Consider the following 52,919-nt stretch of genomic DNA (forward strand, 5'->3'; position numbering starts at 1 on the left):
CCCCCATGCCGATGCTCGGACTGGCCCTGGCCTCGACCCTGAGCTTCGCGCCTCCGCGCCCACGTCAGCCGGAGGCGCGAAGCTCAGGGTCGAGGCCAGGGCCAGTCCGAGCATCGGCATGGGGGCGAGGGTAGCATGTTCAGCGCGCCTCGCCTGGTCTCGAGAGGGCAGCGGGGATGGCGCCCCGGAGCCCACCCGGGCTCACGCGGCGAGCTTGCGGGCCGAGGGGCGGGTCCGCAGCTCGCCCCGTCGCATGGCGCACAGCGTGCGGATGAAGGGGCCGAGCGTGGCGGCTCGGATCAACGCCGCCGCGAATTTTGGGCTGGTCTTGGGGGTCATGGCGAGCTCCTGGGGCGATTCAACTAGGATCTCGTCGGCAGCTCGTCCATGGCCGCCGATGGCCGCCGATGGCCAGTTTGGGCCGGCAGAGCTGGCCAAGTCCCCTGGCGGCCATGCTGGCTCGACGCGTTTCAGAGGCCTCGTCGCCTCCCGAAGAGCTGATGTCCCGCGAGGCGAGCGAGGTCGCCGAGGATCCGACCCCCGCGCCCGCGCTGCGCGAACAACGGGGCCTCGGCTGCGCTCGGACAGCCCCGAGGACGCCGGCTCGCTGCTCGACTCGTCCTGCGATCAGGGGATCGCCGACGCCTGCTCCAAGCTCGCGGTCGCCGACCGCAGCAGCGAGTGATCAATTGACGGTGATCGAGAGCTCTTCGATCGCGACGAACTCGGGCGTGCTCACGGTCACCCGGAGGCGCTCGGTCGAGCCGGCGTCCGCGTAGGTGATGTCGAACAACGGTCCGGTTCGCATGACCTCACCGACGAGCGTGAACACGAGGCCGCCAGAGTAGGCGCCGTGCTCCTCACTGACCTCGCCCTCGGCGTCGAGGTGCTCGTAGGTCAGGTGCCAGCACGCCCCGTCCTCATCGCCCGTCGTCGCTGGGATCTGAAACCACGGAGTGATCATGGGCGCGCCCTGAAAGCCGTAGACGGCGGTGACCTGCTCGCCCTCTGCCCAGGGCGTGAAGGTTCCGTCGACGACCTCGCCGAGCACGAGCTCGCGCTCCGGGAGCGTGCTGGTGTCACTTGGCGTCTGCGCCGAGCAGTCGGCCGCGGGCTCGGCCTCGGGCTCGGCCTCGGGCTCCGGACAGCCACTGCACAAGACCACCACAGCGATCGGAACGACGACCATGAAGCGCATCGAGCTCTCTCGTACCGCGTCGCAATGATTTTGACCATTCGAGGCTCGCTCCTGGAGGCAATGGCATGAGCTTGGACCCGGCGGTGGCGGTCGACGCAAATCCGGCGGGCTCGCGAGCTTCGCTGTGCGTCGTTTGCGCGAGGCTCCGCCCCGCTTTCGTAGTTCACTGGGTGCATGTTCTTGTTCATCAGTGGTCTGCATCGGACCGGTGACAGAGCCTTCGAGATGGTCGGCGCCGCCGACCGAGCGGCGCGCGGACTCGGGCTCGGGCTCGGGCTCGACGAGGGGCGGCAGCGCTGAGATGGACCACGAATTGTCAGGCCGCGTCACCGCGCTCGAGACCGAGGTCGGCGTCCCGGGGCTCGTCGTGCTCGCCTTCGACAGGGGCCGCCACGTCGACCAGAGCCTCGGGCGCGCGCTGACCGACGTGGAGGGGGACTACCACCTCGGCTACGACTGCGCGCAGCGGGTCGAGCACGCGCGGGATCTCTACGTGACCGTGATGACCGACGCAGGTCGAGTGCTGCACACGACCGAGGGGGTCACTCGCTTCGACGCGAGTCCGAGCGAGGTCATCGACGTCCGGATCCCGGCCGCGACCATCCGCGACGCGGGCGTCGAGCTCCCAGCCACGATCGAGCTCGTCGACCGCCGCCGCCTCGCGACGCTGAGCTGCCTCGACGCCGCCGACCCCGACGACGCGCTGGTCCCGGCGATCCGGGCTGACCTCAGCCGCGGCGGCACCGTGTTCGCGCTGATGCGGCGCTACGCGAGGGAGCCCGGGGGCGACGGTGAGGAGGGCGGCCTGCGGCTGGCCAAGCTGGCCAAGCTGTTCGAGCTCGGCAGCGTCCCCGAGGGGCTCGTCGGCCATCACTATGGCCTGGTCATGGACGGGGCGTCGGCGGGGGGAGGGCGGATCACCCGGGCCTGGGGCCTGGTCGTCGGCGTGACCCGTGCGTGGGCGGGCAAGAGCTTCGCGCCCCTGGCCGAGGGCGAGCGGCGCAAGATCACGGGTACGGCGATCCCCGACGAGGTCGGGGTTTACCGCGGCGCCAATCACTTCGGCCGCCGGGGCCACGCGCCCGTCAACCTCGCCGCGCGGGCGCTGCTCGAGCTCATGGACCAGCTCGACGAGGCCTCGATCGAGTCGCAGCTGCGCTACGGTCACGCCCGCAGCGGTCACCGCTTCGTGGCCCACCGCGCCTGCTCGGTCCACGCCGGGACCCCGCGCGAGGTCTTTCGTCTCAACTACCGCTTCGGCGGCCTCGCCAACTATCCGCCGCTGTCCTTCCTGGTCGAGGAGCTCGTCGAGATCGCCGACGGCGTGTACCTTGGCCAGCAGCTGCTCGCGACCCGACACCTCACTCGCCGCTACGATCCCGCGACCCCGGCTCACGACCACGGCTACGAGCGCTTCGGCTACTTCCTGTTGTTTGACCAGGCGCTCAACGTCGCGGCGCGGCGGCTGTTCGCGGACATTCAGATGCCGCTGGCCGCGGTCACGACCCGGCTCTCGCGACCTGGCGAGGGCGTCCGAACGCCGCGGCCCCCCGCCAAATTCACGACCTTGACCCTGGCCGAGGCGCCCGCCAACGTCGCCGATCCCGACGCGCTCGCGCAGGTCGAGCGCGACGTGGTCGACGCGGGCTCGGTCCTGCGCATGCTCGCGTCCTACAGCGCCGCAGCGGCCCACTCTCCGACGACCGACTCGCCCGTGTTCGCCAAGCTCCGCGCACTGTTCCAAGCTGGCCTCGCGCCGGAGTCGATGACCGGCTATTACGACGGCGCGGTGGTCAGCTGGAGCAGTCCAGGCCTGCTCGGCGGCTTCGGGGTCAACAGCCTCAACCTCGCCTGGCGGGTCTGCCGGCCCTACTCACCCTGGACTGGCCAGCGCTTCGCCCCGCGCGGCGAGAGCCCCGGGCGCGGTGTGAGCTCGAACCAGCTGTGCGCCAACACGCTCGTGTTTCGTGGCCTCCGAGCGCGGGCGGTCGGCTTGGCAATGAAGGCCATGAAGCTGCGGATCGAGCCGGCCTCGGACACCGAGCGCCGCGAGCACGGCTACGACGCCAAGGCCTGGTTCGCGGCCGCCGAGCCGGCGAGCAGCGTCGACCCGGACCACCGCGGCAAGCGGGTGTACCAGCTCAACTATCGTCCGCGTACGCTGAGCAACCCTCCGCCCGCCTCCGCGTCGATCGAGGAGCTGGTCCAGATCGCGAGGGGCCTGTTCCTCGGGCAGGTCAACTACGCGACCCGGCCGTGGCTGGCCTGGGATCCCGAGACCGATCCTGCCAGCTATGGCTACCGGCCGTTTGGGTACTTCGTGTTACTCGATCGCGAGTGGCAAGCTCGTCGGTTGCGCCTTGGCTTTGATCTTCATGAGGTCTAGCACCCCGGGGTGCTAGCCCCAGAACAAGCGCTGAACTCAAAAAGCTGAGTGATCTAGGGCGAATACGAGCCGTGAGGCGAGCGTTTTGGGTCAGCTGAAGGGCTTCGCCGCCGCAGCGAGGGGCCTTTTCGAAAGGCCTCTTGAAGACTGGCAGGCTGCTGAAAAAACCACCACGACCCTGAGGTCTGCGTGTGGCCCTTGAAGGGCGCTCCAACTCAGTTCTCGGTGTCCATGGAGTGCGCGAGGTGTGGGGAAATCTGGGGCCACGTGTCCGGTATTCGTGAAGAACTCAATGAGTTCAGGGGACTCGCGGCGGATCTTGTTAGAGTGCTGTGTCTGCGCGATGCGAAAACCCAAGCCCCCTGACAACGAGCAGGAGCGCCTCATCGCGCTCGCTCGTTACGAGATCCTCGATACGGATCCCGAGCTGCCCTACGACGAGGTCGTCCGGCTCGCGGCCCACATTTGTGGCACGCCGATCGCGTTGGTCTCGCTGGTTGACGACCACCGGCAGTGGTTCAAGGCGCGGGTCGGGCTCGACGCGGCCCAGATCCCGAAGGAGGTCGCTTTTTGTGGCCACGTGGTCGAGACCGGGCAGCGGATGATCGTCGAGGACGCGCGCAACGACGAGCGCTTCGCCGACAACCCGCTGGTCGTGGATGAGCCGCGGGTGATCTACTACGCTGGCGCGCCGCTCGAGACCAACGATGGCTTCACCCTCGGCTCGCTGTGCGTCATCGACCACGAGCCGCGGACGCTCTCGACCGAACAGCTCGAGCTGCTCGAGGCGCTGTCGCGGGTCGTGGTTCGGCAGCTCGAGCTTCGCCAAGCTCAGCGCGCGCGCGAGGCCGCCGAGGTCGAGGCTGCCCGGGCCGAGCGCGTACGTCGGCGCTTCTTCGAGGTCTCCCTCGACATGCTGTGCGTGGCCGGGATGGACGGCTACTTTCAGGAGCTCAACCCGGCCTGGACCGCGACCTTGGGCTGGACCAACGAGGAGCTGTGCGCCCGGCCCTTCATCGACTTCGTTCACCCCGAGGACCGCGAGGCGACCCTGGCCGAGGCGGCGGCGCTCGGCCAGGGCGATCACATCACTGTCCAGTTCGAGAACCGCTACCAGACGAGCTCGGGCGACTATCGGTGGCTGGCGTGGACGACCGCGCCCGACCTCGACCACCAGGTCCTGCTCGCGGTCGCTCGCGATGTCACGGAGCTCAAGGCCCGCGAGGGTGAGCTCCTCGCCGCCCGCAAGGCGGCCGACGACGCCAACCGGGCCAAGTCCGATTTCTTGGCCAAGATGAGCCACGAGCTGCGGACCCCGCTCAACTCGGTCATCGGCTTCACCAACATCCTGAGCAAGAACAAGCGCGGCAACCTCGACGCCAAGGAGCTGATCTACCTCGACAGGATCGGCAAGAACGGCTTCCACCTGCTCGCGCTGATCAATGATCTCCTCGACCTGTCCAAGATCGAGGCCGGCCAGACGGTGCTCGACATCGTCGATGTCGACGCCGAGCAGCTGCTCCACGCCATCCATGACGAGCTCCAGGGGGCGATCGCGGCGGCCGGCAACACGCTCGAGGTCGTGGTCCCGCCCGGGCTCGAGCCCTTCCGCGCCGACGCGCGCCGGTTCAAGCAGATCCTCATCAACCTGGTCGGCAACGCCAACAAGTTCACGAGCCAGGGGCGGATCGAGCTCCGGGTCGTGGTCGACGCGCGCGACCCAACCCGGGTCGCGCGGATCGATGTGGCCGACAGCGGCATCGGGATCCCTGTCGATCAGTACGACGTGGTGTTCGAGGCCTTTCGCCAGGTCAGCGAGGGCGGGGCCCGGACCTACGACGGGACCGGGCTCGGCCTGGCGATCTCGCGCTCGCTCGCCGAGCTCCACGACTTCGAGCTCGGGTTCTCGAGCGTCGTCGACGTTGGCACAACCTTCTTCATCAAGATCGAGCCGGGGGCCGCGGACGCCGTCCACGAGCCGCCGCGGGTCCACGAGCCCGGGTCCAAGCGCTCGGGCTCCGCGAGCCCGCGAGCCGCGGCCTCGAGCGCCGATGGCCGCACGGTGCTGATCATCGAAGACGACAACGACGCCCGGCTGCTGGTGTCGAAGGCCGTGACCGAGATCGGCGCGCGGGTGGTCACGGCCGACACGGCCGAGTCGGGCCTGGCCGTGGCCAACGCCGTGAACCCGGAGCTGATCGTGCTCGATCTCCAGCTCCCCGACGCCGACGGTCGCGACGTGATCCGGCGGCTGTCCAAGCACCCGCGCCTGCGCCACGTGCCGGTCGTGATCTTCAGCGCCTACGTCGACGGCGCCAGCGAAGGCTCGCGCGCGGCCGCGGTGCTCGAGAAGCCCGTCGATCACGAGGAGCTCGTCGAGACCATCGCGGCGCAGCTCGGCCCGCGGCGCCGGGTGCTCGTCGTCGACGACGACGGCGACACCCGCGAGATGTTGTGTGTGATGTTGCGCGATATGGGCGTCGAGACCAGCGAGGCGGCCAATGGCCTCGAAGCCCTGCGTTCGTTGCATGATCACGGCGCGGACCTCATGCTCTTGGACATCTGCATGCCGAACATGGACGGGTTCGAGGTCCTCGCGCGGGTTCGGGCCGACTCGGACTTCGCCGAGCTGCCCGTCGTCGTGTGCACCGCGCTCGATCCTCAAGACACCGAAGCCCACACGCAGGTCAGCAGCGCGGCGGCCGTGCTGCGCAAGGGCAGCGACCTCGAGGGTCGGCTCGAGCAGGTCATCTCACTCGTAATCGGCCAGGAGGCCCCTTCATGAAGACTCGAATTGCAATCGTCGAAGACAACGAGGACAACCGCATGCTGCTCGACGCGCTGTTGTCGGACCTGCACGAGATCGACGAGTACCCCGACGGCGTCGTCGGGCTCGCGGGCATCGAGGCCTCGCCGCCCGACGTCGTGTTGCTCGACATCTCGCTGCCGAAGATGACCGGGACCGAGGTCCTCGCGCGGATGCGGGCCAACCCGGCGTTGCAGGGGATCCCGGTCATCGCCCTGACCGCGCACGCGATGCCCGACGACCGCGAGAGCTTCCTCGCTCAGGGCTTTGACGCCTACGTCAGCAAGCCGATCATCGACGAGTCGATCTTGTTCGACGCGATCACGCAGCTGCTGGCGGCGCGGGCCTGATCTCGGCCCGCGCTGGCGCGGCCGGGGCCTGAAGCTCGCGGATCAGCTGCCGGGTCAGGTAGGCCAGCTTGTTGAGGTAGTTGGGGTTGCCGAGGTAGCGGAGCTCGTCGCGGATGATCGCCGCGACGAGCTCGCGCTCGGGTCGAGGCCCGGGCCGACACAGCAGTCGCTCGAGGGCCTCGTTGTCCTCGAACACGAGCTCGACGTCGGGGTTGTTGATCGCGCCGGTTCGGACCTCGAGGTCGCCGCGACCGATGATCGCCGAGAGCAGGACCGAGCGGTCCTCGGTCCGGAGCACATAGGAGACCTCGCAGCCCTCGACGTTGCGCCGAAACGCCGGGTCGACCCGGACGCGGAGGCTGAGCAGGCGCAGGAGCAGCTCGGGCAGCTCGTCGAGGGTCGCGGACGCGAGGCACGCGCTGAGCTTGGTCTGGGCCCGATGGATCGAGAGCTTGGCCCACAGCGTGCGCCAGCGGTCGCTGAGCGAGCGCAGCCAGCTCATCGTCGGCGCTCCGAAGACCAGGGCAGCCGCGAGATCACGGCGCCAGTTTCGAGGTCGCAGTGCGGGCGCGAGGGCTGCGCTCGGAGGTGGAACTGAGCCTGCATCCCGCCCTGGCGAAAGTAGTCTTCGACCAGGGTCGCGAAGCGCTCGAGGTAGAGGCGCCGGTCTTCGCCGGGGCGCGGCGGGCCGAGCTCGAGCTCGACCGCCGCGCCGCCCGGGATCGACCTGCTGTCGAAGGAGGCGAGGGCGTCGAGGAGCTCATGCAGGGCCCCGGTGCCCCCGGGCGTCGCGGCGATGGTTGGTGTGATCCCGGGGTTGAAGGGCCGCCTGGCCCTGCGTCCGCTCGGCAGGGCCCCAAACAGCTCGCCGTGGCTGACGTGGCTCGTCGTCCAGTAGGCCGGGCGGTAGGGCCCGCCGCGGTAGTTGGTGTGGGACTGGTAGACGTCGTAGATGAGGTCGAGCAGCCGATTCGAGTTGCGCAGGGCGACGGGGTCGCCGGTCCCCAGCCGCGGCATGTTGTGGACCAGGTCATCGCGGAGCTGAGTGTAGGGCGGCGCGAAGTCGCTGCGCACGGCCTCGATCAGCTCGGCCATGGTCGCGCGGCCGTCGCGAAACACCGCGACCTCGATCGCGTTGAGCGAGTCGCAGACCTCGGGAAACGCGACGTGGGTCGCGCCCGACGAATTGTAGACCGCGCCGCCGCGGAGCAGATCGCGGCCGAGCGCGAGCGGACCCTCGAACAGGGTCGACAGCAGCGGGGTCGGGAGCAGGTCTTGATGGACACGGCTGAGCAGCTCGTTGATCTCGATCGCGCGCTCGATCTGAGCGCGGAGCTGGGTTGCGAAGGCGGCCCAGAAGTCCTCGTAGCCGCTGAACTCGCGGGGATCGGGCGTGTAGGGGCCGATCTGCTCGGGGCCGCGGGAGGTCTTGCCCTGAAACAGGGTCAGGTCCACGGCCTGGGCGAGGTTGAGCGTGATCGCCGACGCGGCGGCGTAGTCGCGACCGCTGCTCACGAGCGCGGCGCGGCCGACGATCGCGTAGTCGCGGGCGTGCTCGGGGCGCTGGCCCTGATTGATCAAGGTCTCGATGTCGGCGACGTCGCTGTGGATCGCCACGCTCGCGTCGGCGTTGACGATGACCTCGACGAGGCGATCGCGATAGCGCAGATCGTTGACGTCAAAGCAGTAGCGGGCGTTGACGACGGGCGCGGGCAGAGCCATGAGCTCGGCGGTCCGGAGCAACACGTAGGTCAGATCGTTGACCGCGTCGCGGCCGTGCCCGTCGACCCCACCGAGGGTCAGGGCCGGAGTCGAGCCGACGCCGCCGCCGAGCAACTCGGCGGTCTCGGTCATCAGCGCGGTGTTGTCGGTCAACTTGAGCCACAGGCAGCAGCACAGCTCGACCGCCTGCGCGGGGGTCAGCCGCCCGGCCGCGACGTCGCGCTGATAAAAGGGCCACAAGACCTGGTCGAGGCGGCCGGGGCTCAGGCCGAGGTTGGCGTTCTCGGCGTGGAGCGCGATCTGGTTGAGCCACAGCGAGTTGAGCGCCTCGCGGAAGCTGCGGGCGGGCTTGGCCGGGACCCGCGAGCAGACCTCGGCGAGGGCCTCGTACTCGCGGCGCGTGGTCCCATCGGTCGCCGCGCGCGCGAGCGCCCGGGCCTTCGAGGCCAACGCGGTCGCGTGCTCGATCGCGCCGCGCAGGGCCAGCTGCGCGGCCTGATAGAACACGACCTGAGCCTCGGCGTCGGCGTCTCCGAGCTCGCGCGAGAGCTCGATGTCGAGCTCGCGGGCCTGGGCCTCGGCGATGAGCGCGTCCATGCCCTCGTGGAGGACTCGCTCATGGCGCGGCACGCAGTGGGACACGCCGCCGACCTTGCCGCAGGCGTAGAAGGTGAGCTTCTCGAGCAGGCGCAGGCACAAGGGCGGGGGCTTGCCGAGGCGCGCGCGGAGGATCTCGATCACGGTCTCGTCGATCCAGTAGGGAAAGACCTCGAGGTTGAGGGTCTCGATCTCGGCCGCGCTGAGGCGCTGAGGGGTGGTCGCGCGGGCGCTGATCGTGTCGAGCTCGGGCCAGATCGAGAGGCCGAGGAGCTCGGGGTAGATGGGCGCGCCGAGCTGCTTGGAGGTCGTCGACCCGGCCAGGAGGTTGTCGTCGCGGAAGATCGCCTGGCGGCGGGACAGGTAGTGACGCACGCGCCGGGCGACGACGATCGCGGCGGGCGCGTGGGCGTCGGCGAGCTCGGTCATGTACTCGGTGATCAGCTTGGCGCGCTCGATACAGATCTCGGCCTTGGCCTCGAGCTGGCGGGCCCGGAGCCGGGCGACGCGAGGCATCGAGGCCAGGGTCACGTGGGCGAGGCGGTGGTCGGACAGGGTGATTCGATCACGCTCGAGCGGGGCTGTGATCGTCGTGATTCGGGCCGATGAAGACATACCTGGCGCTGGGGCCAGGATGACTCGAACAGCTGCGGCGTCCCGCCTCGGTCGCCAGCGGGTTGTTCCGCGCGTGGTCCGGCGCCGCGTGTTTTTTGCGGTGGGCTGCTAGCGAACGACGAGGTCCGTGATCGTGCCGTCCGCGTAGGTGATCGCCAGGCGCTTGCGGCCCTCGGAGCGCGTGCTGGCGAGGTTGAGGTCCCACAGCTTGGCCTCCACGCAGCGGTTGGGGCTGACGACGGCGACGATCTCGAGGTCGGTGGTCTCGAACTCGAAGCTGCCGCGTCGAGCGGCGCAGCTGTCAATCACGGTCTGGGCCAGGGTCCGAAGCGCGCTTCGGTGCGAGCTGCCGCGGCGGCCGAAGCTGCCGGCGCCCCCGCACCTGAAGCTGCTCCCGACGCCGTGCAGGCCGAGGCCACCGATGTACGGGGCCTGGGCCGGGGCCGACCCGTCGAAGCTCGCCTCCGCCCAGGCCGAGGTGAAGGGGGAGACGACCTCGGCGTAGAAGGCCAGCGCGGCGCGAGCGGCGTCCGAGAGCGGGTTGTCGGACTCGTCGCTAGCGAGGCGGCCGGCGGCTCGACGCCCGGCGGCCTCGCTCGGTGTGGCGGTCCAGGCTCGCCGCTGACCCCAGACCTCACCGAAGAGGGTCGCGCGCTCGAGGGCCGCGCCCGGGTGGCGAAACTCGGCGTAGCGCCGGGCCGCGCCGGCGCCGAGCCAGCGGCCGAGGGGGTGCTCGAGGCGCTGACCGTCGCGCAGCTCGAGCGCGAGGGTCAGCGACCAGACGCGGGTCGGGCTGATCAGCTCACGGGCGGGCTCGTCGCCGAGCGAGCTCGAGCTGACCTCCCACAGCATGCCCCCGCCCTCGCGCGCGACCGCGAGCCAGGGCGCGTCGGCGGCCGCGGGTCCGAAGCCCTCGGATGAGTTGTCGCTTGCCTGGAGGATGTGGATCCGCTCGCTCGACGCCGCGCTCGCGGCTCGCTGCTCGTCGACCGAGAAATCCTGCCGGAGGTAGAGGTCGCTGAGCACGATGACCCAGTCGGCCCCGTCGGCCGCCGCAGGTGAGGCGAGCAGCTCGCGGGCGAAGCTCATGGCCGCGCCGAGCTCGCTGCCGTTGCGGACCTCGATCTCGAGCTTGGCCAGATCCTCGGCGGCCCAGGCCGCGGGCACGAAGTCGTGGTAGATGCGGCGCGGCGTCCGATCGAAGACCACGAGCTCGGTCCGGGTCGGCTGGGCGGGATCGGCAGCGAGCTGCTCGAGGTAGGCGGCCGCGAGCTCGGTCAGCTCGCGGCGCGAGCTGTCGCTGAGCGAGCGCGAGGCGTCGACCAGCACGACCACGCGGCGCACCGGGGGCAGCTGGGCGAGGACGCTCGGGGCCTCGAAGTCGGCCAGGAGCACGCGGCCGAGGGCGGGCTCGTCGGGGCTGGCCACGAGCCTGGCCGCGGCCGCGGGCGCGCGCTCGACCAGCCCGGGCAGGTCGAGGTCGACGGCGCTGAGCTGGCCGCGGCCGCGGTCGTGGGGCGCGAGCTCGATCGTGTGGACGCTCGCGCCGTCGAGGGTCGTGCCCGCCGAGCCCAGCGCCCGGCCATCGACGCTGACGGCGAGCGCGGGGTCGCGAGCTCCGCGGAGCTCGACGGTCGCCGTGCGCCCGTAGGCGTCGAAGCTCGGCAGCTCGACGAGGTAGCGACCCTCGACGTAGGTGCTGGGCATGAAGACCTCGTAGGACACGGTCCGCGAGTGCAGCGGCGGGATCGGGTAGATCGACAGCTCGGCCTCGCAGGCGTAGTCCTCGCGGGTCACGTGGACGGCGGTGTCGGCGTTGAGGACCGTGGGGGCGCCGTCCGCGGGCCCCTCGAGCGCCAGCGCCCAGCGCCGCGCCGCCTCGGCCTCGTCGAGCAGCTCGGCGGACACCCAGCTCGCCGCGCCCGACTGGTCTGGGGCTCGAAGCTTGACGTCGCCGAGGGTCGCCGCGCAGGGCAGGGGGATCGGCAGCTCGACCTCGGCGTGGAGCAGACCGGAGTTGAACATCGACCGGGTCACGCGCAGCGTCGCGCCTTCGCGGGCGACCGAGATCTCGATCTGGTGGTCCTGCTCGTCGACTCCGGCCGTCCCCGGGACCGGGTCGTGCGCCCGGGCCAAGGGGGTCCAGGCGAGGGTCGCGGCGAGGGCCACGAGGGGGAACCGGGCATGCTGAGGGCGCACAGGGGCCCATGACAGGGCGACCTGTGACAAGTTCCCGAGGGCCTCAGGCGCGGCGATCTTCGACGGCCAGCGCGACCCGCCACAGGCCGAAGATCAGCCCCGCGAGCCCGGCCGCGCGCGCGACCCAGATCCCGCCCGGGCTCGGGCCGGCCTGGATCACCAGCGCGAGCGCGCCGACGACCACCGCGAGCTTGAGCGACTCGATCAGCGCCCCGCTCAGCCACCACAGCGGACGCTTGGCCACGTGCCCGATCGCGCGCAGGAAGGTCATGGGGTGCAGGGGCCGGGCGTCGTCGAGGACGACCGCCGCCCTCGCCCGATCGAGGACCAGGAGCGGGAAGCTGGCCAGGAGCAGCGCCAGCGGGAGCCCGCCCGCGCCGAGCAGCGCGACCGGGACCGCCGCCAGCGAGGTGCACAGGGCCCGAAACACGAGCCCGTAGCCCGACTGGACGACCATGGCGGGCAGCTCGCGCCCGGCGGACCCGAAGATCCAGGCCAGCGAGCGCTCGCCGTCGAGGCGGGTCAGGATCGGCGGCGCCGCGACGACCGAGAAGACCGCGGCCAGGACCGCGCTGGCGCTGAGGCTCGTGGCGATCGCGGCGGCGACGGCCGGCTCTTCGATCAGCAGCTCGGTGACCGCGCGCAGCCGATGCCCGTCGTCGAACCACGTGAAGTTGCGCATGGCGGCCTCCGCCGCCGCGCGCCCGGGCCCGGCGAGCAGCTTGGCCAGCAGCAGCTGCGCGGCCCACAGCGCGAGCACGAAGCCCGGCGCCATGACCACGCGCGCGAGCGCCCGCAGCGGCCAGGTGTGACGGCGCCCTCGGCCAGCGGACTCGGGGGCCTCGGAGCTGGCGTCCACGCTCAGATCCCCAGCCCCCCGAGGACGGCGAGATTCGCGGCCTCGTCGATGTCGCCGAGCCAGGTCGAGAGCGGCTCGGTCGGCGGATCTTTGTGGTGCTCGGCCCAGGCCGCGTTGTCGAGCTTGCGCGGCTCGATCAGCAGCTGCATGCGCGGATCGACGATCGCCCGGGTCACGCGGCGGCCGGGGAACTCGAAGCGGTGATGGTCGGCCTGCCCGTCCCAGACCACGGTGCTGCGCTCGCCGTCATCGAACTCGACCAGGACCTCCACGGGCACGCGGAAGCTCGAGCGCCGCTGCACGATCACGAAGCCCTCGACCTCGGCGTCGCCGAGCCGGGTGACCTTGTTGTCGCGGCTGTCGGAGCGCTCGGCCAGGGTCCACTCGGGCGGGCCGATCGGGGGCGCGTGGCCGAACAAGCTGGCGAGGGCCCGCTGGGTCTCGAGCACGGCCTGCGGAGGCTCGGGCGGCAGGGGCTCGTCTGGGCCCCGGGGGTGCCAGCCCGCGCCGCCGATCAGGGGCTGGTTGCCGACTCGGATCAGGCGAAAGTCGGCGATCGCCGCGCCGCGCAGGCCGAGGTCGAGGTAGTCCTGGACGTCGAGCCAGACCGTGCCCGGGCCGCCGTCCCCGACCAGGGCCAGGCGGCCGTCCTCGCCGCCGATCTCCTCGACCAGGGTGCGCTCGAGCAGCTGGCCGTCGGGGTGACGAAAGCGAGCCTCCTGGGTGTAGCGGGTCATCGCCCGATCCCAGGGCTCGCGTCCGCACAGCTCGCGCAGGGTCAGCATCACCGCCGCGGTCTTTTGATAGGTGACCGTGCCGTAGGAACCGACCAGGGGATCGAAGCGATCGGCGGGCTGATCGAGGGGGTCGCGGTCGCCGGTCTGGATCAGCGAGAGCGCGATGAGGTCCTTGGTCGTGAGCGCGTGTCCGAAGACCTGCGCGACCCAGGGATCCTCGCCGTAGGCGTCCCAGTAGACCAGCTGGTTCGCGCTCGTGTTCAGGCCCTCGTCGAGCCAGGGCTGGGCGTGCTCGTTCGAGGCGAGCAGGCCCTGGAAGTACTGATGCCCGAACTCGTGGACGGTCGTGAACACGCCCGTGAGCCGCTCGCGCAGGAGCCAGGCCGGGAGCTTGTCGGCCTTGGCGATGTTCGAGGTCGTGTAGAGGGTCGGGTACTCCATGCCCCCGGCCCCCGCGGCGCCCTTGGGCACGTGGACGATCGTGATCGTGGACCAGGGGTAGGGGCCAAAGCGGGCCTCCATGCTGGCGAGGGCGTGCGCTTGGGCCTCGAGGTGGACGACGGCGTCGTCGACGAACTCGGGCTGGATCAGCTGGCGGATGCGGATGCCCTCGTACTCGCCCCAGTGCTCGATGAAGTTGGGATCGGCGACCCAGGCGAAGTCGTGGACCATCTGGGCCCGGTAGTGGAGGCGCTTGCGATCATCGCTCGGCTGCTGCTCGTCGACGCGCACGCCCGAGGCCCCGACCACGTAGTCGGCCGGGACGTCGAGGAAGACCTCGTAGTCGCCGAAGTCGGCGTAGAACTCCGAGAACAGGCCGAAGGTGTGGGCCTGCCAGCCCGCCGCCTCCTCGAGCACGCCGATCTTCGGGAACCACTGCCCGGCCATGTGAAAGTCGCCGTAGTAGCCGGTCCGCGCGAACACCTGGGGCAGGCGCGTGGTGAACTCGAGCTCGAGGACCACCGACTCGCCGGGGCCGACGGGCTCGGGCAAGGTCACGGTCATGGTGGTCGGGTCGTCGTCTTCGGCGTAGCTCAGGGCGACGCCGGGCTCGGGCGGGGTCTGCTCGAGGGCGAGCGCGTCTCGCGGGGGCGTGCGCCCGAGCAGCTCGACACGCTCGACCGAGGTGAAGCCCCAGCGCCCGGGCGCGAACTTCTGGCCGCGGTGGCTGCCGCGGGCCGCGGCCATCCACTCGCTGTCCTCGGCCCGGAACGCGTTCATGTACAGATGAAAGGGCAGGCGGTCGACGGTGCGCGCGGTCGCGTTGCGCCACGACATGCGCAGGGTCCCGTGGATCTCGTGGGTGATCTCGTCGAGGCGGGCGTCGATCCAGTAGTCGACGATGTGCGCGTCCTCGGGGATCACGCCGCGCGCCGACTCGGGCCGCAGGGCCTGTTCGGGCTCGTCGACCGCGCGAAAGCTCGGTACCTCGTCGTCGCAGCCCAGCCCCACGAGCCCGAGCACAGGCCCGATCAGGGCCGCGAGCGCGGTGGACAGCGCGTTCGTAGGGGGCATGCTTGGGCATGGGTACACCCGTGTTTGCGGGGGTGCAATCGCGAGACGATGGACGCGCGCAACGAATTCGCCCACGAACTAGACGAGCCCCACATGTGCCGATGGGCCGAGGCGCTCGGCGCCGAGCTGCGCGGCGGCGACGTCGTGCTCTTGCGCGGAGAGATGGGCGCGGGCAAGACGACGCTGGTTCGGGCGCTCGCCCGCGGCCTCGGGGTCGCGCGACCCGAGCGCGTGTGCAGCCCGACCTACACGGTCTGCATGATCCACCCGGGCCGCGTCGGTCTGGTCCACGTGGATCTGTTTCGGCTCGGCGAGGGCGGCCCGGTCGGCGGCGCCGCCTTCGAGGCCCTGGGGCTCGAGCATGACGAGCTCCCCGGGCCCGGGCGCGTGCTGGTCGTCGAGTGGTCCGAGCTGTGGGCCGACCCACCGAAGCAACAGCTCACGATTGGCCTGGCTCGGGTCGCCGGTCGGGCCGAGCTCCGTCGGCTCACGGTCCGTGGGGTGGGCACGCGTTGGTCTCCGGAGGTCGTGGCCGGCTTCGCGGCGGCGCTCGAAGACCAGTGAGCAAGCGCCTCCAGCGGTGGCTGGCGCCAGGTCGGCGGGCCGGGGGCCGCGGCCAGAAAATTGGCTGATTTCATCGCGTTGGAGGCGCGCGAGGCGGCGCTTCGATGGCGCCGATCCTCGCCTGGACCCGCTGACCGGGCCCTGGCGGCCGAATTTGCCTTTGCAAAGCCGGGCCTCGCCCGTTTATGGTGCGCCGCATCGCGTTCGTCGCATCAGCGAACACGGACGCACACCCTCAGCAATCCCACGCACGCTCCCAGCACACGAGAGGTCCCCCGTCATGGCCAACAAACCCAAGGAAATCGTCGTCGTAGGCTCGAAGGTCAAGGAGGTCGTCCGCGCGGCCGGCCTGCGCAGCGATGGCGAGCTGGTGGCCGCCGTTTCGGAGCAGGTCCACGCGATGCTCCAGGCGGCGATCAACCGCTGCACCCAAAACGGCCGCAGCACCGTTCGTCCCCACGATCTCTAGACCACCGTCGAGGCGCGTCGTCAAAGGCGCGTTTGACCGGGCGCGCGCGAGACCCTAGGAGCTAGGGGCTCGGGCGCGTTCGCACGTTTGGCCATGACTCACGAATTCTTCGCAACGGTCCCGCACGGGGCCGAGGATCTTCTCGCCGCCGAGCTCGAGAGCCTCGGCGTCTCCGCGCCGCGTCAGCGCGCTGGCGGTGTCGCCTTCACAGGCTCGCTCGAGCTCGGCTACCGCGCGTGCCTGTGGTCGCGGCTCGCCGGTCGCGTGCTCCTGCGCATCGCCGAGCTCCCGGCGACCGACGGCGACGCGCTCTACACCGCCGCGCGAGCGATCCGCTGGACCGACCATCTCGGGCCGGGCCGGACCTTTGCGATCTCGGCGGCTGGACGCGCCGACCCGGACAGCGGCATCGACAACACCCACTTCGCGGCCTTGCGGGTCAAGGACGGCCTCGTCGACGCGCTGCGCGAGCGCTGGGGCAGCCGGCCCGACGTCGAACTCGACCGCCCCGACCTGCGCCTGCGCCTCCATCTGCGCGGACAGCTGGGCACGCTCAGCGTCGATCTGGCCGGCGAGGGTCTGCACCGTCGCGGCTATCGGGTCGCGTCGGTGGCCGCGCCCCTGCGCGAGAACCTCGCGGCCGCGGTGCTGCTGCGGGCCAGCTGGCGCGATCGCCCGGCGTTCGTCGACCCCATGTGTGGGTCGGCGACGCTTTTGATCGAGGCCGCGTGGATGGCCGCCGACGTCGCGCCCGGCTTGCTGCGCAGGCGCTGGGGGCTCGAGGGCTGGGCGGGTCACGAGCCCGAGCTGTGGCGGGGCCTGGTCGAGGAGGCCAAGGCCCGGCGCGAGGCCGGGCTCGCCGGGGCGCTCCCGCGGCTGATCGGCTACGACGCCGAGCCCGACGCGGTCCGGGCCGCGCTCGCGTGCATCGACGCCGCCGGGCTCCGCGGCGTGATCCATGTCGAGAAGCGCCCCCTCGCCGAGGTCGAGGCCTGCGCGACCCCGGCCACGCCGCCCGCGGGGCTGGTCGTCAGCAACCCGCCCTGGGGCGAGCGCCTCGGCAACCGGCGCGAGCTCGAGTCGCTCTACGCCGCGCTCGGCCGGCTGATGCGCGAGCGCTTCGCCGAGTGGGACGCCGCGGTCCTGACCGGGGATCCCAGCCTCGGCCGCTCGCTGGGGATCCGCGCCCGGCGGCGCAACGTGCTTCACGACGGGCCGATCGAGTGCCAGATCCTGCGCCTCGAGATCCCGGCCCCGGCGGGGCCCGAGGCGGGCGAGGGCGCGGCGGTCGAGCGAGCCCCCCGCGAGCGCAGCGAGGGCATGCGCTCCTTCGCCAACCGCCTGGCCAAGAATCAAAAGAAGCTGCGCAAGTGGGTGCGGCGCGAGGGCGTGAGCTGCTACCGGATCTACGCCGCGGACATCCCCGAGTACAACTTCGCCGTCGACCTCTACGCGGACGCCGAGCGCGGCCTGACCCACGCCCACGTCCAGGAGTACGCGCCGCCGGCGACCGTCGACGAGGCCGCGGCCCGCCACCGCCGCGGCGAGGCGCTCGCGGTCATCCGCGAGGATCTCGGGCTCCCGCGCGAGCGCGTCCACCTCAAGCGGCGCGAGCGGCAAAAGGGTCGCAAGCAGTATCAAAAGCTCGACGACAGCGGCCGCGAGTTCGTCGTCGCCGAGGGGCCCGCGCGCTTGTGGGTCAACCTCGACGATTACCTCGACACCGGGCTGTTCCTCGATCACCGCCCGGTCCGCGCGAGGCTGCGCGAGGCCGCGGCTGGCAAGCAGGTGCTCAACCTCTTTTGTTACACCGCCACCGCCAGCGTCCACGCGGCGCTCGGGCGGGCGACGGCCACGACCAGCGTCGACCTCTCGCGGACCTACCTCGAGTGGGGTGCTCGCAACTTCGCGCTCAACGGCTTCGCGTGCGTCGGGCCCGAAGACAAGGAGGGCGGCAGCGGCGGGCGGCGAGGGCGGCCCGCCCACGAGCTCGTCCGCGCCGACGTGCTCGAGTGGGTCCGCGAGCAGGGCGCGCGGCGCTGGGATCTGATCCTCTGCGACCCGCCGAGCTTCTCCAACTCCAAGCGCATGTCGGGCACCCTCGACGTCCAGCGCGACCACGTGGAGATCATTCGCCGCTGTGTTCGCTTGCTGCGGCCTCGGGGGCAGCTGTGGTTCTCGACCAACCTGCGCAAGTTCGAGCTCGACGAGGGCGGCCTGACCGGGCTGCGCGTCGAGGAGCTCCGCGACACGGTCCCGCCGGACTTCGCCCGGGCCAAGACGGTCCACCGCTGCTGGGTCATCGCGCGCGACGTCCAGGCCTGAATCGAGCGCTGCGCGCTCGACTCAGGCGTACTCGTCCTTAAGGGGCCTTTCGAAAAGGCCCCTCGCTGCGGCGGCGAAGCCCCCTCCGCTCACCCCAAACGCTCGCCTCGCGGCTCGTACTCGTCTTCTTCAAGGGGCCTTTCAAAAAGGCCCCTCGCTGCGGCGGCGAAGCCCCCTCCGCTCACCCCAAACGCTCGCCTTTCGGCGAGTACTGGTCTTCAAGGGGCCTTTCAAAAAGGCCCCTCGCTGCGGCGGCGAAGCCCCCTCCGCTCACCCCAAACGCTCGCCTTTCGGCTCGTAGGCCTAAATCATTCAGCTTCTTGGATTCAGCGCTTGATTTAGGCCTGGGCGAGCCGTCACGAACTGGTGGCGCGCTCGCAGGAGCTCAGGGCGCGGCGCGGCGCGGCGAGGCGGGCGGGCGTGGAGGCGGCGCCGCGACGGCCTCGGCGCGACTGGAGTTGCTTCGCGCTGGGGGGACGCTTCGGTGCAGTTGTTGCGGCAGCGAGGGGCGTGAATCGAGCTAGCGTGGAGCCATGACGTTGAAGGCCTCGCTCATGGCCATCATGGGATTGGCGGTCGTGACGACTTGCGACGGTTCATCGTCGGTGTCGCTGACCTCAGCGGCTTGTGGAGATGGGGTCGTGGAGGGGCTGGAGGCGTGCGACGACGCGAACACCCAAGACGGCGACGGCTGCAGCGCGGCTTGTGAACACGAGCATGTGACGCCGGCTTGCGTGAAGATCGTCGAGGCTCCCGAGCTGCGCCAAGGCGGAATGCTCGCGACCGATGATGGGCTGATCTTGGTTGGCGGCGACAAGAGGTTGTCGAGCTCGATCCCGTATACCCATCATGGCTGGATCGGAGCGTTCGACACCGAGGGTAAGGAGCTGTGGACGCTCGACCTCGGCGAAGGGTACTTCGGTGGCTCGATCATCGAGACGGGCGACGGTTTCCGCGCTGTCGTCCACGCGCCGCTGCTCATGTTCGACATCGACGACGCGATCCTCAGCTTCGACGCGGCGGGAACGGTCAGCGGCTCGGTCTCGCTGACGGGGGCGGAGGGCTTCCCTCGCGCGATACTCGAGACCGAGGCCGGCCTGCTGCTGGGCGGTGCGGGTGGGGTCGACGAAGATCTCTGGCTTGGCCGCCTGAGCACGAGCGGAGAGCTGGCGACGGTCATGACCGAGGACTACGCGGGGCTGTACGACATCTTCATCGACCTCGAGCGCAGCGACGACGCGATCGGGGCGCTCGCGCTCGTCGGGACCGTCGACGAGTCCGACGGCGACGTCATCGTGCCGAGCACCGAGGCCACGCTGCTCGTCGAATACGATCAACACGGCGCCGAGCTGCGCCGCACGCTGCTGTCCGAGAGCGACGAGGTGTCGCTGGTGGGCTCCGATCTGGCCGTGACCGACGATGGCACCTGGATCATCGCCGGGATGCGCTACTCGCCGACCTTTGCGCTCCCCGGCACCTGGGGATGGGCGGCGGCGGTTCGGGACGGCGAGGTGCTGTGGATGCACGAGGCGCCCGACTCGACGCCGCTGGCGGAGGGCTTCGAGTTCGCAGCCTATGACGCCGTGGCTGTGACGGAGCAGGTCCAGCTGCTCGGCGGGGCCGCGCTGGGTTTCGACGACCATGACGTCGTCCGCCTGGGCGTGGGGATCGACGCCGCCGACGGCAGCGTCTTGTGGCAGGATACAGGCGAGGTGATCGGCGGCGCGCTCGACAGGTATGTGTCCGCCAGCACCACGGCCGACGGGACGACCTGGCTGTTGGGTACGACCTCCCACACGAATTGGGTCGAGCAATGGCTATGCAGTACGCAGCGCTGATGCGAGCGCTCGCCGTGGGCTCGCCACTCGCGCTTGCCGTGGCGCTGGCGACCCTCGCGTCAACGCCAGCCCAGGCGTACTGTGTGTCGTCGCAGTCTGCGACGAGGATCGCGGCCTACTTTCCGTCGTTGCGGGTTCCCGTCTTCAAGCCGCTGGTCACGGTGGACCCGAGTCGCCGGGTGCTGTTTGCGACTCTCGCCGATGACGGCGGCGTCCTCGAGCCGCCCTCGCCCGTGGATCCGGGCCCGCTCGGCGTCACCGCGGGCAGCCCCGCCGTCGCGCTCGGGAGCGAGGGCGTCGCCGCGGCCCTCGCCGAGCAGGGCCTCGACGCGCCCGTCGACGTCTACCTCGGCGAGGAGACCCTCGACGAGATGTGCCTCGGGGTGTTCGGGATCGCCTACTCGATCGTGCCCTGATCATGCTCGGCACCCTGGCTCGACCGACTCGAGCTTGCTGAAGGGCTCCTGGCAGCCGGCGAGGTCGGTCTCGATCGCCCAGATCTCCTCGAACACGGACACGATACCCTCGAATAGGCAAAAGGGCGCGAAGCTGACGCTGTCCTCGCCGACCCACATGGTCACGGTTCCGGAGGCGTCCGCAGCCTCACACAGGCCCATGTAGTTGACCGGCACGGTGTCGTCGAGGTCCGCGGTTGCGAGCTCGGTGTCGAGGGCGGCGGCGGACTCGGGCGTGAGCGTGCCACGGTTCTCCCACGAGAACACGCCGTCAACGTCCAGGCACTGGTATTGGACCTCGCGGCCATCACGGTACAGATGCGAGCGAGCGCAGGCGGGCGAAGCCCAGGTCCCCTCGATGCGCAGGAGCTCGTCGCCGATCGGATCGGGGCGCTGCGGGGTGGGGTCTTCGTCCGGTGGGGCGGGGCAGGCGGCGATCATGAGGGTGATCGCCAGGAGGGTCTCGATGTTACTCGGCACAGCAGCACCTCACGGTGTTGGAGAATAGCCAATCGATCGGGGCCTCGCATGTGGTAGCGACAAAGGCCCCGCTCGAAGGGTCGGCGCAGACCGCCTCCGCGTCGAGGGCGAGGACCTGGGTCGCCATGTCGCAGGGCTCGGGATCGCAAAACTCCGGCTCGGCGGGGCAGCCGTTTGCGACGCACTGCATGCCTTGCGTCGCGCAGAGCTCGGCGCAGGTCTGGACCTCGTCCTTCATCGCGCAGGGCGACCACTCGGGCATCCCGTCTGCGATGTCGTCCCCGTCGTTGGCTTGGCGAGCGCCGCAGCTCGCCAGGAGTACGGACGACACGAGCAACGCCATCATCCGCCGCATCAGTAGCCCCCCGCGCTGACTCCGATCGGGTAGGCGCCCTTCGGAGTGGGGAGCTGCTCGCCGCAGGAGAATGTCCGGTCTTCTGGCACGCACCGCCACACGGGACTCGGGTTGCCCGGAGCGACCGGGTCATACCAGAGGATATCCGTGCAGCCGTCGCCGTCGAGATCCTCCGCGTAGGGCACATAGTCGCCGACGACCTCGAAGGGATGCGCCTCGACGCTGGGCCCATCGAAGTACCACAGCCAGCTCGACCCACCGGCCAGCTCGGCCGCAGGCCGGTACCAGAGGATGTCGTCGTCGGCGTCGCCGTCGAAGTCGCCCACGACTGGATGGTACTCCCCGTCGACAGCGAACTCGTAGCTGTCGAAGTTGATCACGACTTGATTGCTGTCCGAGAGCCACAGCCAGTCGGCCGAAGAACCGGGCGCATACCAGAACAGATCCGTGCGGTTGTCCCCGTCGAAGTTGCCCACGATCGGCAGGTACTCGGTGCCTTCGATGACGCCCAGCAACTCCACGGAGCTGGGCCCGGACTTCAGGACCGAGAGCTCTGGGTTGAAGATCCAGGTGTCGGTCGTCGCGCTCCTCGGCTCGAACCAGATGATGTCTGTGGCGTGTGTGCGGCTGCGGAAGTGACCCGTGATCGGTATGCGGAATTCGTCCTGGTCGACATCCGCGTCTAGCGTCTGATGCCCGCCGCTCTCGTCGAAGGCCCACAGCTGTTCGCCCGCGGGCCCCGGCCGATACCAGAGCAGCTGGTCCCGTGTCCCCTCGTAGGCGAAGTTCCCAGCAACCGGAATCGCGCGCTCGGGGGCCGGGGCCTCGACGCGCTCGAAGCCCTGGGTCCCCTCGTGGCTGCGGTTGCGCAACAGGACGTCGGCCGCCCCGTCGGGGCTGTACATGAACACGTCGAGCGCGTCCGACCCGCCCGCGAACTGGCCCACGACGGGATGCCAGTGCCCGCCGGAGTCACTGAGCGCGCACGGAGGGGCACCACCCAGGCAGCGCTCGACGGACTCGAACGCGAGCGAGCCAGGCTGCTGTGCGTCGAAGCGCCACTCGAGCAGTCGGTCGGGGAAGGGCAGGTACCAGAGCACGCCAGGACGATCGTCGCCTGCCCACAGACGCCGATCGCGGCCGCCGGTCTGCGGTGCCATGTCCCGGACTCTGCGCTCGGCCCAGTTGAACGTGTAATACGCGCCCAACATGTCGCGCGGGCTGATGCCGTCGGAGTCCTCGGACCCCACGCACTCGTCGTAGCCCATCACCGACCAGGGGTCCGGTGCCGTCAGGATCCGCTCGGGGGATACCGGGTCGAAGGGATCGTTGGCCCCACAGTTGGGATGGGGTTCTTCGCCTTGGCTCCAGCGGAGGTGCTCGTGGTCCAGGCCGAGGATGTGGCCGCTCTCGTGTCCGGCGTAGTAGGGGATCCGAGCCTTTGCGGCTGCGAGGAATTGCCAGGCGATGCACAGCACGCGATCGTAGCCTTCAGGATTTTGGGATGAGCCGGCGTCGGGATCGAACTCGGTCTCGCCGCCGGCGTTGGTCAGGCCCTGGTAGGTGGGGTTGCAGCCGCCAGTCTGGGCCCGGAACCACACATGTTCCAGCGCGGTGTCGCACATCCCTCCGCTCGGGCTCAGGCGATCGTCGAGCGGGGCGAGGTGGACAAAGTTCATCCGGCTGTGGCGCTCCCAAACCCGGAGCGCCCGTTCGAGTTCTTCACGGAACAGCAGGTAGCGCTCGAGATTGGTTGCGTCGTGTTCCTCGTCGAGCGCGCCGGTCGGGAAGATGTTCCCCAGGCACCAGGATACGGCCAGGTTGCGGCCGGTCGACAGCACGGCGGCCTCGGAGATGAGCGTCGCCCGGAGGCTGTCGTCGTCCGTAGCGGGGGAAGCTGGGCCGGAGGTTGGGGTGTTGATCGCTTTGTGGGCGTGCCAGCGGCCGCGCTGGGGTGTCGCCTCCGGGGTGGAGAAGGCCTCGGAGAATGGCTTGGCGTCGTCCGAGGCATCGTTCCACCAGCCTTCCCATGCTTCGTCGCAACCGGGTCCGTCGGGGCCGGGATCGCCTGCGCTGTCGGCCCCGCCTTCCTCGGCGCCAGTCTCGGCGGTGCCTTGGCTGGTGGAGCCGTCGCTGGCTGAATTATCGCCGCAACCCAGGTTTGGATATGCGCACAGCAAAGCCAGCGCGGGCCACCCTGGGACTCTGTCAGCCATTGTGGCGAAGGTACCAAAAAAATGACCGCGGGGTGGACCGCAGAATATTCGTCAGGTCTATGTGCTGCGAGCGGCCGACGCCGCAGCCGGCTCACCGGGAGCCCACAGGGCCGAAAACCCGAGGAGCGAGGGCCCCTGCGTGCACGGAGCACCCCCAGCAGTCTCCGGCCGAAATCTGTCCCCGGGCAATCCCTAGCAAGTAACTATCTATGACCCCCCTGGCCGCCCTGCACTTTGCCTCGCACGGCCGCAAGGCGCCTAGCAGCCCGGGGTGCAATGCATCGTGTCGCCTCGCGCCGGAATTTTCGCCGAGGGCGCGAAGCCAAAACGCCGCTGTGCCGGGCGTACTGCAAGTTTTGGCGACAAAGCCCTCGGCGAAAAGGCCAACCCGGCTCGGCTATGGCATCGAACACCAGACGCAGCTGCGCGGGCTCGGGCTCCTCACTGGGGGCCAGCAACCACCTCGGCGCGAGCCTTCGCCCGAGCCGCGAGCACGCCGTGGTAGCGAACCATATTGAAGTGCGGCGGCGGGATCAGTGCGACCCGTCGCGCGATGAAGTCCAGCGGGTCGAGGACAACTGCATGCGCTCCACTCCGCCACGCGCGCTTGAAGCGAACCAGCACCCGCCCGGCCGGGGTCAGTTCGAGGCGCTCTCGAGCGATCGGGGGTCGGGCCACGTAACGGGACAACCGCTCCAGGCGTCCGCGGTCACGGGCCCCGATTGTTCGGCGCCGACGTGGACGTTGACCCCGCCCACCTCCGCAAGGCCCTCGTCCGCTGAGCTCAGCTCACGCACCGGATGCACGAGCTTGCGCGTCCGCTCACCTGGCGCGGCGCCGAGGAGCTGCCGGTCGCTCAGCGACGCGCTGTAGCACGACGCGAGCGCGGGCTGCTCGAGGCTGAGCTCGTCCTCGCCGGTATCACAGCCCTCGAGCGAGCGGCCGTGGCGGGCCATCACTCGAGCGAGGGCCTCGTACGTCCAGCGCGCGACTTCGACGAGCTCCTCGGCGTTCGGCTTGCGGAGCTCGTGGAAGCGAAGCCCGCCCTCGGCCTCGCGGACGTACACCCCGTCGAGGACAAGGCAGTGGAAGTGCACGTTCAGGCGCAGCGAGGAGTCCGCGCGCTGGATGAAGGTCAGCCCGCCGACCTGCGCGTCCTCGACCGAGCGCAGGCCCAGTTCCCGCTTGGCCCGCCACCGAAGCGAACGACGCACGGCGCCGATGAACGCCGCAAGCACGTCCGAGCACAGCCTCTTGTCGTAGCCCATCGCGTAGCGCAGGCGCCACGGGAGCGAGCACACCCATTGCCGCGCAGGGACCTCCGGCAAAAGCTCGTCGACGAGGTGCGCGGCGACGTCGGACATGCGCCGGCCGAGGCAGGAGGGGCAAAATCCGCGGCGCTTGCAAGAGAACGCCACGACCCGCGAGTGCCCACAGCGCCGACAAGAAAAGTGAGCGAGGTCGTGCTCGAGCAGGCCGCAGCGCAGGTAGGCGTCGAACTCGTCGACGACGATTCGCAAGGATGCACATGTAGTCCCGGCCGCGTTTGGCAATCGAAGCCTGTACTCGGCTCAGGAGTGTGACGAGTGCAACCATCGTGCGGGTGAGCAGTTCGAGAACCATTTGGTCGACGCACTCGCTCCTGTCCGTGCGCTGGTTTTCTGGCGATCACGCAAAGGCCACGTCAAGCATAATCCCAGGGGGAGTTCGGCGATCGTTAGCCGTGCCCTTGAGACGGCAATCGTTACCAATGAAGACGATGACTCCATTTTTGCTGAATCTTTGCCCGATGGCATGCGGCTGAGGGTCGCTGGCCAACGTTTTCGTCCCATGGCTGTGGCGAAGGCCCTCGCACGAATGGCACTGTTTGTATTGGAGCCCGAACAACGGCAGGAGGTCTCTTGGTTGTTCGACTGGCTCCGAGGTGACGTGGCGTGGAACCCCACCTACGCTGAAGGCTTCTGGCCAGGTCCACGAACCCCGGAGGTCTCTCTCGTAGTTCGGACCACAGGCCGAGCCGATGCTCCGTGCCTGGTGGAATTTGGATTTTGCAACCTCAAGTATGCGATGCGGTTACCTACACACGCGACTGCCTTGACGAAGTCGGGGGCAGCGTTGACAATGATCGATCATGGCGAAGAAGATGATCTCAAGTTTGTTCGAGTTACGGGCGAAGATATGACGCTAGACAGTTCCATGACAATCGATCTGCACGGTGATCGCCAAGAGCTCCCGGTGGGAGAACCAGTCTCGGAGCTACTTGAGATCGCCGGCTTCAAGCGCGACTGAATAAGTCGAGGAGAGTTCTCGCCGGCCCCTCCGCGTTGCGCAGAGCGTCGCGTATCGCGCAGGGCTGAGAGATGTTCGACGGGCCGGCGAAGATCGGTGTAGACTGTGCCGATGACTCCAGAGCGAACAGAACAGCAACTCGACCACCTGTGGGTGCATATTTGTGCCAACCGGTGGCAGGATGCTCGCAACGACGAGGAGTATCCTGCTCCACCCGATGTTGCCGCGGATGTTGCTGTCAAAGAAGCTGACGGTGCCACACAGCAAGTCGAAAAGCAGAGCTCCGTCGCTGCCCGGAGGGGCGATATCTCGCCTGCATCAGCAGACCAGCAGTTGGATGAGCTATGGACGCTTGTGTGCGCAAGCAAGTATTTTCGGTGTCGATGTGAAGGCATGCGGATGCCGGATGCCGCAGCGGCTGCTGTTGAGGAGGCAGATACGGCACGTATGCATGTCTCTCGTCGTCCGTCCGTACACGCTCGTCTGGCCAAGTGAAATTGCGGCGCGCCAGCACCCCCGACTCGTACCCGCGCTTGGACTCATAGAAGTCTGGGTCGTCGACCCGGGGCTGCTAGGCCACATCAACGGGTAACGAACTCGCTGAGCCGCGACGCGGGGCTTGCTCCTGTACGTTCTGCGCGTCCAGCGCCAGTATCCAGCGCCAACAAGCTGAACGGTGCGTGGCCAAGGGGGTCCCAGCGAGGATGAAATTTCCCGTCGGGGGGCTCGCTTTGCCAAGCTCAACCACAACTCCCCTGCGCGGGGCCGTTCGGCTCGCGTGGATCAGGCGACAAATTTCAGTTCGAGCTGACCGGGCAAGGCCGGCCGCCTTCGCGGCGGCGGTCGAGGTCCGAGCCCAACCTTGGCGAGCACCCGACTGATCTCCTCGGGCTCGTTGGCGAGCTCGACCAGGCGCATCCGGCCCTCGCATCGCTCGCAGGTGAGCACGTCGACCGCGAACACCCGCCGCAGCAACCACGCCCAAGGGTGCCGCGAGCTTCGCTTTATCTCGACCTCGACGGCAACCCCCGGCTCGGCTTTGGCATCGAACACCAGACGCAGCTGCGCGGGCTCGGGCTCCTCACTGGGGCCAGCAACCACCTCGGCGCGAGCCTTCGCCCGAGCCGCGAGCACGCCGTGGTAGCGAACCATATTGAAGTGCGGCGGCGGGATCAGTGCGACCCGTCGCGCGATGAAGTCCAGCGGGTCGAGGACAACTGCATGCGCTCCACTCCGCCACGCGCGCTTGAAGCGAACCAGCACCCGCCCGGCCGGGGTCAGTTCGAGGCGCTCTCGAGCGATCGGGGGTCGGGCCACGTAACGGGACAACCGCCCCAGGCGTCCGCGGTCACGGGCCCTCACGAACTGGTGGCGCTCGCAGGAGCTCAGGGCGCGGCGCGTCGAGGCGAGGCGCGGCGCGGCGAGGCGGGCGGGCGTGGAGGCGGCGCCGCGACGGCCTCGGCGCGACTGGAGTTGCTTCGCGCTGGGGGGACGCTTCGGTGCAGTTGTTGCGGCAGCGAGGGGCGTGAGTCGAGCTAGCGTGGAGCCATGACGTTGAAGGCCTCGCTCATGGCCATCATGGCGTTGGCGGTCGTGACGACTTGCGACGGTTCATCGTCGGTGTCGCTGACCTCAGCAGCTTGTGGAGATGGGGTCGTGGAGGGGCTGGAGGCGTGCGACGACGCGAACACCCAAGACGGCGACGGCTGCAGCGCGGCTTGTGAACACGAGCATGTGACGCCGGCTTGCGTGAAGATCGTCGAGGCTCCCGAGCTCGGGGTCGGCGGAATGCTCGCGACCGCCGATGGGCGCATCTTGATTGGCGGCGAGATCACGACTACGGGCACGGGTTCGCATGGGTGGCTCGGCGCCTTCGACAGCGGAGGCTCCGAGCTGTGGACGCTCGACCTCGAAGGTGATTTCGCAGGTCCGTTCATCGAGAGTGAAGATGGCTTCATCGTCTACGCCAACACACCTTTTGGTGTCGACGACGAGCTCCTCACGATCGACGCTGCGGGGGCTTTGACCGAGTCGGTCCCGCTCACTGGGGCCGATGGTTTCGCCATCGACATGATCGACACCGAGGCCGGGCTGCTGCTCGCCGGCGGCGGTGGAGAGGACCTTTGGCTGGGCCGGGTGAGCGTCGACGGAGCGCTGGAGACGCTCATGGCCGAGGACCACGCCGGCCTCTGGGACGTGTTCCGCGCGCTCGAGCGCCACGAGGACTCCCTTGGTGCGCTGGCCACCGTCGGGACGGTCGACAACACCGACGGCGATTTCGTACCACTCGACACCGAGGCCACGCTGCTCATCGAGTACGACGAGCAAGGCAGCGAGTTGCGCCGCACGCTGCTGTCCGGCGGCGACGAGCTCACGCTGCAAGGATACGATCTGGCCGTGACCAAGGACGGCACGTGGATCGTCGCGGGGCTGCGGTACCCACCTCACAGCGTACTCTCTGTCCAGGCGTGGGCGGTCGCGGTCCGCGAGGGCGAAGTCCTGTGGACGCAGGAGACGCCCGACTCGACCGCGATCGAGGCGGGCGCTCGATCCGGCCGGTATTCCGGCGTGGCCGCGAGCGATGAGGTCTTGTTGCTGGGTATGGTCCGGCTCGGCTCCGATGGCGTCGCCCGCCTGGGCACGCGGGTCGACGCTGCTGACGGCAGCGTGCTTTGGCGGGAGATCGGTGAGGTCATACCCGACGTTAGCGACCGCTACACCGCGGCGACGACGACGCCCGATGGCCGGGCCTGGCTGCTGCGGACCACGGACTACGCGGACCGGGTTGAGCAATGGCTGTGCGGCACGCAGCTTTGAAGCGGGAGCCTGTCCTGGCCTCGTGCTGAGTCAGGCCGTCGGTGTCGGCGAGCATGAGCGCCCGCGAGTCGCAACACTCGCGGCGGCGTGACTTTGGCTCGCCGAGAACCCCTCGATACCCGCGGCGGCGCGATCTTGGCTCGCAAACGACCCCTCGATACCCGCGGCGGCACGGGGACAATCCCCCGTCGCCGGTCCGATACCCGCAATCACGGTGAGCTCGGCGGGGTGCTCCTGGCGGCCCCTGGTTGAGGCCGAAGGCCCCGTTGCCGGCCGCTTGGAGTCAGCACCCCTGACTCGCCGCGATCACCTCGCGGACGCTGGCGAGGAGGTCGGCCGCGCGGTAGGGCTTGTGGACGAAGGCCGCGCCTCGGAGCTCGACCGGGTCCTCGCCGAGCTGGTCCTCGCTGTAGCCGCTGCAGATGACGATCGGCAGCTCGGGGCGCATCGTTCGGAGGTGGATGGCGACGTCGATCCCGCGGACGCCGGGCATGGTCAGGTCGACGACGGCGACCGCGAAGGCCTCGGGCGACTCGGTGTAGCGCGCGAGCGCCTCGTCGCCGTTGTCGGCGAGGACGACCCGGTAGCCCGCCCGCTCCAACACGGCCCGGGCGAGGCGCTGCACGAGGGGCTCGTCGTCGATCACCAGCGCCGTGCCCACGCCCCGGGTGGCCGGGGCCGCGCAGGGCCCCGGTTGGCGCGGGGCCGGCTCGTCGCTCGCGGGCAGCAGGAGGTCGAAGCGCGCGCCCGCGCCCTCGCTGCTCGCCAGGCGCAGGGCCCCGTGGTGGCGCCGGACGATGCCCTGGATCGCCGCGAGCCCGAGCCCGCGCCCGGGCCCCTTGGTGCTGAAGAAGGGATCGAAGATTCGGGACTCGAGCGCGGGGTCGATGCCCGGACCGTCGTCCGCGACCGAGAGCAGGACGTAGGGGCCGGGCGCGAGGCTCCCGGACTCTGGCCAGGTCGAGAGCGTGTCGGTATCCAGCTGCGTCGCCTTCGTGGTGATCGTGATCGTACCCTCGCCAGCTCCGATCGCCTCGGACGCGTTGATCGCCAGGTTCATCAGGACCTGGCGAAGCTGGGTGATGTCGGCGTCGACGGCCGGCAACGAGGGCTCGAGCTTCGCCCGGACCCGCACGCCCTTGCCGAGGGCCGCGCGGTGGAGCTCCGAGGCCTCGGTGACGAGCGCGCTGAGGTCGACCGGCCGGATAGCGAAGGAGCCGCGGCCTGCGTAGGCGAGGAGCTGCCCGCACAGGTTGGCCGCCCGCTCGCCCGCGGCCTGAATCTCCAGCAGCACGCTGGAGGTCTCGGGTCGCAGCTGCGTGTCCATCAGCAGCAGGCTCGCGTTGCCGAGCACGCCGACGAGGAGGTTGTTGAAGTCGTGGGCGATGCCGCCGGCGAGCAAGCCCAGGCTCTCGAGCTTCTGGTGCTCGTAGGCCCGCTGCTCGGCGTGGTAGCGCTCGGAGATGTCGAAGCAGACCCCGCTGAGGTGATCGGGGGACCCGTCGGTCGCTAGGTAGGTGCGGCCCCGGGACTCGATGATGCGCTCGCTCCCGTCCCGGCGCCGGGCCCGGTACAGGGCCCGGAACTCGCCGCCGGTCGACATGCTCCTCTCGAACGCAGCCTTCAAGAGGGCGCGGTCGTCGGGGTGAACGCGATCGCTGAGGTCGGCGAAGGTGCCTCGAAACCGCTCGGGGGGCCAGTCGAAGAGCTGGTGGGTGCGCTCGTCCCAGACCAGCTGCTCGGTCCGCGGGGACCAGACGAAGGTCCCGATGTCCCCGGCGTCGAGGGCCAGCTGGAGGAGCTCCTCGCTCTGGCGGAGGCGGCTGGTGGAGATCGCCAGGGCCGTGAGGTCGGCGACCGACCCCGTGAAGTCGACCTCGTCGGGGGTCCAGACCCGGGCCGGCCCGACGTGCTCGTGACAGACCACGCCAAACAGCTCCCCGCCAACCCGGATCGGCGCGTCGAGCATCGAGGAGATGCCGTGGGGGACCAGGTAGGACGGGCTGAACTCGCGGGTCGCCGGGTCGGTGCGGGCGTCGCTTGCGACGATGGCCCGCTCGCTCGCCATCGCCCGAAAGTAGCCGGGGAAGTCGCGCTCGAGCAGGCTCGCGCCCTCGCTGTGGTGGTCGCGGGACAGCTCGTAGAGGTCGAGGCAAGTGATGCCGTCGCGGGCAGGGGTGTAGGACCACACGCTGACCCGCTCGACGCCGAGCGCGGCGGCCGACGAGGCGGTGACCTCGCGCAGGACGGTCTCGATCTCTTCGGGCCCGCTCGCCTGGCGAAGGGCCAGCTTCTCGAGGGCTTGGCGCTGCAAGCGGCGCCGACCTTCCCATTGCCGGACCAGGGTCTCGTCATTGTGCTGCGCTCCGGCCATGTCCGGGGGGGGCCTCTATTTCGTAGCGTGGGCCGATGTGAGGGATGTGCACGCTCGAGTTGGACGAAGGCCGGCGGCGGTGGCGGCGTCGTCGGCCACGCAAGGGGTTGCGAAGCTCCTCGCAGCCCGCCGTAGACAGGGAGCGAGGGTGCGAGCGAGCGGCCGTGGGGGGCAGAGTCGCTGACGGCTCGGGGGGTCTACAGCTCCCACGCGAGGCCGCGCCGCGCCCCGCACCGCTCATCCAATGCGGGCTCGTCCGCCGCGGACGCCGACCCTGGCAGCGCGCCGCCTCTAGCAGCCCGGGCTGCTAGCACCCCGGGCTGCGAGCGCCGCGCCCCGGATCAGGGCAGGGGGAAGGGCGTCGCGAGCCCGAAGATCAGCAGGCACATCTCGTCGAGGCTGGCCTCACCCATGAACACCGTGGTCGGCTCGCTGAGCCCCTGCTCGTCGAGGGCCTGGACCAAGAAGGGGTTGGCGAGGGTGTTGTCGTAGGTGCAGCGCAGCTTGACCACGTCGCCGCCTTGAACCTTGGGGTAGGCGCCGAGCTCCGCGTCGGGGTTGTAGGTCCGCTGCCAATTGAAGTCCCAGCGCGGGGTCTGGATCAGGCAGATCTCCTCGCCCTCGCGCTCGATCCAGACCTTCATGTCGACGCCGATGTAGTGCATGTGGGTCCCGAGCGTGACGATGTCGATCGGCGGGACGCCGTCGGGGATCGTGACCGACATGGTCTCGGTGTGATCGGCGACGTCGGGCGGGATCATGAACAGCGGCGTGTCGTCGGGGTCGTTGGGGCCGGGCTCGAGGCCCGGGGCGCTCACGAAGTTGCCGAGCAGATCGATGGTCGCCTCGTAGGCCGGCTTGTCCTCGACCCAGCGCAGGGCCACGGAGCTCTGATCGACCTCGTCGCCGGCTCCGGTCGGGTGGTAGTGGTAGGCCAAGATCACGCGCGAGCCCGCGCGCATCGGCACGCCGACGTCCTCGGGCATCTCGGTCGGGACCGAGCCGGGCACCCAGGTGCCGATCAGGCTGGCGTTGTTGACCCCGGCGGTGCCGAAGCAGGGGTAGCTGCCGTCGGGCCCGGCGACCTCGGCCGAGTTGGCGTCGGGGTCGGCGTAGATCAGCACGTGGTGCACGACCTGCTCGTTGTCGGGGATCATCTGCACGCCCGTGACCCAGACGTCGGTGGCCAGCTGCGGGTCGATCGAGTAGCAGATGAAGCTGTCTTCGGTCCCGCCGACGACGAAGGGGCTCGGGTTTTGGAAGCTCGCGCTCGGATCTTGAAGCGCGAGCTCGGGCGGGCTCGGGAGCGCGACGGCGTCGGCCGGATCCCCCTCGGGGGTCCCGGCCGCGACCCAGTCGGCGAGCAGCTGCCTGTCGGCCTCGGCGAGGCGCAGATCGTTGGTCCAGTCGTGCTCGGGCTGGCACTCCTCGGTCTCGATCGCGCCCCACGGCGGCATCACGCCCTCGTTGACGGCGTCGCTGGCGAGCGCGCCCCAGACCGACGCTTGCTCGTAGGTCTCGAGCGCGAACGGAGCGATGCCGCCCTCGGCGTGGCAGCCGACGCAGTTTGTGTAGACCAGCGGCGCGATGTCCTCGTGCCAGTTGGGCCGCAGGGCGCTCTCGTCTCCGTCGCCGTCGCCGGGATCACCGTCGCCGTCGCCCTCGGCCTCGGCCTCGGCCTGATCGTCACCGGTGTCGGCCTCGGTCTCGCCGTCGGACGGCGAGTCACTCGCGCACGCGGACAGGGTGAGCCCGATGACGCAGGTCGAGAGGAGCGCGCAGCTACGAAGGCAGGCCATGGTCATGAGCTGATTGGACACGCAAACTCGGGCGCTCCGCAAGTCGGGACCCGAGCGGCTGTTGGAGCCGAGATCGACGTGGTAGTTTGCAACGTGAACCAACGACGGCTTGCGAGTGTGTGTGCCCTGTGGCTGATGACCGGGTGCGGTGACGGTGGTGGTGAGGAGCTCGCCGACGAGACCGGCGAAGCGGGAGACGGCGACACCGGAGACGGCGACACGGGAGACGGCGACACCGGAGACGGCGACGGCGACGGTGACCCGGGTGACGGTGACGGTGACGGTGAGGGGGAGCTCATCGAAGTCAGCGGCGACGCGTTCGCGTTTGGCCCCGGGACGATGATCGCCGACGCGACCGTCACGATCCTCGAGCACCCCGAGCAGATCGCCACGACCGACGCGGACGGGCACTTCGTGTTCGAGGGCCTGGCGCCCGGGTCCGCCGCGACCTTCGTGATGGACAAAGACGGGTTCCCGGTGATCTACACCAAGACCTTCACCCTGCCCGACAGCGGGGTCGTCGAGCGGGTGACCTTCCAGGTCCCCGACGACGCGACCTTCGACGCGCTGGCCCTGGTGGCCGGGATCGAGCCCGACCCCGCGACCTGCCAGATCGCGAGCACGGTCACGCGGGTCGGCAAGTCACTCTACGACGCGGGCGCCCACGGAGAGGCCGGGGCCACGGTCACGATCGACCCGCCGCTGCCGCCCGAGCACGGACCCGTGTACTTCAACGCCAACGTGATCCCCCAGCCCGACCTGGTCGAGACCTCCGAGGACGGCGGAATCCTCTATACCAACGTCCCGCCGGGCGTCTACACGATCCACGCGAGCAAGGAGGGCGTGGAGTTCGAGGACGTCGTCATCCAGTGTGACGCCGACGTCCTCGTCAACCCCTCGCCCCCGCACGGCCTCCAGGCGATCTAGCAGCCCGGGGTCATGGGAGGTTTCCGCAGCAGCGGAAGCTGGTGTTGAGGCTGCGGAAGTCTCGCGGGCGCGTCGAGCTGACCGCGCAGCGCAGGATGTTGTCGCTCGAGAAGTACGAGCCCCCGCGGCGCCGACACTCCTCGGTGTTGTCGTCGGTGTCGGGCGAGTCGGCGCAGGCGCTGGTCCACTCCCACGCGTTGCCGCTCATGTCGAAGAGCCCGGGCGCCCCGCCCTCGCAGGTGTCGAGCGAGCCGACGAGGGCCAGCTCGTCGACGCCGAGCTCCGCGCCGTTGCAGGCCGTCGGATCGTAGCTGTCGGCGTAGGGGTAGGTCATGGCGCCGTCGGCCGAGCAGGCCCGGTACCACTCGTTGTTCACCGCGTCGTTGAGGTCACTGAGCGCGGCCGGCTGCCCGCCGACGAGGCCGCACAGGTGGGCTCCCGACCACTCGCAGTAGGCCCACGCGTCGCACCAGTCCACGCCGACGACTGGAAAGTCGAGGTCGTCGTTGCTCTGGCTGTTCCAGCTGTCGGGGAGGTAGTCGATCTTCCACGAGCAGGTCTCTGGGAGACCCTCGAAGCCGACGTCGTCGAACAGGAATTGGGCGTACTGATCGACGGAGATCTCGGTCGCGGAGATCGAGAAGTCGCCGAGGTCGAGGAGGTCGTCGCCGTCTCCGTCGCCGTCGCCGGTGTCGCCGTCCCCGGTGTCGCCGTCGCCGTCGCCTGTGTCGCCGTCACCGTCCCCGGTGTCGCCGTCGCCATCGCCCGTGTCGCCGTCGCCGTCCCCGGTGTCGCCGTCGCCTGTGTCGCCGTCGCCGTCCCCGGTGTCGCCGTCGTCATCTCCGTCGCCGTCCCCGGAGTCGCCGTCGTCATCTCCGTCGCCGTCTCCCGTGTCGGTCGTCGTCGTGCCGCCGTCGCCATCGCCCGGGTCGCCATCTCCGTCGCCGGTGCTCACGGTCGAGGCCGTCTCGTCGAAGCCGGTCTCGTCCGCGGTCCCATCGGTCCCGAGATCGGCGCCGCTGCCCGAGACACCGAGGGCTCGGTCGGCGCAGCCGCAAGGGAGGAGAAGAAGACTGGTGAGGGAGATGAAGCAAAGTGAGCGCATGTTGGACTCCGAGTGGCCCAGGTCTTGGTGGGCCGCACCAGTATGAGTCGAACTCGCGGCCGCGACTCCTGGATATTGCCGAAATTCTCCATAAATCAGCGCGCTATGGCCATTTTCGAGCACGCGCGTGTTTCACCTCGACTCCGGTGTGCGTGCATGTCAGGCAGTGATCCAAAGACATCAGCCGTCGCGGTGGCAAGGTCCAAGGCGGCCGGGGGGTCTAAACACCTCAGCCCCCTTCTAGGGGGCCACGCAACCGATTGCGCGGCACACCAGGGCCCACCGAGCGAGGAACGAGCGACCTGCCGCGCAGCGGCAGTGCGTGGCAAGGTCTAAGGTGGGCGGGGGGGTCTAAACAAGCCCGGTGTCTAAAACCGATTCCCGGTCAGAGTCGACTTCGGTACCATCGCCTGTACACGTGCACATGGATCCGGACAGCGCGGCGCCTTTGGTGTTGGTCCTCGGCAGGCCCGGGGATGGGGTCGCAAAGGCCGTCGCCGAGCGACTCCGGGGGTCATTCGAGGTCGTGGCCACGGTGGTCGAGAGCGCGTCCGAGCTGCGCGCGGTCGTCGGGCGCTACCGCGAGCGCCTCGGCGCGCTGGTCGTGGGCGCGTCGGACTCGAGCTCGGCCTCGACGCTGGTCTGGGAGCTCGATCGCGGCATCGACTGGCTCCGCGAGCGGACCCTCGTCGTCGTCGACGAGCTCGCCAAGCTCGACTCCGTACCCCGCCGCTTGCTCGACGCGATGGCCTACCTGGCCACCGACGAGGACGAGCTCGACGCCATCGTGGCCTACGTCGAGGCGATACTCGAGCGGCCCCGCGAGGTCGACGTGCTCGCGACCTTGGTCCGCAGCGCCGTCGACCGCCGCAGCGTCGACTCGCTGCCGCCGCTGCTCGGCGACTGGAGCGACGTCGAGCGCCTCGACCCCTCGCACCTCGAGCTCGCCCACATCGGTGACCGAGGCCTGCGGCCGAACCCGCTGTGGGCCCAGTGGACGGGCGAGCGTGAGCGCGCCGCGATCGAGCAGCTCGGCGCCCGGCTCGGCGACCACGCGCGCCCGGCTCGGCCGACGACCGTCAGGCAGCCCAAGCCGCCGCTCGAGTCGCAACCAGTCGAGCGGCCGCCGGAGGCCGCCAGGGCCAAGTCCTCGGGCAAGAAGAGCAAGAAATGACGCGCCCGACCTGCTTCGATCTGTCCAAGCTCGAGAACCTGGCCGAGCGCATCTACCACGGTCAGGTCGTGTTCTTCGTTGGCGCGGGCTTCTCGCTCGACAGCGAGGGCCTGACCGGGCGGCGCCTGCTCCTGCGCCTGCTCGCGCGCTTCGACGCGCTGACGAGCGCGCTGCTCGACGCGGCCCCGAGCGCGGGGCTGGTCGCGACCGCGAGGCGCCTGCGCGAGGTCCTGCGCTCGACCTTCTGGCTCGGCGTCGAGGGCCGCGATCCGCTGACGACGGTGGCCCACGCCAGGATCCTCGAGGCCGACTACTACCGACCCAACGAGTGGATGTGCGAGGCCTTCGGGGCCTTGCTCGACGCGTGCACCGACGCGGGGCTCGGCGCCGAGTTTTGGCCCGAGGTCCACCGCCGTGAGACCGCGCTGCTCGAGCGCAACCCGATCTGGGGCCGGGTCGAGCGGCTGCGGGAGATCGAGCCGCGCTTGCTGCTCGGCGAGGAGTGGGGCCCGAGCGAGCGCGGCAAGGCCCTGTTCCTCGACACCCTCGGGTTCGCCGACGCCGAGGTCATGGCCGGTCGGCCCCACGCGCCGCGCCTGCTCGAGGTCGAGCGCAGCTACGGCGATCGCCTGCGCCCGCGCCATCACATCATCGCCCGCTGGGCCCGCGAGGGCCTGTGCCGGACGCTGCTGACCACCAACTACGACATGTTGATGGAGGGCGCGTACCGCCTCTCGGGCTTCGCGTGTCGGCTGTGCGACACGCCCGGCGAGGAGCCCGAGCAGCCGCCGCTGCTGACCGAGCTGTCGCACTTCGCCCGGATCGGCGAGGCCGTCGACTTCTTTCGCTTCGGCCACACCCACCGCTCGACCCTGGTCGCCAAGATCCACGGCTGCGCCGAGTGCTATCGCTGGACCCGGGCCCGGGTCATCGACGCGCTGCGCTCGGGCGACGAGGTCGAGCTCGCGAGCGCGCGCCGGGCCTTCGCCAACTACCTGCCGTCGATCGTGTTCACCTTCCGCGAGATCCAAAACTGGCGCCAGGACGCGTGGTCGCGCGATCTCCTGGCCAATTTGCTGCGCACGCGCTCGATCGTGTTTTGCGGCTACAGCACCCGCGATCGCGTGCTCCACGACGCGTTCCGCACGGCCTTCGAAGAGATCGCGACGGTCAACGAGCGGATGGGCGCGTTCCAACCCCACCTCGAGAAGGACGAGGCCCGCGCGGCCCGAGCGTCATCGAGCTCGGGGGCGGCCGAGGGCGCGGGCGCGGCCGCCGAGGCCGCCGGAGCCCAGATCGACTCGACGACGGTCGACCGCCGGGCCCAGCGCGCGCGGGCCTTCTTTCTCGGCGGCCCCGGCGGGTTCGAGTTCGACGCGCTCGAGGTCCTGCGCGCGGCCAGCCGGGCCGAGGGCATCGATCATCCCTCGCAGACCTACCACCCCAACTACCTCCAGTTTCACTTCGAGTCCGACGACGGGCCCGCGGGCTTTCCGGGCCTCGATCAGACCATGCGCTGGCTGTGGCATCGGACCGTGCGGATTCGCCAGGAGCAGTGCGTCGACGTCGATCTGCGCCGGGTCGTGACCAATCTGTTGGGCGGCGGCTGCCCCGAGCGCGAGCGCCAACGGGTGCTCGAGCGCCTCCACGAGCTGACCGCGGCCGAGTCCGAGGAGGCCAGGGGCTGGGAGACCCGGGCCCCGAGCGAGGACGAGTTCGATCGCGTGGTCGGGTGGACCGATCGCTTTCACCCCGCGCTGCTGCGCGAGCTGGCGATCGGCGAGGCGGTCCTGCGCCGGGGTGGGGCGGTGGCCTCGACTCGCGGGGCCAATCGCGGGCGGTGGTTCTTCCCCCCGGCCGAGCACCCCCAGTGGACCGGCTGGGGCGTGGTCGTCGAGATCGCGCTGCGGCGGATGATCGCGGCCTGGCGCGGGGCGCTGCCGCGCTGGGCTCAGTCGAGCCCCTGCCTGACGCCGGGCCAGTCGCTGCGGCCCGCGGTCGGCTTCTCGCGCGGCAGCGAGGCCCAGCCCTCGACCCCGCGCGCCCTCGCGATCGTGTTGGCCGGCTTCGATCGTCGCTCGCGTCGGCCGCGGGTGCGCGGGGCCTTCGTCGGTCGCGTTCACCACTGGCGGCTGCGGGCCCAGACGATCCCGTGGTGGCCCGCCGAACAGCGCCCGCTCGCCGGGACCCCGGGCGCGGCCCTGCTGTGGTGCTGGGCCGTCGCCGACGAGCCGACGGCGGCGATGATCGAGGCCCTGCCTCGGCTCTTGGGCATCGAGCACCCGGCCGAGTCCGGGCAGTCACGACCGCTGCGGGTCGCGTGAGGACCAGGCCATGGACGACGGGTTGCACAACCATCAGCCAGCGCTGCTCGACGAACTCGAGCGCGCGCTGGTCGAGCACTTCAAGCTGCGCTCGGCGCTCGGCCAGGCTCGCGCGCTGCTGACCGACGCGAGCCTCGCGGCCGCCCGGGACCACGTGCTCGCGACCGCGGCCGCCCACGCCGAGGTCCGCAACCAAGGCGGCGCGCTGCTCGCTGAGCTCGAGCGCGCGGGCGCGCGGGCGCGCGAGGCCGAGCAGGTCGTGACCCAGGTCGAGGGCTGGCGCGCGCGCGAGCGGGCCGAGGCGCAGCTGGCCGTCGAGATCTTCGTCGACGCGGAGTCCCTCGGTCCGGCCCGCGACGGCGCCTGGCGCCCCGGGCTCGAGCCGGGGCCGCCGAGCACGACGCCCGTCTACCTGCGCGACCCCGAGCTGCGCGTCTGCGGTCACTTCGAGCCCGAGGTCGACCTGCTGATCTACGACCCGGGCCTCGGGACCCTGGCGATGGTCCAGATCGTCGACGCGCTCGCGCCCGACTCCGTCCGCGCGCAGGTCAGCCGTTACGTCGACCGCGCGACCTACCTGCGCCACTTGCTGTTGACCGCGCGCGAACAGGACGCCGGGTGCGATCGCCAGGTCATCAGCGTCGAGCTCGTCTTGGTTCACCGGGCCCACGATCACGACGGCGACGGCCAGATCGATCTGCTCTACGAGGTCGGGGAGACCCTGCGCGATCTGGCCCAGCAGACCGACTGCCTCCACGCGATCGGGGTCAACGTCCTGGCCGCGGAGCCGCGCGGGGTCGATCCGGCCCGGCTCCGGCGGGCCTTCTCGTGGCTGCTCCACGACACGCGCCAGTGGTTCGAGGGCCTCGAGCAGCGTCGCTTGGCCCTGCGAGGCGAGGCCGAGGATGGCTTCGGCCGGCTCGGGGCGATCGAGCTCGACGAGTATCGCCTGCCTGGACGCAGGACCCTGACCCTCGACGAGGGCGCGCGCCTCCACCTGCTTCACGGGCACAACGGCTCGGGCAAGTCGTCGCTGGTCGAGGCCCTCGAGCTGATGGTCACGGGCACGATCGAGCGCCTGTCGGGGATCGAGGACTACGAGCACGTGGTCCGCAACCGCTGGTCGTCGACGCCCGCCCGGGTCGCGCTGTACAGCGCCGAGCTCGGGCGCGAGCCGCTGTCCTTCGAGCTCCACGGGGCCGACCGGCCTGCGCGCCCGCTCGCGTCGGGCAGCCGGGCGTCGTCCTTTCGCCTCGATCAGACGGTCATGGACCGGCTCGCCCGGGCCAGCGACGTCGATCGTGCGGCCGAGCTGCTCGCCGCCTTCTTCGCCGACGAGGCCGAGGTCCGCGAGCGCTGGCAGCACGCGATGGCCGAGGCCGAGGCCGCGCTCGCGCGCCTGCCCGCCCGCGTCATTCGCTGGCTCGAGCATCACCAGCGCGAGCGTCAGGATCTGCACGAGGTCGTCGTCGAGCAGCTCGCGCTCCTCGCCGACAACCGGGTCCCCGCCGCGCTCGTGGACGCGCTGCTGCCGATCCCGCGCGCGCAGCTGCGGCCGCTCGTGGGCCAGCTCGAGGCCCTCGCGCAGCTCGAGGAGCAGCTCGAGCGCGACGGCTTCGTCGCCGCCGACGCGCCGCTGTGGGACGCGCTCGAGGCTGCGTTCGTGCGCCTCGCCAGTGATCTGCCCGAGCGGGTCGGAACCGTGGAGTCGGTCCTGCGCACCCTCGATCGAGTTGGGCGGTGGTGGAACGAGGGCGACGCGGCCGGCTTCGACAGCGAGGCCGCCTACGCCGCCGCGCTCGACGAGTGGCTCGAGCTCTCGGCGCTGGCCGAGATCGCCGAGCAGCAGCACCGGATCCTGACGGTGCTCAGCGGGGCGCGAGCCGAGGGCTGGGAGCTTCGGCGCCTCGACGAGGCCGGGGCCGCGGTCGGGCTCTTGCGCGGCCTCGCCGAGGTCGAGCCGATCGTGCTCGACGATCTCGAGCGCGCGCGGGCGCAGTGGGCGAAGCGGCGCGAGCAGCTCGGTCGCGCGCTGCGGCGGTCCGACGACGCGCCCGTCGACGGCAAGCCGCTGACCGCCGCGCGGGCGCGGCTCGACGACGAAGAGATCGAGGAGCTCGATCGCTTCGGCGCCTGGTGGGCGCCCCAGGAGCGCGGCCAGGGCCTCGGCGAGCGCATCCACGGCGCGATCGAGCGGGGCGAGACCCACTCCTTTGCGACCGCCCTGATCGGCGCCCAGGCCTGGGTCACCCCGATCTACGACGCCGCCGCGAGCATGCTCGAGCCGCTCCGAGAGCTGCGCGAGACCTGGGGCGCGAGCCTCCATCGAGCGGTCGGGCGGCGAAGCTCGCAGCACGACCCGCGCCTCGCTCGAGAGGTCCAAGTCGAGCTCGACATCGAGCAATTCGCAGAGGCGGCCGAGGCGATCGCCGAGAATTGGGGCGGCGGCGAGGATGCGGCCGACGAGCTGTTCGACCCGCTGCAGGGGCTCGACGACTTCGACGGCCCGCTCGCCGTCGAGGACCCGCGAAAATCCCCGGTCGAGCGCGAGCGCGAGCCCGCCGCGCGGGGCGTCGAGGGCGAGCGCCCGCGAGCGCCCGCGCGCCCGACGTCCGCGCCGCCGCTCGCTTCGGCCCCGCCGGCCTCCGCCCCCGCGCCGGGCGGCGCGCCGGCCCCCGAGCCCCGAGCCGCGGTCATGCAGTCGCGCACGGTCTCGTTGAGCGACGCTCCACCGCCCCAAGCCGCTCCGGCTTCGGCTCCGGCTCCGGCTCCGGCTCCGGCTCCGGGGGGCCGAGCCGAGGCCGAGCTGGGGCTGTCGGCGCTGGTCGAGCGTCTGCGTCAGGCCTACGAGGTCAGCGCTCGGGCGCACGAGGTCGGCACGGAGGTTCAAGACAGCTTCGTCATGCGCCTCGCCGCCGACGATCGGCGCGCGCTGAGCCTGGTCGACGCGCTCAACGAGCTGATGGCCCTGTTCACCCCGGCGCGCTGGGCCTACGAGGACATCATCTTGCGCTACCAGGAGGCTGGCGACGTCTCGCGGCTTCAGTTCGAGACCGGCGAACTGCGCGGCGGCGCCGATCCCAGGGCGCGGGCGCGGGCGGATCTACGCCTCAACACCGCGCAGCTCAACGCGTTCACGCTGGCCTTGTTCTTGTTGTGCGCGCCGCGGGTCGACAACCCGATCGGCTTGCTGGTGCTCGACGATCCGCTCCAGAACATGGACGAGCTCACGGTCACCACCCTCGCGCGTGGCCTCGCCAAGCTCATGCGCGTGCTCCCGCGGCGCTGGTCCCTGATGATGCTGTTCCACGGCGAGGGTGATCTGGCCCGCTTTCACGACGAGGTCGAGTGCGCCGTCTACTTCTTGCCGTGGCTGAGCCCCACGGTCCGCGGACGAGAGCTGCAGATCAGCTGTCAGGGCGAGGACAGCCGGCTGGGTCTGACGCCCCAGCGCATCGCGCAGCTGGTCGCCCTGCGGCCATGAACCGAGCGCGGTCACTGCAGGTGTGACGATTCGGCACGGTCGGGTTCTGGCTGTGACCGATCCGCACGGTCGGCGACCGACGGCGAGCGCGCCCAGCTGCGCTCGACGTGGCGATCGGCGCTGGCACGGGGCTTGCTCCTGAGTCTCTTCGACTGCACACAGCGCCGATTCATCGGCGTTCACTTGCAGCGAAAGGAATTGATGACACTGACCAAGAACGAAACCTCGAATCCATCGACCACCACCACCACCACCAACACCACCAACAACAACGACGCCCCGCGACCGGAGCAGGACAAGCTGCGGCGGATGTTGACCGACTTTGACGACGGGATGCTCGTGAGCATGTCGCCCGAGGTCGGCCTCCGCGCTCGTCCGATGCGGATCATCGCCCGCGACCAGGAGGCACCCGACGATCTGTGGTTCATCTCGGAGCTCGACTCCGCCAAGGTCCACGAGCTCGCCCGCGAGCCGCGGGTCGCGGTCGTCCTCGGCGACCACAACCGCTTCGTCTCGATCTCGGGCCGCGCTCAGGTCATCGTCGACCGCGACAAGCTCGACGCGATCGGGACCGGCGACTGGAAGCTGTGGGTGCCCGAGGGCACCGAACGCGGCGACCTGGCCCTCATCCAGGTCGTGCCCGAGCACGCCGAGTACTGGGATCACTCCTCGTTCAAGACGGTCCGCCTCGCGTTCGAGGTCGCCCGCGCCAGGGCCAACGACGACCACCTGCGCCTGCCCGACAACCCTCAGTGGCACGGCGCCGTCTCCATGAGTTGAGCCCACGCTCGGATCGAGGCCCGGCCTCGGTCCGAGGCGACTCGAGGCGAGAGACCCTGCCCACCCCTTTCACCGGAGACTGACCATGGACACACAACTACTTCAAGTCGGGGAGTTCGAGCTCCCCGTGGCCGCGCGCGCGCCCCTCGACGCGCTGCTCGAAAAGCTCGACGGCTGGGCCACGACCGCCGTCGAGATGCTCCCCAACTTCGTCCTCGCTGCGATCGTGGTGATCGCGTTTGGGATCGCGGCCCGCTACGCCGGGCGCTGGGCTCAGCGCGCCCTCGACCGCACAACGAACAAGGAGGTGCTCAGCGCCCTGATCGGCAACGTGACCCGAGTGGTTGTCGTCGTGGCCGGCGTCTCGGTCGCCCTGAGCCTGCTCCACCTCGACAAGGCCGTGACCTCGCTGCTGGCCGGCGTCGGCGTCGTCGGCCTCGCGCTCGGCTTCGCGTTTCAGGACATCGCCGCCAACTTCATGTCTGGGGCGCTGATGGCCTTCCGCGGCTCGATCGAGCCCGGCGACATCATCGAGGTCAACGGCCACACCGGGACGGTCGAGGAGGTCCAGCTGCGGCGGACGGTGCTGCGGACCTTCGACGGCCTCAGCGTCGTCGTCCCCAACAAGGACATCTACCAAGACACGGTCGTGCACTTCACCCGCACGACCGAGCGCCGCGTCGACGTCAGCCTTGGGGTCGCCTACTCGGACGATCTCGAGCGGACCCGCGAGGTCCTGATCGCCGCGCTCGAGCCGGCGACCTGGCGCGACCAGGCCCGCGACGTCGAGGTGTTCTTCACCGGCTTTGGCGACAGCTCGATCAACTTCGACGTCCGGGTCTGGCTCGAGATCCCGGGTCAGTTCGGCTATCTCGACGCGCGCTCGGAGATGATCATCGTGATCAAAAAGGCGCTCGACGAGGCTGGCATGTCGATCCCCTTCCCGATCCGGACCCTCGACTTTGGCGCGAGCGCGGTCGGGGGCGACTCGCTCGACGTCACGCCGATCCAGATCGCGCGCGAGCGAGCGGGCGAGGCCCGGCCGATCGTCGAGAGCAAGGCGAGTTGAGCGAGGAACGCAGGACACGCCGGCCACGCCAGCCACGCCAGCCACGCCGTTTCGGGCTCGCGGGGCCGGGGTCGCTCACTTGGGCAAGAAGTCTCGATCGAGCACGGTCTTGCGCCCGTCTTCTTTGGCCCGGTCGATCGCTCGGTCCGCCCAATCGCGCAGCTTCTCGGACAGGACCTCGATGACGGCGTCCGATGTGTTGAGGCCGCCCGCTGCGCGCACGTAGGCCTTGAAGGCCTTGGTGACGACGAGGGCGTCGCGGGGGAGGCTCGGATCGCGCCGCTTGACCGGCGCGATCCTGCGCTTGCCCTGCCTGCGCGCGGGCTTGGGCTCGGTGACCACGCCGCCGACAGGCGGTGCCGTGAGCTCCTCGGCGTGCGCCTCTCGGTGTCGCGCGATCGGGAGGTGCGCGTCCCAGCACTCCATCTTGCAAAATACCATCCCCGTTCGCGCGCGATTGCAGGTCGACACACTGCAGACGAGGTAGCTCGCGCCGTGGGCGATCGGGCTCTTGCACCGACTGCAATTACGCCAGGTCGAAGTGGCCATGAGTCATGGTAGCAGCGTGCGTCCCGAGTCGGTTGTGATCTTCGGTCCAGGTTGACGGATGCGCGTTGAACTTGCAGAAATTACAAATAGAGCCCAAGCTTGGCCCAACGCTGGGGTGACCGATGATGATTGGACGAAAGCCCTCGACCAGGCCCAGGTTCATGAGCACGCCGACCTTCGAGGAGGTCGCGTGCGGCAGCGGTGAGTCAGAGCTGCGCTACACCTTCGAGGAGTTCTGCACGCTGCCGCTGTCTGACCGGGTCGCGCTGCTGCTTCAAAAGCCCCGCTTCTACCGTGGCGGTCAGCTCCTCAACGGCGCCGACGCGATGAGCTTCCGGGCCTGATCCCGGGCGGTCAGGGCGGTCAGGGCGATCACTCGCTGACCGTGGTGTAGTAGTACTCCTCGTCGTTGTACACGTCCGCGGATTCTTGACGCCCGAGCTTGAGCATGCTGCCGAGCGCCGAGCGCAGCTGCGCTGTCAGGGCCGAGGGAATGAAGTTATCGCTGAGGTTGAGGGACTTGAGGTGCCTGAAGCGCCCGGCGGCGTCGAGGATCGCCTGAGCCCCGGGCTCGCGCATGGTGCCCATCGACAGATCCACGCTCTCGACCTGCGTGAGCAGCTCCGACTTGGCCAGCTCGATGGCGATCTCGTCTTGCATCTCGGAGTTCTGGAGGCCGAGGTGCTTGAGCTTGGGCAGGGTCTTGGTCGAAAACAGCGGGCGCAAGGCCTCGATGTTGGTCGTGCCGCCGTAGCCCTCGCAGCCGAACCACACCTCGATGTGGGCGAGCTCGGGCAGCTTGGCCTTGGCGAGGCTCGCAACCGAGGCCTCGGGCAGGCCGCCGCTCTCGATCTCGAGCCGCGCGAGCGTCGGGTGCTCGAGCTCGCCGAGCCCGATGTCTGCGCCGCGCAGGCGCAGCGTTCGCAGCGCGGGCGCCTTGGCATAGATGCCGCTGACATCACCGTGGCTCACCCACGAAATTTCCTGCTGCTCCGCGTGAAAATCACCGACGAAGAGGGTGTGGAGGTGGGGGTGGACGATGCCCGCCGCGATCGCACGATGGGCGGCCGACAGCCCGCCGCCCTCGAAGTCCGTGAGCCCGATCGTCAGCTCAGCGAGGAACTCGCTGGCAGGTGATGACATCAAGGCCGCGAGGACCGCGACGGCGTCGGGCCCGTCGTAGCCAAAATTGGGCACACCGACGCTCGCGCGGGTGACGTAGCCGTAGGCCCAGGTCAGGCGCGCGACCTTGTCGAAGTTGTCGTCCTGCATGAGCTGGTGGAGCGCGGCGCCGAAGAAATGCTCGGCGTGGTCGAGCTCGAGCTGTTTGAGCTCCTTGGCCAGCTTGCGGCGCTCGGGCGACCTCGGCTTGGTCGCGGCGTGGGCGAGCGTCAGGGCGATGCGCTGGCCCCAGGGGTCGCCCGCGGCCTGGAGGCGGTCGGCGCGGACGCTGAAGTCCTCGCTCGGATCGGAGGCCGCCGCGGGCTTCGTCGCCGGGCTCGAGCCGACCTCGGCGTAGCCCTTGCGGACCTTCTCGTTGATCTTCTTGGTAGCGGCGGCGGCGGCCTTCTCGGGCGTGGCGAAGCGCTTGTTCTGGGTCTGTCCCGCGGTCCCGACCTTGCCGTAGCGGGCCGTGAAGCTGGCGCCCTCGACCTCGATCTCCCAGAACTTGTACGAGCGGCTGTCCTTGTACTCGAAGCGTCGCATTGGTCTGGTATAGCCAGACAGCTTCGAGCAGGGAAATCGGCGCGGGTCAGGCTGACTCGTAGCGCTTGAGCTTGTCGTAGAGCGTGCGCAGGCCGATGCCGAGCTCCTCGGCGGCCTTGCGTCGGTTGCCGTCGTGGCGCTCGAGCGCGGCCGTTATCGCCCGTCGCTCGAGCTCGCCGAGGGTCTGCGGTGCGTCAACGGCCACGCTCGCGCTCGGCCGCCGCGGGCGGCCTGGCAGCGCGAACAAATTGTCCGCGTCGATCTCATCGCCGTCGGCGAGGATCGCCGCGCGCTCGAGGGTGTTGGCCAGCTCGCGGACGTTGCCGGGCCAGCGCGCGGCGCTGAGGGCCTCGTGGGCGTCGGCTGCCAGCCTCAGCTCGGGCCGCCCGAGCTCGGCGCCAATCCGGGCCAGGAGGCGCTCGGCGAGGGGCACGATGTCCTCGCTGCGCTCGCGCAGCGGCGGCAGGTGGACCGGGAACACCGACAGCCGATGGTAGAGATCCTCACGGAAGCGTCCGTCGGCGATCATGGCCTCGAGGTCGCGGTTGGTCGCCGCGATCCAGCGCACGTCCGCGCGGATCGTCTGGTTGCCGCCGACGCGCTCGAAGGTGCGCTCTTGCAGGACCCTGAGCAGCTTGGCCTGGAGGCCCGGCGCGAGCTCGCCGACCTCGTCGAGGAAGAAGGTGCCCCCGGCCGCGAGCTCGAGCCGTCCCCGGCGGCGCCCGGCGGCGCCCGTGAACGCGCCTTTTTCGTGGCCGAACAGCTCGCTCTCGAGCAGGTTGGCCGACAGCGCGGCGCAGTTGATCGCGCAGTAGGGCCCCTCGGCGCGGCGGCTCCAGGCGTGGATCGTCCGGGCCGCGACCTCCTTGCCGGTCCCGCTCTCGCCGATCAGGAACACCGTCGCGTCGGTCGTCGCGACCTTGCGCAGGGCCTCGACGACCGGCGTCATCGCGGGCGCGCCGTAGCTCAGGGGCTGCTCGGCCTCGCGGTCGCGGGCGGACTCTTGCAGCGCGCGCAGGCGCTGGCGCTCGAGCGCGTGGGCGACCAGGAGGCGCAGCTGCGTCGGGCTGTCGAGCGGCTTTTGGAGGTAGTCGAAGACCCCGAGCTTCATGGCCTCGACCGCGCTGTCGACGGTGCCGTGAGCCGTCAAGATGATGACCTCGGTCTCGGGTTGCTCGCTGCGGACGCGCCGAACGACCTCCATGCCGCCCATCCGCGGCATCTTGAGGTCGCTGAGCACGAGCTGGTAGGCCGCGGCCTCGAGCTTGGCCAGGGCCTCGACGCCGTCGGCGGCCTGGTCGACCTCGTGGCCTTCATCCTCGAGGACCTCGGTCATGAACTCGCGCAGACCGTCCTCGTCGTCGACGACCAGGATCCTGCTCATGTCTTCGTTGTCTCCTCGCCGCGAGGTACGCGGACCGTGAACGCCGCCCCGCCGCCGGGGTTGTCGCCGACCGTGAGCTCGCCGTCGTGGAGCTCGACGATCCGCCGGCTGACCGCGAGGCCGAGGCCGGTCCCCTGCGTGCGCGTGGTGTGAAAGGGCTCGAAGATCCGCTCGCGTTGATCGGGAGGGATCCCCGGTCCGCGATCGCGGACGATGAACTCGAGCGCGCCCCCGCGCCGGCTGATCTCGACGGTCACGGGCTGATCTTCGCTGGCTTGAAGCGCGTTGTCGATGAGGTTGGCGAGGACCTGCTGCATGCGCTGGCCGTCGAGGGCCCACGAGGGCGGCGCCGCTTCGGCGTGGATCTTCACGCGCTCGCGCTCGAGATCGACCGCGGCCGACTCGACGATCGCTGTCGGGCTGGCTTGCTCGCGGATGATCTCGCCGACGCGGACGAAGGCCAGGAGTCCGTGGGTCAGATCCTCGAGCCGGCGGGCCTCGGCGACCACGCGCCCGGCCTTGGCGCGGGTGTGCTCGTCCGCGTGGTCTCGGTCGAGGCGCTCTTGCAAGAGCTGCGCGTGGCCCTTGAGCGAGGCCAGCGGGTTGCGTAGCTCGTGCGCGAGGACCGCCGACATCTCGCCGAGGGTTGCGAGCTGGCGCTGGCTCTGGAGCTTGTGCTGGCTCGACTCGGCGTCGAGCGACATCCGCCAGAACACCAGCGACGCGATCGCCATCACGAGCGCGCCTGCGATCCCGACGCTGAGCTCGCGGCGCGAGCGAGCCTGGAGCTCGGCCCGCATCACCGGCTCGAACTCGACGATCAGATGCCCGTCGGGGGGCGGTGGCCCAGGCGGTCCTGCGCGTCGGGGGCGGTCGCGTTGCGCTCCGTCGGGTGGAGGGCGGTCACCGTGAGCGCCGGGGGCGAGCGGGACCACGACCTGGACGATCTCGCCGTACTCGACCACGCCCTCGCGCACGAGCGCTCGCATCTCGTGGTCCGTCGGCATGTGTGTTGGCTCGCCGACCTCCGGGCCCGGGTCGTCGGGGTAGCTCAAGCCGACGTAGCGGACGCCGAGATCGAGCTGCTCGAGATCGGCGACCAGGGCCTCGAGATCGGCCTGGCTGGGATTGCGGACCCAGCCGTGCTGGACGTCGGACAGCCCGCTGCGGATCACCGCCGCCTGGCCCCGCGTGACCGCTTCAGACAAGCCGCGCGCACCGAGGAAGGACGAGCCCGTGACCGCGAGCAGGACCGCCGCGAAGGTCAGGCCGACGAGCACGAAGCCCACGCGGAGTCGCTGCGAGGGCGAGGCGCGACGCTTGTCGGAGGTCTTGAACAACGCGGGCATGATAGCGCTTGCCGTGACTCGGACTCAGGGCATCTCGCCGGGCATCTCGCCGGGCATCTCGCGGGGGTTGTCGGTCGGCGTGCCCGCGTAGCAGCCCAGGATGTAGGGGAAGCTGGCGGTCACGTGGTAACGGTAGTCACCGTCGGGACCGACGCGGCCGTTGCATGGGTCGAGCACCGTCGGGTCGTCGCTGGCCTGATACTCGTGGTTGTCCCAGGCGTAGGTCGAGGGGTCGCCCGTCTGAACCCAGCCCGAGCTGAACTCGACGACCTCGTCGCAGTCGTCGTCGAGGCAGCCCATCGAGCCGTAGATCGGGAACCCGTCAAAGGCGTAGCCGATCACCGGTGAGGGCTCGTCGGGCCCGACTGCGCTGGTTAGGCACTCGATCAGCAAGGTGTGATAGTGGTAGTCGTTGGCGCCGCCGGTGTGGCCGGCGCAAAAGTCGACGAGCTGGTTGTAGATGGGATCGCCGAAGGGGTCGGGGACGGGGCCCTCGTTGGGACCGTAGAAGGGCAGCCCGTTGACGGCGGTGCCGGCCGGTCCGAGCAGCGGGACCTCGGTCGTCTGGGCGGCGAGCTCGGGGTTCCGCGGGAAGTGCCAGCGCCAGTCCTGCTCGTCGAGGGGGTTGGGCGTGAGCTCGACGAACTCGTAGGCGGGGATCCCGTTGGACTCGACGATGACCTCGTCATCCTCACAGTAGACGTCCAAGAAGGGATCGGGGTAGGCGCCGTTGGCCGGGTCGGCGCTGACCGGGGGGAAGTTCTCGTCGGGGCAGCCGTCGTCGGTGCTGCCGTCGTCGTCGGTGCCGTCGTCGTCGGTGCCGTCGCTGGTGCCCTCGTCGGTGCCCTCATCGGTGCCTTCGCTGGTCCCAGCGTCGGGATCTCCCTCCGCTCCAGTCTCGCTGTCCGCGCTGTCGGCGAGGTCGCTGGCCTCGCCGTCGGGCGTGCACGCGGCGAGCGGAAAGAGGAGCGAGAGGGCAGGGGCAAGCAAGAACTCGGGCTTCACGAGGGCACACCCGAGCAAGCCTCGTGCCACCGCTGCATGACCCCGAACAGCCCGTGGCAGGGCCTACGCGCCAGGTTGGCAGCAGGGGCGGAGGGGGTTGCGGAAGTCGCAGTTTGTCGCGTGCGGGGTTCGCAGTTCGAGCTTCGATAGGCGCTCGTGGGCATCGCTGAGCGCTGGCACGCGCGCTGCACACGGGCTTCGCATGGTCTCGTCGCTCGCCCGCGGACTCGTCGTGTCCTGCCTCTCGCTCGGGGTCTGGGCCTGCGACGAGGGCGAGCTCGACGAGGGCGAGCTCAAAGACAGCGGCGAGACCGGTGCCGCTGCGGCGCCGTCGGTCTCGCCAGCTGCGGCGCGCTGGACCCTCGACTGGGATCTGGGCGCGACGATCCAGGCGCAGACCAGCTGGACCACCGTCAGCGACCTCGACTACACGATCACTGTTGAGGCGGCCTGGATCGGCAGCTGGGGCGCGAGCCTGGTCGCTTGTGCAGATGCCGAGCTCGGCGCGGCGGCGCGGGTCGATGACGCGGCGCTCGGCGTCGCGTCGCCGTGGCTCGTCGCCGAGGGGCACACGAGCGGGGTCGACGATCCCTCGGCCGAGGTCTTCGATCGCGTCGAGTCCCTGATCGAGGTCGCGAGGTCGAGCTACGATCTGCGCGAGCTCGACGGCGGCAGCTACTGTCAGGCCCACTACCTCCTCGTGCCCGCCAGCGAGCTCAGCGTGGGCTACGACGAGGCCGCGAGCGCCCTCGCGCAGGTCGACGCCGAGCTCGAGCTCAGCGGGGCCAGCTTGCTGATCGTCGGGAGCTGGACGCCCCCAGGGGGCGGCGCGGCCACGCCCTTCGTGCTCCGCAGCGATCGCGCCTACGGCAAGATCCTCGAGCTCGAGATCGACCCGGCGCTGGACGCCGAGCCGGGCGGCGCGAGCGTCGAGCTCGCCATCGTTCGGCACCTCGACGCGATCTTCGACGGCGTGGCCTTCGACGCCGTCGACCTCGATGACGCGGCGTGGACGGTGCTCGGGAACCTCGGGCGTGGGACCACGATCGTGGCCCGGTCACTCGACTGAGGCCGTCCTGGCCGCGGCCTCGATCTCCCACTCGTAGACGCTCTTGCCCTCACGCGTGAGCCTTGGCAGCAGATCGCCGAAGGCGTTGGCCTCGATCACGCGGTGGCGCTCGAGCCCGGGCTCGAGCAGCACGTCGACCCCGACGTGGAGGCAGCCATGGGCCGCGAACACGCGCTCGCAGCTGCGCATCGCGGCGTCCCACGCCGCGCTCGACATCCGTCGGCGGAGGCCGTCGAGGTCGCCTCGCTGCCCGCCGAGGTGCAAGTTGGTGATCGGGTGACGGCTCTGACGGACGACGCAAAACGCTGGCGCCCCGGCGACGACGAGCACGCGCAGATCGAAGCACCAGCGGTCGATCCTCGCCTTGGGTACCGCGCGCTCGATCTGCACGCCCTCGCCGATCAGCCAGCGCAGCAGCGCGTCGACCGGCTCGCGCTCGTGGAGCCGCTGCAGACGCAGGGAATTGAAGCGCCCGTTCTCGGCCGTGGCCACGGTCGTGAGCAGGAGGTCGCGCTGCGCGGGCGGCCGCCCGGGGAGGTGGCGGTAGAGCGCCAGGCACGAGGCCGACGAGCCGCTCGACAGCTTGACGAACACCGCGGGCCAGCGCTGCGCGACCATGGCCTCGCGCAGCTGCTCGGGCTCCTCGATCTGTGTCAGCCCCGGCAGCGGCTCGGGTACCGGGATCCCGAGCGCGGCGTAGCGGCGCGAGGTCTCGCGCTTGTCGAACAGCGCGCGAATGTCCGCGATCGGCGTGAGCACGCGCCAGCTCGGGCGCGCCCGCAGCACGCTCGCGAGGGTGTCGAGGTAGCGGACAAAGCCCGCGTGGTGCTGTCGCGGGGCCCGGATCTGGCCAAAGCGATAGGGCGTCCGCGCGAGCTCGGTCCGCGAGATCCGTTCGCAGCGTAGATCCGCGTCGAGCGCGTCCGCGCCGAGCTCGAGCAGCGTCCGCTCGATCTCGGGATCTTCGCCGCACGCGTCGATGCGGACCGTGAGCGGCTCGTCGGGCAGCGCCGCGAGGGCCGAGACGTCGCGCATCAACTCGCGGTGGGACAGCAGGATCGGCGGCGGCAGCCCCCGGCGATCGAGCGCGTCGACGAAGCCGGTCACGCGGCGGTTGTCGGGGTTGCCGATGATCAGATAGCGCGCCCGCTCCTCGGTCACCGGCCCAATGTAGCCTGAGTCCCAGCTCATCCCGCAAATCCTGCGGTCGCCCACGGCGCTGACCCCTGCGATCGTGCGCGCATGAGCGTCCCTGATCACCCTGCGCGCTCGAGCGAGGGCCGACACCTGTGCCGCATCGTCCTGACCGGGGGCCCGGGCGGTGGCAAGACCACCGCCGCCGACATGCTGCGCCGCGAGATCGGGGATCGCATCGTCGTGGTGCCAGAGTCGGCGACGATGCTGTTCTCGGGCGGGTTCCCCCGCTCGGACGAGCCCAACGCGCGCCAGGCCGTGCAGCGCGCGATCTTCCACGTCCAGCGCAACCTCGAGGATCTGCAGTCGGCCCGCTACCCGGAGCGCGTGCTCTTGTGCGATCGCGGGACCATCGACGGCGCCGCCTACTGGCCGGGCGATGACCCCGAGCAGTTCTTCGCCGAGCTCGGCACGAGCCTCGAGCAGGAGCTGCGTCGCTACGACGCCGTGCTCTTCTTCGAGACCGCGGCGATCGGAAATTTCTCAATCGAGACCGGCAACCCGGTCCGAACCGAGACCAACCGCGAGGCCGTGGCCCTCGATTGGCGTCTGCGCGAGCTGTGGAGCCAGCACCCCAACTTCGTGCTGATTCACCACAACCACTCGTTCATGGCCAAGCTGTTCGAGGGCCTCCACGTGCTCGGCGAATTGATTCGACGCTTCGCCGATGATGCCTGCCACGACGAACAAGGCCCACGCGAAAAAACCTAGCAGCCCGGGCTGCTAGCAGCCCGGGGTGCAATGCCTCGCGCCGCCTCGCTTGGCCTTTTCGCCGATGGCTTTGTCGCCAAAACTTGCAGTACGCCCGGTACAGCGGCGTTTTGGCTTCGCGCC

At 70.1% G+C, this 52,919-nt stretch carries 43 protein-coding genes; 21 read left to right on the forward strand and 22 right to left on the reverse strand.

Annotated features, from left to right (window positions below; genetic code table 11):
* Window positions 1–201: 201 nt before the first annotated feature.
* A complete protein-coding gene (locus tag ENSA5_RS37985; RefSeq protein ID WP_181197995.1) occupies window positions 202–339 on the reverse strand; it encodes a hypothetical protein in 138 nt (45 codons plus the stop codon).
* Window positions 340–685: 346 nt separating this feature from the next.
* On the reverse strand, window positions 686–1,189 hold the full coding sequence (locus tag ENSA5_RS20840; protein WP_181197996.1) for a hypothetical protein: 504 nt from the start codon (window positions 1,187–1,189) through the stop codon (window positions 686–688).
* 183 nt (window positions 1,190–1,372) lie between these two features.
* Here ENSA5_RS20840 and ENSA5_RS39300 point away from each other — a divergent pair, with 183 nt between their 5' ends.
* The 4 genes from ENSA5_RS39300 (at window position 1,373) to ENSA5_RS20855 (ending at window position 6,740) form a co-directional block, all read left to right on the forward strand.
* On the forward strand, window positions 1,373–1,498 hold the full coding sequence (locus tag ENSA5_RS39300) for a hypothetical protein (protein WP_258182945.1): 126 nt from the start codon (window positions 1,373–1,375) through the stop codon (window positions 1,496–1,498).
* 1 nt (window position 1,499) lies between these two features.
* Complete coding sequence (locus ENSA5_RS20845) at window positions 1,500–3,584, forward strand: hypothetical protein (RefSeq protein WP_106393433.1); 2,085 nt, start codon at window positions 1,500–1,502, stop codon at window positions 3,582–3,584.
* A gap of 343 nt (window positions 3,585–3,927) precedes the next feature.
* Window positions 3,928–6,369, forward strand: a complete 2,442-nt coding sequence (locus ENSA5_RS20850) for a response regulator (RefSeq protein ID WP_181197997.1) — start codon at window positions 3,928–3,930, stop codon at window positions 6,367–6,369.
* Window positions 6,366–6,740: a response regulator gene (locus ENSA5_RS20855; protein WP_106393435.1), complete on the forward strand. Its 375-nt coding sequence runs from the start codon at window positions 6,366–6,368 to the stop codon at window positions 6,738–6,740. The genes ENSA5_RS20850 and ENSA5_RS20855 overlap by 4 nt, the downstream gene beginning before the upstream one ends.
* On the opposite strand, the gene ENSA5_RS20860 is transcribed toward ENSA5_RS20855, so the two are convergent.
* The 5 genes from ENSA5_RS20860 to ENSA5_RS20880 form a co-directional block, all read right to left on the reverse strand.
* Window positions 6,712–7,242, reverse strand: a complete 531-nt coding sequence (locus tag ENSA5_RS20860) for a hypothetical protein (protein ID WP_106393436.1) — start codon at window positions 7,240–7,242, stop codon at window positions 6,712–6,714. The two genes, ENSA5_RS20855 and ENSA5_RS20860, sit on opposite strands and share 29 nt — an antisense overlap.
* On the reverse strand, window positions 7,239–9,674 hold the full coding sequence (locus ENSA5_RS20865) for a pyruvate formate lyase family protein (RefSeq protein WP_106393437.1): 2,436 nt from the start codon (window positions 9,672–9,674) through the stop codon (window positions 7,239–7,241). The genes ENSA5_RS20860 and ENSA5_RS20865 overlap by 4 nt, the downstream gene beginning before the upstream one ends.
* Before the next feature lie 108 nt (window positions 9,675–9,782).
* Window positions 9,783–11,873, reverse strand: coding sequence for a VWA domain-containing protein (locus ENSA5_RS20870; RefSeq protein WP_181197998.1), 2,091 nt, complete (start codon window positions 11,871–11,873; stop codon window positions 9,783–9,785).
* Window positions 11,874–11,916: 43 nt separating this feature from the next.
* Window positions 11,917–12,732, reverse strand: coding sequence for a hypothetical protein (locus ENSA5_RS20875; protein ID WP_106393439.1), 816 nt, complete (start codon window positions 12,730–12,732; stop codon window positions 11,917–11,919).
* Between the two features lie 2 nt (window positions 12,733–12,734).
* Window positions 12,735–14,984, reverse strand: coding sequence for a M1 family metallopeptidase (locus ENSA5_RS20880; RefSeq protein ID WP_106393440.1), 2,250 nt, complete (start codon window positions 14,982–14,984; stop codon window positions 12,735–12,737).
* A gap of 48 nt (window positions 14,985–15,032) precedes the next feature.
* On the opposite strand from ENSA5_RS20880, the gene tsaE reads away from it, so the two are divergent.
* From tsaE to ENSA5_RS20905, 5 genes are all read left to right on the forward strand, one after another.
* Complete coding sequence (tsaE, locus tag ENSA5_RS20885; protein ID WP_219906825.1) at window positions 15,033–15,548, forward strand: tRNA (adenosine(37)-N6)-threonylcarbamoyltransferase complex ATPase subunit type 1 TsaE; 516 nt, start codon at window positions 15,033–15,035, stop codon at window positions 15,546–15,548.
* 280 nt (window positions 15,549–15,828) lie between these two features.
* Window positions 15,829–16,017 (forward strand): hypothetical protein, encoded by a 189-nt coding sequence (locus tag ENSA5_RS20890; RefSeq protein WP_106393441.1) that lies wholly within the window; start codon window positions 15,829–15,831, stop codon window positions 16,015–16,017.
* A gap of 93 nt (window positions 16,018–16,110) precedes the next feature.
* Window positions 16,111–18,342, forward strand: coding sequence for a bifunctional 23S rRNA (guanine(2069)-N(7))-methyltransferase RlmK/23S rRNA (guanine(2445)-N(2))-methyltransferase RlmL (gene rlmKL / locus ENSA5_RS20895; RefSeq protein ID WP_219906826.1), 2,232 nt, complete (start codon window positions 16,111–16,113; stop codon window positions 18,340–18,342).
* A gap of 533 nt (window positions 18,343–18,875) precedes the next feature.
* Window positions 18,876–20,180 (forward strand): DUF4215 domain-containing protein, encoded by a 1,305-nt coding sequence (locus ENSA5_RS20900; protein WP_106393443.1) that lies wholly within the window; start codon window positions 18,876–18,878, stop codon window positions 20,178–20,180.
* Between the two features lie 128 nt (window positions 20,181–20,308).
* Window positions 20,309–20,596 (forward strand): hypothetical protein, encoded by a 288-nt coding sequence (locus ENSA5_RS20905; RefSeq protein ID WP_146155932.1) that lies wholly within the window; start codon window positions 20,309–20,311, stop codon window positions 20,594–20,596.
* Here ENSA5_RS20905 and ENSA5_RS20910 read toward each other — a convergent pair whose 3' ends face one another.
* From ENSA5_RS20910 to ENSA5_RS20930, 5 genes are all read right to left on the reverse strand, one after another.
* Complete coding sequence (locus ENSA5_RS20910) at window positions 20,597–21,115, reverse strand: hypothetical protein (protein ID WP_106393445.1); 519 nt, start codon at window positions 21,113–21,115, stop codon at window positions 20,597–20,599. It abuts the gene before it with no gap.
* Window positions 21,105–21,446, reverse strand: coding sequence for a hypothetical protein (locus ENSA5_RS20915; RefSeq protein ID WP_181197999.1), 342 nt, complete (start codon window positions 21,444–21,446; stop codon window positions 21,105–21,107). The genes ENSA5_RS20910 and ENSA5_RS20915 overlap by 11 nt, the downstream gene beginning before the upstream one ends.
* 23 nt (window positions 21,447–21,469) lie before the next feature.
* Entirely contained in the window at window positions 21,470–23,686 is a 2,217-nt protein-coding gene (locus ENSA5_RS20920) for a hypothetical protein (RefSeq protein ID WP_146155934.1), read from the reverse strand.
* 441 nt (window positions 23,687–24,127) lie between these two features.
* Entirely contained in the window at window positions 24,128–24,364 is a 237-nt protein-coding gene (locus ENSA5_RS39785; protein ID WP_373422449.1) for a transposase, read from the reverse strand.
* Window positions 24,325–25,206: a transposase zinc-binding domain-containing protein gene (locus tag ENSA5_RS20930; protein WP_181198001.1), complete on the reverse strand. Its 882-nt coding sequence runs from the start codon at window positions 25,204–25,206 to the stop codon at window positions 24,325–24,327. The genes ENSA5_RS39785 and ENSA5_RS20930 overlap by 40 nt, the downstream gene beginning before the upstream one ends.
* 103 nt (window positions 25,207–25,309) lie before the next feature.
* Between ENSA5_RS20930 and ENSA5_RS36210 the strand changes: the two genes are divergently transcribed.
* Entirely contained in the window at window positions 25,310–25,975 is a 666-nt protein-coding gene (locus tag ENSA5_RS36210; protein WP_219906827.1) for a hypothetical protein, read from the forward strand.
* A 111-nt stretch (window positions 25,976–26,086) separates the two neighbouring features.
* Window positions 26,087–26,470: a hypothetical protein gene (locus ENSA5_RS36215; protein ID WP_146155936.1), complete on the forward strand. Its 384-nt coding sequence runs from the start codon at window positions 26,087–26,089 to the stop codon at window positions 26,468–26,470.
* A gap of 288 nt (window positions 26,471–26,758) precedes the next feature.
* Here ENSA5_RS36215 and ENSA5_RS20935 read toward each other — a convergent pair whose 3' ends face one another.
* The gene (locus tag ENSA5_RS20935; protein WP_258182946.1) at window positions 26,759–27,337 is read right to left on the reverse strand and encodes a transposase; all 579 of its coding nucleotides are present in this window, start codon (window positions 27,335–27,337) and stop codon (window positions 26,759–26,761) included.
* A 186-nt stretch (window positions 27,338–27,523) separates the two neighbouring features.
* Here ENSA5_RS20935 and ENSA5_RS20940 point away from each other — a divergent pair, with 186 nt between their 5' ends.
* Entirely contained in the window at window positions 27,524–28,792 is a 1,269-nt protein-coding gene (locus ENSA5_RS20940; RefSeq protein ID WP_106393451.1) for a DUF4215 domain-containing protein, read from the forward strand.
* 283 nt (window positions 28,793–29,075) lie between these two features.
* Here ENSA5_RS20940 and ENSA5_RS20945 read toward each other — a convergent pair whose 3' ends face one another.
* Entirely contained in the window at window positions 29,076–31,166 is a 2,091-nt protein-coding gene (locus ENSA5_RS20945) for a hybrid sensor histidine kinase/response regulator (protein WP_106393452.1), read from the reverse strand.
* Window positions 31,167–31,507: 341 nt separating this feature from the next.
* Entirely contained in the window at window positions 31,508–32,971 is a 1,464-nt protein-coding gene (locus ENSA5_RS20950; protein ID WP_146155937.1) for a monooxygenase, read from the reverse strand.
* Window positions 32,972–33,058: 87 nt separating this feature from the next.
* On the opposite strand from ENSA5_RS20950, the gene ENSA5_RS20960 reads away from it, so the two are divergent.
* Window positions 33,059–33,892: a carboxypeptidase-like regulatory domain-containing protein gene (locus ENSA5_RS20960; RefSeq protein WP_181198003.1), complete on the forward strand. Its 834-nt coding sequence runs from the start codon at window positions 33,059–33,061 to the stop codon at window positions 33,890–33,892.
* Window positions 33,893–33,902: 10 nt separating this feature from the next.
* On the opposite strand, the gene ENSA5_RS20965 is transcribed toward ENSA5_RS20960, so the two are convergent.
* Window positions 33,903–34,997, reverse strand: a complete 1,095-nt coding sequence (locus ENSA5_RS20965) for a formylglycine-generating enzyme family protein (RefSeq protein WP_106393456.1) — start codon at window positions 34,995–34,997, stop codon at window positions 33,903–33,905.
* A gap of 418 nt (window positions 34,998–35,415) precedes the next feature.
* Between ENSA5_RS20965 and ENSA5_RS20970 the strand changes: the two genes are divergently transcribed.
* The 5 genes from ENSA5_RS20970 to ENSA5_RS20990 all read left to right on the forward strand — a co-directional run bounded on the left by ENSA5_RS20970 (window position 35,416) and on the right by ENSA5_RS20990 (window position 43,828).
* Complete coding sequence (locus tag ENSA5_RS20970) at window positions 35,416–36,171, forward strand: hypothetical protein (RefSeq protein ID WP_146155938.1); 756 nt, start codon at window positions 35,416–35,418, stop codon at window positions 36,169–36,171.
* On the forward strand, window positions 36,168–38,495 hold the full coding sequence (locus ENSA5_RS20975) for an SIR2 family protein (RefSeq protein WP_106393458.1): 2,328 nt from the start codon (window positions 36,168–36,170) through the stop codon (window positions 38,493–38,495). The genes ENSA5_RS20970 and ENSA5_RS20975 overlap by 4 nt, the downstream gene beginning before the upstream one ends.
* Window positions 38,496–38,505: 10 nt before the next feature.
* Complete coding sequence (locus ENSA5_RS20980) at window positions 38,506–41,979, forward strand: ATP-binding protein (protein ID WP_106393459.1); 3,474 nt, start codon at window positions 38,506–38,508, stop codon at window positions 41,977–41,979.
* A 201-nt stretch (window positions 41,980–42,180) separates the two neighbouring features.
* Entirely contained in the window at window positions 42,181–42,759 is a 579-nt protein-coding gene (locus ENSA5_RS20985) for a pyridoxamine 5'-phosphate oxidase family protein (protein WP_146155939.1), read from the forward strand.
* An 85-nt stretch (window positions 42,760–42,844) separates the two neighbouring features.
* On the forward strand, window positions 42,845–43,828 hold the full coding sequence (locus tag ENSA5_RS20990) for a mechanosensitive ion channel family protein (RefSeq protein ID WP_106393461.1): 984 nt from the start codon (window positions 42,845–42,847) through the stop codon (window positions 43,826–43,828).
* A 75-nt stretch (window positions 43,829–43,903) separates the two neighbouring features.
* Here the strand turns inward: ENSA5_RS20990 and ENSA5_RS20995 are convergent, their stop codons facing one another.
* Window positions 43,904–44,377, reverse strand: a complete 474-nt coding sequence (locus tag ENSA5_RS20995) for a histone H3 family protein (RefSeq protein ID WP_146155940.1) — start codon at window positions 44,375–44,377, stop codon at window positions 43,904–43,906.
* Between the two features lie 161 nt (window positions 44,378–44,538).
* Between ENSA5_RS20995 and ENSA5_RS21000 the strand changes: the two genes are divergently transcribed.
* Window positions 44,539–44,721, forward strand: a complete 183-nt coding sequence (locus ENSA5_RS21000; protein WP_106393463.1) for a hypothetical protein — start codon at window positions 44,539–44,541, stop codon at window positions 44,719–44,721.
* Between the two features lie 28 nt (window positions 44,722–44,749).
* Here the strand turns inward: ENSA5_RS21000 and ENSA5_RS21005 are convergent, their stop codons facing one another.
* From ENSA5_RS21005 to ENSA5_RS21020, 4 genes are read right to left on the reverse strand one after another with little or no spacing between them, the layout of a single operon-like run.
* On the reverse strand, window positions 44,750–46,084 hold the full coding sequence (locus ENSA5_RS21005) for a WGR domain-containing protein (RefSeq protein WP_106393464.1): 1,335 nt from the start codon (window positions 46,082–46,084) through the stop codon (window positions 44,750–44,752).
* Window positions 46,085–46,130: 46 nt separating this feature from the next.
* The gene (locus tag ENSA5_RS21010) at window positions 46,131–47,468 is read right to left on the reverse strand and encodes a sigma-54-dependent transcriptional regulator (protein ID WP_106393465.1); all 1,338 of its coding nucleotides are present in this window, start codon (window positions 47,466–47,468) and stop codon (window positions 46,131–46,133) included.
* Window positions 47,465–48,808, reverse strand: a complete 1,344-nt coding sequence (locus tag ENSA5_RS21015) for a sensor histidine kinase (RefSeq protein ID WP_181198004.1) — start codon at window positions 48,806–48,808, stop codon at window positions 47,465–47,467. The genes ENSA5_RS21010 and ENSA5_RS21015 overlap by 4 nt, the downstream gene beginning before the upstream one ends.
* Before the next feature lie 33 nt (window positions 48,809–48,841).
* Window positions 48,842–49,852: a YHYH protein gene (locus tag ENSA5_RS21020; RefSeq protein ID WP_181198005.1), complete on the reverse strand. Its 1,011-nt coding sequence runs from the start codon at window positions 49,850–49,852 to the stop codon at window positions 48,842–48,844.
* Between the two features lie 172 nt (window positions 49,853–50,024).
* Here ENSA5_RS21020 and ENSA5_RS21025 point away from each other — a divergent pair, with 172 nt between their 5' ends.
* Window positions 50,025–50,891: a hypothetical protein gene (locus ENSA5_RS21025; protein ID WP_106393468.1), complete on the forward strand. Its 867-nt coding sequence runs from the start codon at window positions 50,025–50,027 to the stop codon at window positions 50,889–50,891.
* Here ENSA5_RS21025 and ENSA5_RS21030 read toward each other — a convergent pair.
* Window positions 50,880–52,082 carry an STM4014 family protein gene (locus ENSA5_RS21030; RefSeq protein ID WP_106393469.1) on the reverse strand — a complete coding sequence of 401 codons (1,203 nt, stop codon included), beginning with the start codon at window positions 52,080–52,082 and terminating at the stop codon, window positions 50,880–50,882. The two genes, ENSA5_RS21025 and ENSA5_RS21030, sit on opposite strands and share 12 nt — an antisense overlap.
* A gap of 51 nt (window positions 52,083–52,133) precedes the next feature.
* Between ENSA5_RS21030 and ENSA5_RS21035 the strand changes: the two genes are divergently transcribed.
* Entirely contained in the window at window positions 52,134–52,796 is a 663-nt protein-coding gene (locus ENSA5_RS21035) for an AAA family ATPase (protein ID WP_106393470.1), read from the forward strand.
* The last annotated feature ends 123 nt before the right edge of the window (window positions 52,797–52,919 follow it).

This window comes from Enhygromyxa salina (genome assembly GCF_002994615.1).
Classification (GTDB): domain Bacteria; phylum Myxococcota_A; class Polyangia; order Nannocystales; family Nannocystaceae; genus Plesiocystis; species Plesiocystis salina_A.

Coding starts and splice junctions, on each gene's coding strand:
- ENSA5_RS20945 (WP_106393452.1), bottom strand. CDS start 31,166: ATGGCCGGAGCGCAGCACAATGACGAGACCCTGGTCCGGCAATGGGAA.
- rlmKL (WP_219906826.1), top strand. CDS start 16,111: ATGACTCACGAATTCTTCGCAACGGTCCCGCACGGGGCCGAGGATCTT.
- ENSA5_RS36215 (WP_146155936.1), top strand. CDS start 26,087: ATGACTCCAGAGCGAACAGAACAGCAACTCGACCACCTGTGGGTGCAT.
- ENSA5_RS21035 (WP_106393470.1), top strand. CDS start 52,134: ATGAGCGTCCCTGATCACCCTGCGCGCTCGAGCGAGGGCCGACACCTG.
- ENSA5_RS20865 (WP_106393437.1), bottom strand. CDS start 9,674: ATGTCTTCATCGGCCCGAATCACGACGATCACAGCCCCGCTCGAGCGT.
- ENSA5_RS37985 (WP_181197995.1), bottom strand. CDS start 339: ATGACCCCCAAGACCAGCCCAAAATTCGCGGCGGCGTTGATCCGAGCC.
- ENSA5_RS20990 (WP_106393461.1), top strand. CDS start 42,845: ATGGACACACAACTACTTCAAGTCGGGGAGTTCGAGCTCCCCGTGGCC.
- ENSA5_RS20965 (WP_106393456.1), bottom strand. CDS start 34,997: ATGCGCTCACTTTGCTTCATCTCCCTCACCAGTCTTCTTCTCCTCCCT.
- ENSA5_RS20845 (WP_106393433.1), top strand. CDS start 1,500: ATGGACCACGAATTGTCAGGCCGCGTCACCGCGCTCGAGACCGAGGTC.
- tsaE (WP_219906825.1), top strand. CDS start 15,033: ATGGACGCGCGCAACGAATTCGCCCACGAACTAGACGAGCCCCACATG.
- ENSA5_RS20855 (WP_106393435.1), top strand. CDS start 6,366: ATGAAGACTCGAATTGCAATCGTCGAAGACAACGAGGACAACCGCATG.
- ENSA5_RS20940 (WP_106393451.1), top strand. CDS start 27,524: ATGACGTTGAAGGCCTCGCTCATGGCCATCATGGCGTTGGCGGTCGTG.
- ENSA5_RS20995 (WP_146155940.1), bottom strand. CDS start 44,377: ATGGCCACTTCGACCTGGCGTAATTGCAGTCGGTGCAAGAGCCCGATC.
- ENSA5_RS20900 (WP_106393443.1), top strand. CDS start 18,876: ATGACGTTGAAGGCCTCGCTCATGGCCATCATGGGATTGGCGGTCGTG.
- ENSA5_RS20880 (WP_106393440.1), bottom strand. CDS start 14,984: ATGCCCCCTACGAACGCGCTGTCCACCGCGCTCGCGGCCCTGATCGGG.
- ENSA5_RS20890 (WP_106393441.1), top strand. CDS start 15,829: ATGGCCAACAAACCCAAGGAAATCGTCGTCGTAGGCTCGAAGGTCAAG.
- ENSA5_RS39300 (WP_258182945.1), top strand. CDS start 1,373: ATGTTCTTGTTCATCAGTGGTCTGCATCGGACCGGTGACAGAGCCTTC.
- ENSA5_RS20920 (WP_146155934.1), bottom strand. CDS start 23,686: ATGGCTGACAGAGTCCCAGGGTGGCCCGCGCTGGCTTTGCTGTGCGCA.
- ENSA5_RS20850 (WP_181197997.1), top strand. CDS start 3,928: ATGCGAAAACCCAAGCCCCCTGACAACGAGCAGGAGCGCCTCATCGCG.
- ENSA5_RS20860 (WP_106393436.1), bottom strand. CDS start 7,242: ATGAGCTGGCTGCGCTCGCTCAGCGACCGCTGGCGCACGCTGTGGGCC.
- ENSA5_RS21000 (WP_106393463.1), top strand. CDS start 44,539: ATGAGCACGCCGACCTTCGAGGAGGTCGCGTGCGGCAGCGGTGAGTCA.
- ENSA5_RS20950 (WP_146155937.1), bottom strand. CDS start 32,971: ATGACCATGGCCTGCCTTCGTAGCTGCGCGCTCCTCTCGACCTGCGTC.
- ENSA5_RS21005 (WP_106393464.1), bottom strand. CDS start 46,084: ATGCGACGCTTCGAGTACAAGGACAGCCGCTCGTACAAGTTCTGGGAG.
- ENSA5_RS20840 (WP_181197996.1), bottom strand. CDS start 1,189: ATGGTCGTCGTTCCGATCGCTGTGGTGGTCTTGTGCAGTGGCTGTCCG.
- ENSA5_RS21025 (WP_106393468.1), top strand. CDS start 50,025: ATGGTCTCGTCGCTCGCCCGCGGACTCGTCGTGTCCTGCCTCTCGCTC.
- ENSA5_RS21030 (WP_106393469.1), bottom strand. CDS start 52,082: ATGAGCTGGGACTCAGGCTACATTGGGCCGGTGACCGAGGAGCGGGCG.
- ENSA5_RS20985 (WP_146155939.1), top strand. CDS start 42,181: ATGACACTGACCAAGAACGAAACCTCGAATCCATCGACCACCACCACC.
- ENSA5_RS21010 (WP_106393465.1), bottom strand. CDS start 47,468: ATGAGCAGGATCCTGGTCGTCGACGACGAGGACGGTCTGCGCGAGTTC.
- ENSA5_RS20975 (WP_106393458.1), top strand. CDS start 36,168: ATGACGCGCCCGACCTGCTTCGATCTGTCCAAGCTCGAGAACCTGGCC.
- ENSA5_RS20980 (WP_106393459.1), top strand. CDS start 38,506: ATGGACGACGGGTTGCACAACCATCAGCCAGCGCTGCTCGACGAACTC.